A 55752-nucleotide genomic window follows, 5' to 3' on the forward strand; every position below is an offset into this window, starting at 1 on the left:
GTACAAGACCGGCCTGAAGACGCTCGAGAAATACGGCGTGTCGTTCTGAATGTTCTGGCAAAGCCTCTCGGATGGCGCCGATGACAGGACGTTCCTGATCGCCGATGGACGCCGCTACAGCTACAACGACGTTTTCGGACTCGGAGATGCGCTATTCTCCAAGGCCGACAGGGCGATCGTACTGATTCTGTGCGATCGGTCGCCCGAAACCGTTGCGGCCTATCTGGGAGCCTTGCGGAAAGGTCTCGTGCCCATGTTGGTCGACGGTGAACTGACCCGTCACTCGCTGGAACGCACCGTTGGAGCCTATAGCCCCCGTTACATCGTCGCTCCCGCAGAGATGGCGCTGGAAGACTATGCGCCAAACGGGCGATTGGGCACAAAGGCTCTGTTCGAGCGGTCGTCGGTCGTAAACACGACGCTGCATCAAGATCTTGCCTTGCTCATTCCCACCTCGGGTTCGACAGGCGACCCTAAATGCGTGCGACTGACGGCCAACAATATCGATGCCTGCACGCGTTCGATCGTCGAATATCTCGGCATGACCGGAGAACGCATTACGGTCAGCCTTCTGCCATTTCATTACTCCTACGGGCTTTCCGTTCTCCACAATACGATATTTGCGCGCGCCTGCATGGTGTTGACTGATAAGTCCATCCTCGACAGGAGCATTTGGCAAATGATCGAAGAGGAGAGAGTTACCGACCTTGCCGGCGTGCCCTTCACATTCGAAACATTGCGGCGCATTCGCCTGAGCGAGGCCTGCCTTGGCAATCTCGTCTGCGTGACGCAGGCCGGCGGGCGCCTGGCACCGGAACTGACTCGCCATTTCTGGCAGTATTTCGCCGATCATGGCGTGCGCTATTTCACCATGTATGGCCAGACCGAGGCTGCCCCGCGCATTTCCTATGTCCCCCCCGGCCAGGCGATCGAGAAGCTGGGAAGCGTCGGCATTCCGCTGCCCGGCGGTCGAGCTTTGATCGCGGAAACGGGCGAGCCGATCGGCGAAGGTGAGCTGCTCTATGTCGGCCAGAACGTGTCGATGGGCTATGCGACCTCCGCTCAAGACCTTGAAAAGGGCGACGAATTCCACGGTAAACTTTATACCGGCGACTATGCCAAAATCGATGAGGACGGGTTCATCACAATCGTGGGCCGTAAGAAGCGCTTCATCAAACTGCACGGAATTTCAGTCAATCTCGATCATGCGGAGTCCGTGCTGAAGTCCGGCGGGCTTGATTGCATCGTCATCGGTGCCGAAAACCGGCTGATGGTCTGCATCAGGGAGCCGGATGCGGAGCGAGCGCAGACGGCGTTGAAGGATAACTTCAATTTCCACCCGTCTGTTGCAAGGGTGGTTGTCTCCGAAACCCTACCGCTCACCTCCGCCGGAAAGCCGGACTACGTTACGCTGTCCGAGCGTTTCCTGTAGACCTCTGCGAAATCAAAGGCGGCAGAGCCGCATCTGTCCTGCAGCAGCCTATCGGCAATATCAGAGCTTCGCCAGCATGGCCTGCAAGTCGACGATCCGGGCCCTCAACTGCGGATAAGCGTTCTGCCAGTAGCCGTAGTGCTCGAGCAGACGGCGCATGGAGGCCGGCAGATCCTCTCTTGTCATATAGCCCTTTTCGAAGGCCATCTTCATCACTTCCTCATAGTAAAGAATGCCGTTGATGAAGAGCGGATTGATCTCGTGATTTGAGGTCGAATTGGCATGCTGGCGGAAATAGGAAAGCGGATGCGGATGTCCGATGATCGGGCCGCGTTTGGCGAGATCGATCCATGCCGATAGATCAAGGATGCCGCGGAAGATCCCATCCTCATCGACCCGAAACAGGCGGAATGCGCCGTTCTCGTCGAAGCAATCGTCCTTTCGGAACATCACGCTCGAGAATTCACCAATCAGGTTCATGTGATTGACAGCTGTCACACGGATGAAGGCGCCGCCGTCGATGACCTTTGCCTGGTCGGCGATGCCGAAGTGATTGACCAGCGACGTGATGCGGTTTTTCCCATCGATCAGGTAACGCGGCGAAAAGGCGAGCCTCGTGCCGAGATGGCGGCTCTCCTCCAGTGTCTCGAGCAGGAACTGAACGCAGAATGGGTTGATAATGTCATCATCGAACAGAAACTTGATGTATTCGCCGTTCGCAAGATTGGCCAGCCGGATGACATTGGAAAACTCGCTCGGCTTCGGATTTCGGCTATAGGAGAGATGCTGCTGATATCGCTCGCAGATATTTGCGATTGCATCCGTTGGGCAATCGTCTGAAACGATAATCTCCGTATCGCCATAGCTTTGCCCGATGGCACTCTTCAAGGCTTGCTCAAAGAAATCCGGCTTGTAGGCGGGGATGCAGATCGATACTCGGGGCATTGCTGGTCCTTTTTGCGGTTGTCTCACCCGTGAGCGGTTGGAAGTGGCATGACGCTGGCGCGGCGCGCGCAGTTCCCCAGCACGAGATTCAATGTCGGATGAAGTCGATGCCTGGCGACTGTCGATGGGGCGGCACGGCCAGTGCCCTGATTTCCGGCAGTCGTTGTCTGCTCAAAACGCTTGTTGTCGAAGAGCAGCTCGCTGCGGCATGTTCCACGGGCGCCTCATTGACGACGATACGGCGACCACTCGAAGCGTGTGAGATCATCAGGCGGACTGCACTTTCGGAAGCGGTTTCTGTGCGGAAACGGCCCATCTCAAACCATCTCGCCGCCGATTTTTCCAATTTAACCTTGTGCGAGTCTTTTGCCCTCTTGCTCACCGTCCGGCACCCCGCGCGCAAGCCACGAGAAAGCTAACCCCCCTAGTCTGCGGAGACAATCAAGGCCCGGTTTCCGCCTTGTGGCATATATCGTGATATGGAGCAGTGAAATGACGGCGAACGAACTACCCATTGTTCCAGTAACGAAGCCGCTCCTTCCCGATCTCGCAACGGTCAACCGTACCCTCGCCGACATCTGGGCTACCGCCTGGCTGACCAACATGGGTGCTCAGCACCGTGAACTGGAATCACGGCTTGCCCACTTTCTCGACGTTCCCTTCGTTAGCCTGTTCAATAACGGCACCGTCGCCCTGCAGATCGCGCTGAAAAGCCTCGGCCTGCCTGCCGGCGGCGAGGTCATCGTCACGCCCTTCACCTTTCCGGCGAGTGTACACGTCATCGATGCCTGCGGACTGACGCCGGTATTTTGCGATATCGATCCCGTCACGCTGACCATCGACCCGGTTCGGATCGAAAACCTTATCACGGACCGCACCTGCGCCATCCTCGGCGTTCATGTCTACGGCATTGCATGCGACGTGAAGGCCATTGATGCGCTCGCGGCAAAGCACGGCATCAAAGTCATCTACGACGCTGCTCACGCCTTTGCCACGCGTGTCGACGGGAAGCCGATCAGCCTCTTCGGCGACATCACGATGCACAGCTTTCACGCAACGAAGCTTTTTCACACCGTCGAAGGCGGTGCGCTGATTTCACCGCATGCGGAACTTCAGCGCACGATCTACCTTCAGCGGAATTTTGGCATTGCCAACGAAGAAACAATCCTGCTCGCCGGCCTCAACGGCAAAATGAACGAACTGCAAGCGGGCGTCGGCCTTGCCGTACTCGACATGGTGAAGGATGAATGGGAACGTCGCCGGTCATTGCTCGAGCAATACCGCACGTTGATCTCCGCCATGCGCGGCGTCACCATCCTCGAGCCACAGGCCGGTGTCACGCCGAGCTATCAATATCTGCCGGTACGCATCGATCCCGATCAATCCGGCTTCACACGCGACATCCTCTACAGCAGATTCCGCGAAAAGAACGTGCTCGCGCGCAAATATTTCTACCCGCTTTGCAGCGATGCCCCGCACTATAAGAACCAGCCTTCCGCGCAGGCTTCCAACCTGCCGGTGGCGACTCAGGCGGCGAAGGAGGTCCTTTGCCTGCCGTTCTTCGGCGCGCTGACCGCCAGCGATCTGGCACGGATATTCAACGTCATGATCGCCACCTACGAGGAATATCACTCGGCGTCGCTGCCCACGGTCGGCCTTGCTACGGCAGCCATGGGACGAAGAGGCTGAAACGCCATGGCTATGGACGACCAACTCGCCAATGATCCTGTTGTGTTCCTGAACGAAATCAATTTGTTGACCGAGCACCACAAGGCTTATTGCGATCTTTACGGTCATTATGTGCACACGATGTTCGGCGACCGCGCGGCGACGTCGCTCGCCGAAACACCCTATCTGCCAGTCCGGGCCTTCAAGAACTTCGACCTCAAAAGCGTCCCCGATAGTGAGGTCGTCAAAATCATGACCTCGTCCGGCACGACCGGACAGGTTTCAAGGATCTATCTCGACAAGGAAACGTCACAGGCACAATCGCGCAAGCTCGTCGAGGTCTTCTCGATCGCCTTCTCGAAAAGCCGCTTCCCGATGCTTGTCATCGATGCGGAGAACACTGTTGCCGACCGCCGAAAATTTTCCGCGCGCACGGCGGCGATCAATGGTTTCAGCATGTTCTCAAGAGGACGCGATTTCGCGCTCGACGACGAACTTTCCGTCGACATCGATCGCGTGCAGGCCTTCGCCGAAAGCAATCGCGACAACCGCATCTTCATCTTCGGTTTCACTTCTATGGTCTGGTTGAACTTTGTTCAGATGCTGCGCCGCCAGAATGTGCGGCTCAACCTGTCAAACAGTTTCCTGCTGCACGGCGGCGGATGGAAGAAACTCGCCGATCAGAAGATCTCGGATGCGATGTTCAAGGACGAGGTCCGCGAATGGACCGGCTGTAGCGACATACGGAATTATTACGGCATGGTCGAGCAAACGGGTACGATCTTCATGGAGTGCGAACACGGCAATATGCATGCCGCACCCGGCTCCGATGCCCTCATTCGCGATACTTCGTCGCTCGATGCGCTCCCGCACGGCCGGGAAGGCCTTATCCAGGTCTTCTCCTCCATCCAGAAGAGCTATCCGGGCCACTCGTTGCTGACGGAGGATGTCGGCTTCACGCTCGACGGCGCATCCTGCTCCTGCGGCAATCGAAACACGATCGTCAAAATCAACGGCCGACTGCAGAAGGCGGAAATTCGAGGATGCAGCGATGCCTATAATTCGTGACGACAGGTTCGAAGCGGGCGACTGGCTGAAGCAATTCGATCTTTCGTCACGCCACGCTTTCTTCGATGAGCGGGTTGTCGATTTTCTGCATGAGCTTTCCCGTCGTCTGATGAAGGACAACGATGCCCGGCATTATCCGGACCTCGTTACCTTCGCCTATTTCTGCCGCAAGGCGAATCTGCGGACACTCTCGCAGCAATATCGAGATGCAGAATATCGCAGTGGATGGGGTACTGTGGCCCATATCGCGCCATCCAATATTCCCGTCAATTTCGCCTTCTCGTTGGTCTTCGGCATGCTGTCCGGCAATTCGAACATTGTGCGCATGCCGAGCAAGGCGTTTCCACAGAACGATATCTTCTTGCGGGCATTCGACGGCGCTGCAGAGTCGGAAACATTCCGATCGATCGCAGTTGGCAATGTATTCATCCAGACGGCGCGGGGAAGTGCCAAGCTCAAGGAGATCGTTGCAGCGGTTGATGGCCTGACAGTTTGGGGAGGCGACGCGACCGTCGCCGAATTCCGCTCGCTGCCGAAGAAGCCTCGATCCGTCGAGCTTTATTTTCCGGACCGGACATCATCGGCCGCGATCGACGCCAGCGCCTATTCCGCGCTTGAGACGGAACAGAAGACGAAACTGGCGCGAGATTTCTTCAACGACACCTATCTGGTCGACCAGAATGCCTGCTCCTCGCCAAGTCAGATCTTCTGGCTTGGGGAACCGGCCGCGATCGCCAAAGCCAAGGTCGATTTCTGGCATCATCTCGACGAAGAGCTGCATCGCCAGGACTTTCGTCTGGATACGGTCGCACGACTGGACAAGTTTCTCGACCTGATGAATGCAATACGCACGACCGGGGGAACCCTGGCGCTCAACCGCTATTCGCCGGATATCTGGTGCATCGGCCAATCCTTGCCGAAGGAAACGCGGCTGCGCTTCGGCCAGTTTGCAGAAATTGACGTCCAGGCGCCTTCCGACATCGCAGCGTTTCTTCGCCCGCAGGAACAGACACTGACCTATTTCGGACTGCAACCGCAGGCGCTCTTCCTCGCTCTCCAGTCGGGTTCTGCCAATCACGCGATCGACCGCATCGTCCCTATCGGCAAGGCGCTCGATATCAACCCCTTCTGGGATGGCAAGGACATTCTGTCGCTTCTATCCCGGCGCATCGAAATAGTGGAAGGGCGCGAGAATGCAGCAATATCCGCAACGGCTTTAGCGAGTTTCCAGACCTGAGCGGTTCAGCTCGCGATTCAATGCAGCCCCCTGTCCAGCCGCAGGATCTGTCCGGTCATCTTTGATGATGCATCGGACACCAGATAGGCGACAAGTTCGGCCACGTCGGCCGCTTCGACCACTTCCTGCAATGCCGATCGCTCATCCAACGCTGTTCTTGCTTTCTCGTCCATCTGAAGAGCCATATCGGTTTCGACCACCGCGGGCGCAATGGCGTTGACGCGAATCCCGAATGGCCCCAACTCGGTCGCCATCACCTTTGTGGCGTGGATCAGCGCAGCTTTGCTGCCCCCATAAGCGAGCGTTCCCGCGTCTGAAAGCAGTCCGGCGGTCGATGCGATATTGACGATGGAGCCCGCCTTCGCGCGTACCATTCTCTTCGCCACATATTGAGAAAACAGAATCTGGTTGAAGTAATTGACGTCGAATATCCGTTTCAGATCCTGGATCGAAGCCATCGAAAACAGCCCGCCCGCAGCGACACCAGCGCAATTCACCAGCGCATCGATGCGCTGGTATTGCCGGTGAAGTGCCTGTGCACATTCCTTCACCGAATTCGGGTCGGCGAGATCGAGCTGGAAGAAGCGGACATCGCCTTCATCCCCCGTCGGAAGTGCGGGAGACGGATGGCGGCTGCAGGCAGCGACTGAAAAACCGTCCCCGACCAGCTTCCGAACAACGGCGAGACCTATACCTCTGCTGCCGCCTGTTACGACCGCAACGCGTTCAGGATCGTTCGGCATCTGCAAGCCCTCCGCAATTGGCGATCACCGGTTCCAGGAGATCATAGTCGATATCGTCCATAACGGTCCGGTTCGGGAAAAGCGGAACCGGTTTGCCGGTGAGAGCCTTGGAGACGGCCGGCGTCGAAAAATAGAGGACCACCGCTTGCTCTGTGAAATGATCGACCAGATCCGGTGCGCCACTTCGCAGCGCCTTGAGCAGGACATTGACGTCCTCCGGCCATGCGGCCTCCGTCTCCTTCAGAATCAATGCATCAATCTCGGCCAGACCGGCAAACCGCTCTTCCAAGCGCGCGGCCGCAATTGCATCGAATGCCGGGACCGACCTTTCTGGTTCACCGGGAAACATCCTTGCCAGCAGTTTATAGAATGGTCTGTCTGACACGTTCATCGATACGATCCGAAAGGAGAAGGGCAACTGCCTGAATGGTATTGGCAGGATTAACGCAGGAACCGGTGACGAAGACGCTGGAGTCGATCACGTAGAGGTTGTCGGTATCGTGAACTTTTCCCGATGGATCGACGACGGAGTGCTGCGGATCGTCGCCCATCCGCGCGGTTCCGAGCAGATGCCATCCGGTGTTGCGGACCGGGCCATAGGCCGAGCTTCTCACGGCTCCCGCCGCCGCCATGAGTTCGCGCCCGCGGGTCATGCCGCGCACCATCATCTTTTTCGTATTTTCGTGCAGCTTGTAGTGAACCTTGATGCCCGGATCTCCGAAACGATCCTGTCGTGTTTCGTCCAGCTCGATCCTATTCTCCACCTCCGGCAGATCTTCGCAGATGATCGCCACAACGAGTTGCTTGCCGTAGAGCGCATCGAAATCGCCATAGATATCGCTCCCGAAACGCAGCTTGCGTTTGCCGAGCGCAGACATCGCCGTCTCGACAGGGCCTGTCCCCCGCAATGCATGCATCATATAACCAAGCTTATGCCCCGCCTCTTGCGAACGGTAAAACTGCAGGCTGTAAAGCATGCACCCCTGCGGGCCGGCGTCCGTGTCCATCCGCTCGGCAAAGATGCCTTCCACATAACCAAGCGGATGGATCATCAGATTGCGGCCGACGAGACCCATCGTATTGCCGATCCCTGTCGGGCGCTCGGCATTCCTCGAGTTGAGGAGAATGCGCGGCGTACCGATAGCGCTTGAAGCAAGGATGATGTTGTCGGCGTGAAACGCATGGCGCTCGCCGTTCGCATCAAAACCCTCGACACCATAGGCCACACCGTCCTTGACAAGGACGCGCGACACAGCGAATTCGGGAACAATCGTTAGTCCTTGCCTCAACGCATCCGTCAGATAGGTATTGTCGGCACTCGCCTTGGCCCCTTGCGGGCAGCCCGTGTTGCAAGGGCCAAGGTTGAGACAGGCACTGCGCCCGCCCTTGTCCCGCGTGGCGATTGCGGCAAAGCTTGGCCACCAGTGCCAGCGTTTTTCATTGAACGCCCGAGCGAGCCGGGCACCCGCCACGCCAAGCGGCACAGGCGGAAGCGCCTCCTCGATGTGCGGATAATAGGGATCGCCGACGAGACCGGACATGCCCATCTGCCGTTCGTTCAATGCGAAATACGGCATCAGTTCGGCATAGCTCAGCGGCCAGTCCTCACCGAGGCCCTCATTGGTCTTCAACGAGAAATCAGGCTCAAGAAACCGTGGAAAATGACCGGAATACAACACCGTTGAACCACCAACAGCGTTGAAGTTGCACACCGCAATCGGGGAATCTGCGTCATCAACCGGGTAATCGAAACGGTTCTGCCGTTCTGCAATTGCTGGGTTGAACTCCGCCCTCTTTCGGATCTCCCAGTCCGGGCCTGTGGATGGGTAACTGGAGGGCTCCATCCGCGGGCCGCGGTCAAGGCACAGCACCCGATATCCCTTCGACGTCAACCGCCAGGCCGCTGCCGCTCCCGCGGCCCCGGCTCCGACAATGATGAAGTGGAAACGGTCCATTACTTCGGAAGAAACTGCTCTAGGATTTCCGGTATCGTAATCAACATATCGGCCTCGCAAGCGATCGTGCCGTTGGTATAGCCCGTCGCGTGACCCTTACATATGCCGCGTCGCCAGCTGTCCACGTAAGCTTCGATCTGCAGGCACTCTCCCGGCAGAACTTCCTTGCGAAACCGCACCGTGTGCTGAAGCGCATGAGTGACCATCCCCTTCAGCCCTTCCTGCGTGGTGATCGCGACGGTGAGCATCTGCGCCATCGCCTCAAGCTGCAGCGCGCCGGGCATGTTCGGACGGCCGGGAAAGTGGATGGGAAAATACCACTCGTTGTTGGAGAGGTTCTTGTAGCCCTTTGCATATTTACCTGGCTCGACATCGGTGACGCAGTCGATCATCAGGAAAGGATATCGATTTGGCTGATAATCCTTCAGCGCTTCCGCGTTCAACATGAATCCCAATGTTCTTACTCCTGTCTGACAGCTAAATTCAGCATATGCGGCAGCACGATCCTGGATAAGCAATGTTCATGGATCTGACTCGCGAAGTGAAGGCGTACTGCGACTTAGCAAGCCAACCCTGCCGCAGGCTTGCGCAGAAACCCCGCCCAACTTGCGCTGCAAAGGCGCCTATAGGCTGGTTTCACCAGCCAGTGTGGCTCTCATTGAGAACGAGAACAACGGCTTATCAAAGCAAACGAACTCATGCTTCCGGAGTGCCGTCAGCTATACCGAAAATGCGATAACCGTCGATGTCATGGATTGCAATGGTGCGCCTACCAGCGCATCGGCCCGAAAATCGGAATCGATTTTCGGGCCGATGCGAGGATTGAAAGTGTTAAGGCGTCTTAGGCAGCTCGCGAAAGCTGGCTGAGGGTAAAGACAGAATGCTCGCCGGCGTTCGAGAAGCGGGGAATTTCACTCGCCCTTTCGCTTTCGCAGGACATAGCTGCTCTCGTACTCCGGCAATTGACCCAAAACATCATAATTTTCGAAAAGGCCCGCTGCACCTATTCTATCTACGGCGGGTCCTACTTCTGGTGAATGGGCAAAATCGCCATAGTCGTCGAAGACGATATACCCACCAGGTACGACAAATCGCTCATAAAGAAGGAAATCTGCCCATACATTCTCGCTCGCATGACCGCCATCGATATGCAAAATCTTGAACCGTTTGGTGGCCTGAAGCGTGCGCTCGATGGCATTTTGCGAGTAGCCTCTTACCAAAATGCAGGTTCTATAAAGAACATTGCGAAAATAATCGACTTCTTGAAGTTGTCCTGGCAATTCGAATGGATCGATTCCAACGAGTTTTGTCGAAGGCGACGAAAGCCTTTGCATAAAGGCGAGAGACTTGCCTTTCCAGACGCCGATCTCAACGATGTCTCCCTCGAGTGAGGCCACGTCGATACTGAGAAATCCCAAAAGCTTCACGTAGGAATGAAAGGACAATTCTGTTCGGGACATGTACTTGACTGGCATCGCGGCATAAGCTGCGGCAAAATCTGTCTCCAGCTTATCCCATTCGTTGTCGACGCGTGCCCGCACTGCAGGGTCCGTCATCAGCGTTATTAGACTATCCATTACCCAGTCCCCTGCCAGATTTTTACCATTTCTTCGATGTGTTATTGCTCTGATTCTGTCAATATGGAGTGCCCCCACCAACTCCCGAGGGGAGGCCATTTCGCCGATGAAGCCTTTGCAGAGAGCGTTATCTGTCGGCCAAATCCTGGACGGCGAACGCAATGCTCACCGCGCGATTGACGGCCGCCGCAAGAACCGACATATGGGTCTCGCCGGCATACAGCTCGAATTCGGTACGCAATCCGTCGGCGGTGCCGTTTAATCGCTCCGCCATCTCCCGCGCCAGGAGGACGGTCCGCTCGATCTTCCTCTTCTCCAGACGTGTCGCGGCATCCTCGTTCCGGTACTGGAAGGGTGCCAGCTCATCGCCTTCGTGTTCTCCGGCGGACAAATGCAGGAAGGATGCCTTTCCCGGTATGACTTGGCGGTTCGCCTCATTCTTGAGAATTTCACTGTTCTCCCAATAGATGGTTGGGCTGGCGGCAATCCAATTGGCAAACAGACTTGGACGCTCGAACAGGCCATAGAGAGTAAAGAGGCCGCCGAAGGAATGTCCGAAAAGCGATCGGCGCATGGGATCCAGGATCACCATCTCTGCAATCCGCGGTATAAGCTCGTGCTCGATGAAATCGAGCAGCTTGCCGGTCCCTCCGATGACAACCGGCGGACCGCCCTCAACGAAGGGCGGATAGGATTTGACCGGCGGAGGCCCTAGATCCCAAGACCGGCGGAGTGGATCATAGGGCGCGTCGCACGGATAGCCGATCGCCGCGATCACCCCCCAGCCGACATTCGTTCCCGTGGGATAAGGTGCCTGCGTGACCAAGCTGGCGACCGCGAAGGGGAAAGTGGCGTTGCCGTCGGTCAACACGAGAAACGGCCATCCTTCCGCTGGTGGTCTCTCTGCCGGAATGGACAGGAATATGCGATAGGGCTCGCCGCCCGCGACAGGAGTCAGATCGAAAAAACACGTTCCGGGCATTGAATAGACGCTGGAAGGAATGGTCATGAGAATCGCCTTGTCGATATGCGCGCCAACGGGAAGAGCCAGTACACGATGCCGAGTGAATATCTGGACGCCCTTATTCGCGAAGATATGGCACGCGAAGAAGATGGCCGCTATGCCCTATGCTCGCTGTTGCGGGCGGAAGAGGAATCCCGGCGCGGAGAAATGCTGCCCTTTTCGGCTCTGGATGCCGTCGACGCGGAACTGGATGAAGAGCTACGCTAGTGGCTCAGTGCGTTCTCATCCTGCCGGCCGACGACGCCGGCCGGCATAAGCGAGAGCATGTCGTCGTTTCTTAACTGACACCGAGGAACTGCTTCAGCTCTGCCGTCTGCGGATTGGCGAAGACTTCCTCCGGCCGGCCTGCTTCGTGGACCCGGCCCTGATGCATGAAGACGACACGGTTGCAGACGTCGCGGGCGAACTTCATCTCGTGGGTTACCATCAGCAGTGTCATGCCCTCGGCGGCAAGCTCGCGCACGACGGCCAGAACTTCGGCGACCAGTTCCGGATCGAGCGCGGAAGTGATTTCGTCACAGAGAAGGGCTGCAGGCTGCATGGCGAGCGCGCGGGCGATGGCGACGCGCTGCTGCTGGCCACCCGAGAGCTCGTCCGGATAGGCGTCGAACCTGTGGCCCAGCCCCACCCGCTCCAGCATCTTGCGGGCGGTGGCTTCGGCTTCGGCCTTCGGGGTTTTCTTGACCACGGTCTGCGACAGCATGACGTTGCCGCCGACCGTCAGGTGCGGGAAGAGGTTGAACTGCTGAAAGATCATGCCGACCTTGAGGCGCAAGGCCTTCAGATGCACTTCGTCATCGAGGAGCTGCGCGCCGGCCACGGAGATCGAGCCGTCGGTGATGGTCTCCAGGCCGTTGATGCAGCGAAGCAGGGTCGATTTTCCCGAGCCGCTCTTGCCGATAATGGCGATGACTTCGCCAGCCTCGACATCGAGATTGATGCCCTTCAGCACCTCGGTGGTTCCATAGCTCTTGCGGACTTCAGTGATTTCGATGAGCGACATTGAGCTTCCTTTCCAGGATCTGGCTGCTTTTCGACAAAGGCCAGCAGAGGGCGAAATAGATGAGGGCGACGAGCCCGTAGACGGTGAAGGGCTGGAAGGTGGCATTGGTGACCACGGTGCCGGCTTTCGACAGTTCGACGAAGCCGATGATCGAGGTCAGCGCCGTACCCTTGACGATTTGAACGGAGAAACCGACCGTGGGCGGTATGGCGACCCTCAGCGCTTGGGGCAAGATGACGTAGCGCATCTGCTGCAGCCGTCCCATGCCAAGGCTGGCAGAGGCTTCCCATTGCCCCTTGGCGACCGCTTCGACGCAGCCGCGCCAGATCTCGGCGAGGAAGGCAGCACTCCACAGGATGAGCGCCAAACCTGCGGCAAGCCAGGCCGGCACGTCGATCCCGAAGAGGCCGAGGCCGAAAAACGCGATGAAGAGCTGCATCAGCAGCGGCGTGCCCTGGAAGAGCTCGATATAATATTTCGCGATTGCCCTGAATGCCTTGCGCTTGCTGATGCGCAGGAACAGCAGCCCCAGTCCGACCACGCTGCCGCCGATGAACGAGACGAGCGAAAGCAGGATCGTCCAGCGGGTGGAGAGCAGCAGGTTGCGCAGGATGTCCCAGAGTGTGAACTCGATCATCGTGCCGCCCTCCTCGGGAAAATGAACCCGCCGACCACTCCCAGCAGCTGCCGGAGCAGGATTGCCAGGACGAGATAGATTGATGTCGAGACGATGTAGGCCTCGAAGGCGCGGAAGGTTCGTGATTGTATGAAGTTCGCCGCAAAGGTCAGATCCTCGGCGGCGATCTGCGACACGACCGATGAGCCGAGCATGACGATGACGACCTGCGACGATAGCGCCGGCCAGATGCGCTGCAGTGACGGCACGAGAACGACATGGCGGAAGGTTTCGAAGCGCGTCATGGCGAGGCTCTCGCCTGCCTCGAACTGGCCCTTCGGGGTCGCCTGGATGCCCGCACGGATAATTTCGCAGCTATAGGCGCCGAGGTTGATGACCATCGCGAGATTGGCGGCCGTCAGTTCGGGAAGCTGGAGGCCGAGCGACGGCAGACCGAAGAAGATGAAAAAGAGCTGGATCAGAAAGGGCGTGTTGCGGATCAGTTCGACATAGGTCGCAACGACAGGTTTCAGCCAGGCCGGGCCGAGTGCGCGCACCCAGGCGCAGAAGATGCCGAGGGCAATGCCGAGCACACCGCCGATCGCGATAAGCTCAAGGGTGACCAGTATGCCCTTGATGATCTCAGGGTAATATTGCAGCAGCCAGCCAAATTCGAAATGATAGCTCAAGGAATTGTCCCCTCTTGCGGTGACCGAGCGTCACGTCATCCCGCGTGCGGGCGCGGGATGACGTTGGTAAGACCGGGTCCTTAGAGATCCGACGGGAGATCAGCGCCGAGCCACTTCTGCGATATGGCGTTGAGCGATCCATCGGTTTTGGCGGCGGCGATAATGCCGTTCACCTTCTCCAGAAGCGCCGCCTGCTCCTTGTTGAGGCCGATGTAGCAGGGCGAATTCTTGATGAGGAACTTCAGCTCAGGGCGCTTGGGAGGATTTTTAGCGAGGATCGCAGCGGCCACGACGTTGCCGGTGGCGATGGTGTCGACCTGGCCGGACAGGAAGGCGGAGATGGTGCCGTTATTGTCCTCGTAGCGCTTGATCGTCGCATCGGCCGGCGCGATCTTCGTCAGTTCGAGGTCCTCCACGGCGCCGCGCGTGACGCCGATGCTCTTGCCCGCAAGATCCTCCGCCTTGGCGATCGAAAGATCGGCCGGCGCGAACACGCCATTGAAGAAGGGGGCATAGGCTGTCGAGAAATCGATCACCTTTTCGCGCTCCGCATTCTTGCCGAGGCTCGATATGACCAGATCGACTTTGTTCGTCTGCAGATAGGGGACGCGGTTGGCGCTGGTGACCGGCACGAGTTCGGTCTTGACGCCCAGCTTTTCGGCAATGAGATTGGCTACATCGATATCGTAGCCCATCGGCGCCATATCGGTGCCGACGCTACCGAAGGGCGGGAAATCCTGCGGGACGGCGACACGCAGCGTCCCGCGCGCCGTGATGTCGGCGAGAGCATCGGCATAGGACGCCGAGCCGAAGCCGAAGGTTGCAGCCAGGGTCGCGATTGCGAAGAAGAATCGTCTTGTCAGCATGTTTCAATTGCTCCTTTGAAGTTGTGATTTTTTGGGTCTGACGGTTGGGGATACGGCTCTGGGAGGAAGGGACAGGGAATTGCGCAGTTCCGAGAGCGGATCCGGACGCGCGGTGAGGTCGAGGCCCATTTCCACTTCGTCGAGATGTTCGACGGAGAGCTCCGCAGCTCTGCCGAAATCGCCCGCCTGCATCGCTTCGAAGATGCGGCAATGCCCGTCGTGAGACTGTGTCGCATGAAATTCAGACTGATAGAGCATCGAAATGAGGATCGTCCTCGCGGTGAGATCGCGCAGGATGTCGACGATGATGGCGTTCCCGCTCAATTCTGCGATGCGGATGTGAAAATCGCCCATCAAATAGGTCAGGCGCTGGCGGTCGCCGGCAGCCATGGCGCTTTTTTCCTCGTTCAAATGCGCGTCGAGAGCTTTATGTCCCTCGTCTGTCAGCACGCGCATGCTGCGCAGCAATCCGGCCTCGATGACGCGCCGCGCCTCATAGACCGCGATCGCCTCTTCGGCAGACGGCTCGACGACGAACCAGCCCCGTCTCGGACTGACATGTACGATGCCGCGTGTTTCCAGGCGCATCATGGCTTCGCGAACGCGGGTGCGGGACACGCCGAAAAGGGTTGCCAGCTGGTTTTCGCTGAGCCGCGTACCGGGCCGGATCTTGGCTGACAGAATCCCGGAAACGATCGTTTCCTCGATGGTCTTCTGCGTGGTCTCGGATGTCTGGCTATCTTGCATACAAGACAGAAAGCAAAGCGCGTGCCAAAATTCTGCGTTCAGGATTTCCAGGATATCTCGGATTCGGCGCCTGGAATTTGCACCCTGGGAATGCAGACTGAACGTAAATTGAGCGAGTGCCGGCAACTCGTTGTCAATCCGGATCGGCGCCGGCCGCCCAAAGCCCACAAAGCCCCTTCCTCTCGAAAAGCTGCTTGCGGCAAGACCGGTTCGGCCGAGGAATGGCAGCGGAAGACCGCGCGCAAGGGAACCCTTGCAGAGTTTCTGATGCAATCGCCTTTGCGTGGCGCCGATCTGGATGCCGAACGGCAGCGCGACGAACCGCGGGATCTCCAGCTGTGAGACTTCTGCCGGCCACGAACGTGCTTTCCGAGGTGACAAGGCCGCGTCCCGATACACATGCCTTACAATGGCTGGACAGCCTCGACGAGGATCGCTCGTTCATCAGCGTCGTGTCGATCGCGGAGATCCGGCGTGGCGGTGCACTGATGGCAAGCGGCCCCGGAAGCGCGACGCGCTGGCCGAATGGCTCACCCAGGACCTGCCGCAGCGCTTCGAGCAGCGCGTCATCCCTGTGGACGAGCCGGTTGCGATAGCCTGTGGCGACTTGATGGGGTTCGCAAAGCGAAGCGGACGCGGCTTGTCGTCAATGGACGGCCTGATTGCCGCCACTGCGATTGCTCACGATCTCACCCTCGCCATCCGCAATATAAAGGATTTCGAGGGCTTTGGGATCGAACTTGTCGATCCTTGGACCGAGCGCCCGTGACGATCCGCAAAGCGGAGCGCCGTGGGATTTTTCTTTGTTTATGCAAATCGTTTGCCCAAACCGCCGCGCACCTTTGGGTGACATGCATTAGAGCATTTCCGTTTTTCTCCGAATCATGGAAATGCTCTATCTCTTTGTTTTCACGCAATTCCGGACGCAAAACCGCTTCGCACTTTTGCTGGAATTGCACTAGTTGAAACTCGAGGTCTTGAGGAATTCCGCCAGCCGTTCGGTCTTCGGTTGCACGAACATCTCCTTCGGGTCGCCCTCCTCGCAAATGACGCCCTGGTTCATGAAGATGACGCGTGACGAAACGTCATAGGCAAAGCGCATCTCATGGGTGACGAGCAGCATGGTCATGCCGTCGGCGGCAAGCCCCTTGATGACCTGCAGCACTTCGCCCACCAGTTCCGGATCGAGTGCCGAGGTCACCTCATCGAACAGCATCAGCCTGGGCGACATGGCGATGGCGCGGGCGATCGCGACACGCTGCTGCTGGCCGCCGGAAAGCTGTCCGGGATAATGGTTCGCGCGGGCGGCAAGGCCGACACGGTCGAGCCATTTCTCCGCGATGGCGCGAGCGTCCGGCTTCGTCATTTTCTTGACCTTGACGAGGCCGAGCATGACGTTTTCGGCGGCGCTCATATGCGGGAAGAGATTGAACTGCTGAAACGCCATGCCGGTCAGCGCGCGCTGTCGAGCGATTTCCTTCTCGCTCTTGCGTCGCCGCGTTGTCCCTTCCGCGCGGTAGCCGATCTCCTCGCCATCGAGGCTGATCGTGCCGCCCTGGAATTCCTCCAGCATGTTGATGCAGCGCAGCAGGGTAGTCTTTCCGGAGCCGGACGAGCCGATGATGGAAATGACTTCGCCCTCCTCCACGGCGCAATCGACGCCCTTGAGGACTTCGTGGATGCCGTAAGTCTTGCGCAGACCCTTGATGTCGAGAATGGTCTTGGCCATCGGGGGAACTCCTCAGGACGGCAGGGCGGTCTTGCGCTCGACATATTTGCCGAAGTGCTCGATGCCGTAGTTGATGATGAAATAGAGACCGCCAGCCAGGAAATAGAACTGGAGACTCATGAAATTGCGGGAGATGATTTCCTGCGTGCGCAGGAGAAGCTCCGCAACGCCGATGACGGAAAGCAGCGTCGAGGCCTTCACCATCTCGGCCGCCGTATTCACCCAGGCCGGCAGGCACTGGCGCATGGCCTGCGGCCACAGCACCGAGGTGAAGGTCTGGGTAAAGGTCAGGCCGATCGCCTTGGCGGCTTCGGTTTGTCCCTTCGGGATCGCCTGAAGCGCTCCACGGACGATTTCGCCGACATGGGAGGAGCAGAAGATAGCAAGGGCGAGCACGCCTGCCGAGAACGGCCCGAGATCGAGGCCGACGGCGGCGGAGACGTAGTAGCTCGCCAGCACCAGCACGAGCACCGGCGTGCCGCGGATGATATCCGTATAGGCGCGCACGACCAGACGCAAAATGACGCCGCCGTAGACCAGCGCCAAGCCGACGAAAATGCCGAGCACGGAGCCCGCGAGGATGGCCAGCAGCGAGATCGACACGGTCACGCCGATGCCGTTCATGATGACGTAGCGGGCAATCCAGAGTTGTTCGAGAAAGGTGTAGGACATCAGGGTCTATCTCGGCAGGGCCAGACGGCGTTCGACGAAACGCATCACGGCGGCGATGAGGAAACAGGTCGCGACATAGAGGGCCGATGTGACCATCCAGGTTTCGATGACGCGGAAACTCTCGACATTGATCTTGCGGGCGGCAAAGGTCAGTTCCGGCACGGCGATGGCGGCGGCGAGCGAGGTGTCCTTGAAGAGCGAGATGATCGTCGAAGACAGCGATGGCAGCACGTTGCGCAGCATCAGCGGCGCGATGATGGAACTGCGGATCTGCATGCCCGTCAGGCCGATGGCAAGGCCCGCTTCCGTCAGTCCTCTGGGAATCGACAGCAGTCCGGCGCGGAACACCTCGGCCAGATAGGCGCCGGAATAGAGGGATAGAACCAGGACGAAGCTTTTTATCTTGTCGAGGCGCAGGCCCATCTGCGGCAGCGCAAAAAAGGCGAAAAGCACCAGGACGAGAATCGGCAGGTTGCGAATGACGGTGACATAGGCCCGGGCCGGCACGACCGCAAAGCGGCTCTTGGAGGTCAGTGCGAAGGCCACGACGAGACCGATCACGGCTCCGATCAGGATCGAGATCACCGCGAGGCCGAGACTGAGCGCAAGCCCGCTCAAAAGAAAATCGAAATTGCGCCAGACGGCCGCGAAATTCAAAGTGTAACCCATACGGGCTGCCCTTTCAGATCAGAGCGTGATGCCGAAAAGTGCGAACAGTTTTCGGACGACGTCACACTCTCACTCTTTAATCGAGCGGAGCGGGAGCAAGTCCCGCTCCGCATGGATGTTACTTGAACTCGACGGGAAAGCCGATCTGCGGCGGCGTCAGATCCTTGCCGAACCAGGTCTTGAAGGACTTGGCGTAAAAGTCGAACTCAACGCCGGTCATGGCTTCGTGCAGGGCGGTGTTGACGAAGTTCAGCCAATCCTGATCGCCGCGCTTGACGGCGCAGGCATAGGTCTGCGGGTTCCAGCCGTAGCCGGCATCCTTATAGCGGCCCGGATTCTGCGTCATGTACCAGGCGAGCGACGACTGGTCGGTGGCGACTGCATCGGCACGTCCCGACTCCAGCGCCTGGTAGATCAGGTCGACGGATTCGTACTGATCGACGGTCGCCTCCGGCAAGGCCGCATGCACCATGGCCTCGGCATAGACGTTCTGAAGGACGGAGATGGTGACGGAGGAGCCGGCGGCCTTGAGGGCGGCGTAATCGGCATACTTTCCGTCCGCTTTCAGCATCAGGCCCACGCCTTCGCGATAATAAGGAATGGTGAAGGCAACCTGCTGGGCGCGCTCGCCGGTAACGGTCATGAACTGGCAGGTGATGTCGACCTTGTCAGTGGTGATGTTCGGGATGCGGGCGTCGGAGGACTGGTTCACATAGTCGATCTTTTCAGGATCGCCGAAGAGGGCCTTGGCGATGATATGGCCCATGTCGACGTCGAAGCCCTGAAGCTTGTCGTCGGCGCTCTTGAAGTGCCAGGGCGCATTGGTGCTGCCCGTGCCGAGGACGAGGTGGCCGCGGGCCAGCACTTCATCGAGCTTGCTGCCTTCAGCCAGCGCAGGCGTGGACAACAGGGCGGCAGCGATCAGCGACAGCACGCCGGTGCGAAAGGAAATGGTCATGGCGTTCCCCTTAATGGATGTTTCCAGTTAATCCAATATACCGGACACATGTCTATTTTATTGGATGGACTTATCAAGTGCCATCAAGGAGAAATTGTCAATGGGGCATGCCGAAAAAACGCGCAGTGGCGCGCGTGGCGATTTTTTCGGCAGTGCAGCATTTCCCTCTTGTTTCAGAGGTTCACCGCCATGACCTTGCCGCCAGCGACTTGGCGGACATTGGCGGGTCTCATTTTCGGTGGGTTGATGGAGGTCGAAGATGCAGCCCTCGGAGCCGGCGCCTCGCGATCCGGCTGCCTTGCGCTTTCTCGCCATATGGTCGCGGCTAGATCGAGCTGGCCCGGAGGCTCCCGCCCTTCCCCCGATGAATCAACGCCGCTGCCGCTCGCAAGGCACGTTGATTTTGGAAAGATGCTGCCGAGCCGGAGGAACGTTATAAGCGCGCCGCCGAGTTCATCGAGATCGTCAACGCGCTCTATGATGCCAATCGACACCGATTATGTCGGAGAGGATTTCCGCTCCAATCCGGAGCTGCCGCCGCTTGCGTCACCGACAGCCATCCAGGCATCGCGAACGGCCTGACGCAGATAACGTTCACGCGTCGCCAAAGGTTTTGGCGACGTGCCGCGCTTTGGCCGTTTCGCCGATCCAGCTGTTGAGCAACGACGCAGCCGCATGGCTCTGCAAGACGATCTGAGGCACCAGATCGATATCCGGAAGACTGCCCAGGCCGAGTGGCCCCATCGCAAACAGCCCGTGCAACGCGCTCGCCTTGGTCCGCCCGAATTCGTCGACGACGATGCCGATCTCCAGTTCGTCCCGCGTTGCAAGGCCTGCAACGATAAGCGAGCGAACCAGCGGGCTATCGGTCCCGGACGGCCGGAAGCGGCAGTCTATCGTCAGATCCGCGGGAAGGACCTCGAGCCCGGCCGGCGCTGAAAACAGCACGCCGTTGGTGGCGATGCAATTCACTTTGCCCTTCCTGACGGCGATCGCGCCGCTGGCGATCGCATGATGCAGGCGCTGATAGTGCTCCGGCGGCAAGCGGTTGCGATGGCTGTCGTAAATGGCCTTCACGTGGCGTTTGAACCGCGCTCGCTCTTGTGCCGTCAATCCCGCCCAAAGATCGCGCGCACGTGAACGAAAGCCGTTCATAATGCCTTGCCATCCCGAACCTTCCAGATCGGCTTTGCTGGCGGCCTCACGCAGGAAACGGAACGCGCCGCGCAGCGTCCGCGGCATGGGTTGGTCGGTGACAACAGCTCCGACGGCGGCGGGAGCATGCGACTGAGGCAGGAAGCCCGATTCCGAGATCAACGTGACATGGGAAATCTTGGCATCCGCCAGCAAACCGAGCGCCCTGTCGACCGCATGGATGCCGCCGCCGATCACGACGGCGCTTCGCACTCCGCCGGCAGGCGCCACGTCTGTATTGTCCCGCATGCCGTAACCGGTCGCGAGAAACACGGCATCGAAGCGGGTTAGTTGCTCTCTTCCAAGGCAAACGGAATATCCCCCGTCCAGATGCCTGTCGATCGCCGTGACCGCATCCGAGCCAAACTGGACGATCACATCAGGCCGATGCGTCAGGGCTTCGGAAAAGCGTTTATACACATAGGTGCTGAAAATATCTCCGGGTACAAAGGCGTGTTCGAGACCGGCAGGATCCGAGATCAGTCGATCGCGCCATGTGTCATCCGTTTCCAGCCAGCGGCGAAAATCGTCCGGGAGTCCGGGATCGACGGAAAGGTCGCGAACGCGGCTGGTTAGCACCGTCGATGCGGGCTGACTGATGCCCTCGCCAATATCGATCTTCGCGCGCGGATCGAACATCACCAGATGGAAGGGCCGATCGACTCTCTTGAAAAGAGCGATTGCGGTCATGATCCCGGTAAAGCCCCGGCCGATGATCGCAATCCTTGCGAGATGGTCGGCATCTCGGCTCTCCGAATTCGAAGAACGTGAGGAGAGAAGAGTCATTCATTGGCTCCTTCTGCGTTGGATCGCTCGGCTCTGTATCCATCAGAACCGACCGGCCGCATAATTCTCTACTAAAACCATAGAAATTTATATCCGGAACGCAAGCACTATTCGACTTCAAGTGATGACGGCCCGGCTTTGGTGTCTGGCGAGCCTTGGCTTCCTTGCGGCTGCTCGCTTCAAGCTCTTCCCGAGCACTGGTGACGGGTGATGCGGCGACTTGGAAATAATTTCCCGTTTCTCACGAAAAAAGAGAGGAATTTTGGAGCTGCTGCGAAGATCCACGTAATTATAGACCATCTATCGAGGGCCGGATTCACCTAACCTCATGCCGGACGTCACGACGTTCGCCTGTAGAAGGAAGGTGCTATGACGGTTCCACTGGTCAGCTTGAGCAATCTGTCGACCGAGCCATCCCCCTCGCCTCAGGTTGCCGCCATATGGGAGGCTCTTTGCGCGGAGGCCGTCAATGCTTCGGCCAAGGATGCAGCACTCACGCGCGCCATGAATTCCGCCGTGCTTTATCATGCGAGTTTCGCCCAGGCGCTGGCACAGCGGGTCGCGATCAAACTGGCCAATCACGACCTCGACCATGACGAGCTGCTGGCGGTGATCGCCCAGGCGTTCATCGGCAATCGCAATATTGTCGCCGATGCCGCCGCAGACCTGACGGCGATCAAGGAGCGTGATCCGTCAAACACGGAAATCCTGACACCCTTCCTGTATTTCAAAGGCTTTGTGGCTCTGCAGGGCCAACGCGTTGCCCACTGGCTATGGCACCATGACCGCCTCCATTTGGCGCGCCATATTCAAAGCCGCATTTCCGAAGTTTTCGGCGTCGACATTCATCCCGCCGCAAAGATGGGCCGGAGCATCATGCTCGATCATGGGAGCGGCCTGGTCATCGGCGAGACAGCTATCGTCGAAGACGATGTATCGATCCTCCAGAACGTCACATTGGGAGGAACGGGTAAGGAAACCGGTGACCGGCACCCGAAGGTGCGGCGCGGCGCCCTGATCGGAGCGGGAGCCAAGATCCTCGGCAATATCGAAATCGGCGTCGGCGCCAAGGTGGGTGCAGGCAGCGTGGTCGTGAATGCCGTTTCCGATTACACATCGGTTGCCGGTATTCCGGCAAAGCAGGTGGGCAGGCGTCACTTCAACCTGCCGGGTATCACCATGGACCAAACCGTGTCCGAACCGGAGTATATGATCTAAGGGCGCGGTGCGGATATACGCTGTCCTGGATCGAGCATCCCTACTGCGCGGCGGTCCGAAAGGGATTCGACGGGAGATCGCGAAGGCGGAGGTCCCAAAGGGCATCGGCCGTCATTGTCTCCCCTGCCCCGGATTGACCTATAAAAGAAAGCGCAGAGCGACTATCAACCGCATTTATCTCCACGGCCAGTTCGGCGACGGCGCATAGATATCCCGCATCTCTGCAGTTCACTGAAAATATGATTAATTGATCGGTATAATGAACTTAATTAGCCAATTAGTTCCGCTACTGCGGAATGGGATGGAAGTGCCTCCCTCACGCTATAGCTAGGGGTCCAATACCGCTAGTGATGGATCTGGCGCCGCAAAGACGTAAAACAGAACAGATCGGAGCCATGTCCGGAGATTTGCCCATGCCCAGTGCAATGTTCACGGCCGACGACCTTGCGGTGATCCGCCGCGCTTATGCCCATCAGGTGGCGGCGACCGCCGGGATGACGAACCCGCGGATCGAAGCTGCCTTTGCCGCTGTGCCACGCGAGAAATTTCTCGGTGCTCCGCCATGGCAGATCGCCAATCTGGGTGGCGGATATCGCCCCCTCCCCTCCTCCGATTTGGTTCTGGCCTATCAGGATGTGTTATTCGCCCTGCAGCCCGACAAGGGCGTCAACAACGGCAGTCCCTCACTGCATGCCCGGCTCCTGGGCGAACTCGACGTCAAGGTCGGTGATCGTATCGTCCATATCGGTGCCGGCACCGGTTATTATAGCGCCATCCTCGCGGAGCTGGTCGGTGCTGCCGGTCATGTCTATGCCGTCGAGATGGACGCCGATCTGGCCGGCCACGCTCAAACGGCGCTTGCCGACCGAGCCAATGTCAGCGTCATCATCGCCGACGGCACTCAATGGCCGCAGCAAGAGGTGGATGCGATCTATGTGAATTTCGCCGTCACGCGTCCCGCGGCATCATGGATCGAAGGGCTGCGGCCCGGAGGGCGCCTAGTGCTGCCGCTTGGCGTGCCGCGCCAGGGCCGACCGTCGAATGGCGGCCGTCACGCATCCCACGGCGCCGCGCTTCGCATCGAGCGCGGCGAGAATGGATTTGCGGCGCGGTGGATCAGCACGGCTTATTTCGTCTGCGCCGAGGGCGGTTTGACGATCGACGAGAACGAAATCGAAGCGCTGACGGCCGCCTTCAAGCGCGGCGGTATCGAGTTCGTCAAAAGCCTGCTGTGGAAGGCGGATCCGCGTCTTGGACGCTGCTGGTATATCGGCGACCAATGGGCGCTTTGTTATGACGACGTTTGAAACATCCGTTCCGCCCGAGTCGACCGCTCCATCTTCGTGAGGAATGGGAGCGATGCAGCACATCGCCGTGCCGGGAGATAAACGCCCTCGATGCCGCCCTGCCCTTCGGCGGCGCAATCAGCCGGTCACACTTCTGGCCGGCAATGGTATCGCCACACCCAAACACTCTGCCCAGGACGGCATGGGTGATGACAAAGCTTGGAGTGCCGACGTCTGACTCACCCTCCCTAAGCTGAGTGCAGGCGCGTCACGGTCTCCCCTGCCCTGGCGCCGGAATGCTTGCCGGTGAGATTTTACTGCCGGTGCCTTTGAGATTGGCCAAGTGCGCCGAGGTGTCCGAGCCACGGCCGTGTCCGCGGAGGACGAAGCGGGATTGCTCTGGTCCGTATGGATCTGGATACGGCGCGTCCACGGACGAGCTGCTGGCCGATCCGAGCGCGCGCGGTCTCGCCGAGGCATTCGAGGCTCCTCTGGGAAGGCGGCGTTCAGATGCCAGTGAAGATCAGCAGGCGACGGGTACTAAGTCGCTTCCGCCGGCTTCACCGGTTCACGGCCTATCGCTTGAGGAGCGTCCACAAGAATGGAGAAATTGGGAAGCGTTGCTGACTGGCCGGCGACGGAAGGCGGCCAAAACGACAAAAGCCCGGCGCGGGAGAGATGCGCCGGGCTTCGATTGTGACCGACAGCCGGGGAGGAGAGATGCTGTCCGTCGGACCGAAGCTGCTCGGAGGGGTTAAGCGCTTCAGTCCGTCACGAGGTAGTGCCGCAATGCGGCAAATTCAAGCCTGGCGGTTGCGCCGCTCTTTATGTGGATCACGCTGCGGACGAAGGCGGTCGGGCAGGTGCAGCTTTTCTCGCAGGTGATGGGGCTGGCATGGTGTTGTCCGCGGACAACCAGCCGAGGTGCGATGCCGGAGGAAGGGCTGCGCTTCGCTGCGAGACGACGGAGGTCGGCTCGGTCCGGGGTGAAGCGATCGGTGAGAGCATCAGTGATCGCATTGCTGCGCCTCAAGCGCCGGGGTGCGCGAAGGTGAGGGCGGCTCGGTGGTCGACGATGACGATCCTCTCTTGGTCTGTCTTGGTTGGGCCTTTCGCTCGGTCGAGCGCGTGACCTTACGCATCGCCGTCCAGCTGATGGGTGCATTGATCGAATATTCGACAAGCGGTCGCCAAACTGACCACCTTACACTGGTCATTTGCGGCAGGGACCGGCCCATCGGCTTCCACCGCATGCGGATGCTGCCGCTGTCATCAAGCCACTTTCGCTTCGGCCTTGTTAATTGGTCCAGTGGCTTCCCACCGCGCGGTGGATGAGTTCGTTTCCGCCTCGTCGCTGAGCCAGCCGACGATCATCCGTGGAAGCTTTCGGCGAGAAAAATCACTACGCCGGCAACTGCGCGGCTTTTCGAATGGGCCGCATTCCGTCCCTTGTGGAACGAGCGGGCAGATCTGCCGGCTGGTCCGATCTTTACCAAATTCTTTGCGCACATTCACGAAGCTGTTCGACAAGGCGCCGCTCTGCGATGGCTGGCGGCGCCGCCACGGCGGTCATGGTGCTGCGCGTCCAGGATGCCGGCTGGCAAGGTGACATCAGGGGTATCTCGTCGGTCGCGCCATCAATTGCTGTGGGGCCGTTCGCGCAAATGATCTGATTGGAATCACGTTGATCATCCCGTTGTCCGCGGACAACGGGGTCCATCAGGCAGTTGTCCGGGCGCAGGGATTGCCGTCCCGCCATTGAGGCTGCCGTCTCGGTGTGATGCGGTCCAGCGGCGCAGCTGTCATCTGCAGTCGGGTCCTTATGTGATTGAGTGGAAGGATTGCGGGGCAGGGGATCGGCAGTTCGCGGATGAGACCTTCGTTAGCGCACATGAAGCTGCGGTGACGTTCAGCGATTTGCCCGCGGTGGCGAGCCGAATGCATGTGTGAAACGGCAGCCCCCGGTTCATTCTCGTGGGATAGGCATATGTGGCGCTAAGGCCGCGCCGCCATGGCAGATGGAGCAGCGCCCGACAGTGGTGCGCGTATTGATGGGGAAGTCCCTTGCTCTCAGGCAGTCTGGGGAAGACCTGCGTCAATCCCGGCCACTATACCTCGAGATGATCCTGCGCCGTGCGAAGGGGGTGCCCACGGGCGCCTGATACTGAACTGCCGGAGCAGCGCCGCCGGCGACGGTCGGGGCGCCGATGGCTGAATGAGGCCAGGCTGCGAACTGCTCGCCATCCTGAGTGGGCAGCTGGCTTCGCCTTCTTGCTGCGCAGATGCTTGCGTGTTCGTCGATCGCTGGGCGTATTCTGTCAATTGCCGACAATCTGGTACGCGACAACGAGGCCTTCAAGATCGTGTCCGTGAGCAGGCAGCGTCTCGGTCTCGACGACGCTTGGTCGTGAGCTGTGCCGGGGGAAAGCAATCGGTCGTGGATGCTCTGACCCGATATTTGTCGGGTGAAAACGCAAGCGGCTATTGCAGGCCATCGTCGCCGGCGCTATTCTTTTGCCAGGCTTGTGATCAACGCTTCATCTGCGGATGCCGGTCGCCGAAAGGTGCCGGAATCGGGATGGTGGCGAGTGGATTTTGGATCCAAATTGCGCTCCGGATGTGAGCCGAGCGCCAATCTATGGCCTCGTGGCCGCCAAGAAACCCTAGTTGGCAGCCCTTTCGGACAGGCAGCCGGCAACGCGGTAACGAAACCAAAGTCCGATTTTGCTTCCGTAGTCTTATGTGATTGAAGCGATATCAATGACTTATGGCTTTCCGAATTGCTCCCACTTTCGTGTCCATTCCCCTGCAGCCTGACCCGCCTGGGAACAGACTGACGTCGCCCCCGCATCAAATGTCCGTAGGAAAGCAACGGCTTGCATCCTTTAGCGGCGGCCTGCGTTATGTCAGCACCAGACCGGAGAACATCCTCATGTCCGATGTGCTTCACCTCAAGAGGCTCTCCATTGCCGCGACAGTGATGGCCGCGGGGATCGGCGCGCTTGTCTTGATGCAGGCAAAAGAGCGCAGTTCGGTCGCCCCGTCTGCGAATACCGGCCACCGGGGTGACGATCATGGCCGCAGTGCCAGTGTGCCCGAGGCCATTCCTCTCAGCGGTCTGCGCGACGTGTTCTGGCGTGTCTTCCACGAAGTCCTCGCCGACCGAGTGACGTTGATTGCGGCGGGCGTGACCTTTTATCTGTTGCTGGCGCTGTTTCCAGCCATGGCGGCCTTGGTCTCTCTTTACGGGCTGGTTGCCGATCCGATCATCATATCCGAACACCTTCGCGAATTGGCCGCGCTTTTGCCGCCCGGCGCGTTCGATCTTCTTGCCGACCAGATCAAGGAACTGGTCAACCGGCGCGACGCCACGCTCGGCATGACCTTCTTCGTCGGTCTCGGCATCGCCCTGTGGAGCACGCATAGCGGCACGCTGGCGATCTTCGACGCGATGAACGTCGCCTATGAGGAGGAGGAGAAGCGGGGGCTTGTCCGGTTGAACCTGATAGGTCTCTGCTTCACCTTGTGCGCGATGCTTTTGATGGTGGTCATGGTGGCGCTCGTCGGGGTCATGCCGGTGGTCCTCTCCTATCTCTGGCTCGATCAATTCAAGGAGCATATGGCGCTTCTCATGCGATGGCCGCTGCTTCTGCTGGTCGTCGCGGTGGCGGTCACATCGGTCTACCGCTTCGGCCCCAGCCGCGAGCCTGCCACGCTCCGGTGGATGACGTGGGGCGCGGTTCTGACCACGGTCGCCTGGGCTGCCATGTCCCTCGGTTTCTCCTTCTATCTGGATCATTTTGCCAATTACAACGCGACATACGGCACGCTCGGCGCGCTGATCGGCTTCCTCATCTGGATCTGGCTTTCCGTCGTCATTCTTATCGTCGGAGGGGAGCTTAACGCCGAACTGGAGCATCAGACCGCAAAGGGCACGCCGCTGCCGATGGGAGCGCGTGGCGCCTATGTCGCGGACACTCTGGGCGAGACCATGAGCTGACCGCGATGATTGCTCCTCTCATATAGTTTTGATGTATTCTGCCGTTTCTGCAGTCCCGAAACAGGAGACGATGATGACCGCCCCGCATCCTTCCAAAACCCATATCGGCAATCATGCCTTGCATCCCGAAACACAGATGCTGAACTACGGCTACGATCCGGAACTCTCGGAAGGGGCGGTCAAGCCGCCGGTGTTCCTCACCTCCACCTTCGTGTTCAATACCGCGGAGGATGGCCGCGACTTCTTCGATTATGTGTCGGGCCGCCGCGAGCCGCCCGAGGGGAAAGGGGCCGGCCTCGTCTACTCGCGTTTCAACCATCCAAACAGCGAGATCGTCGAGGACAGGCTTGCCGTCTACGAACGGACGGAAAGCGGCGTGCTGTTTTCATCCGGCATGGCGGCGATCGCCACCACTCTGCTTGCCTTCGTCCGGCCTGGCGATGCGATCTTGCATTCGCAACCGCTCTATGGGGGAACGGAAACATTGCTGGCGAAGACCTTCCTCAACCTCGGCACCGCCGCCGTTGGATTTGCCGACGGCGTCAGCGAAGGATCGGTGCAGAAGGCGGCGGAAGAGGCGATGGGCAAAGGCCGCGTCTCCGTCATCCTGATTGAGACGCCTGCCAATCCGACCAACAGCCTGGTCGATGTCGCGATGATCCGGCGGGTGGCCGACATGATCGGTGCAAGACAGGGCCATATGCCGATCATCGTCTGCGACAATACCCTGCTCGGACCGGTCTTCCAGCGGCCGATCGAGCACGGCGCCGATATCTCGCTCTATTCGCTGACCAAATATGTCGGCGGTCATTCCGATCTGATCGCCGGCGCCGTTCTTGGTCGCAAGGCAGTGATCAAGCAGATCAAGGCCCTGCGCGGCGCGATCGGCACGCAGCTCGATCCACATTCCTGCTGGATGCTCGGCCGTTCGCTGGAGACGCTGCAGCTGCGCATGGAGCGGGCAAACAGCAACGCGCGGGCCGTTGCCGATTTTCTGCGTGATCATCCGAAGGTTGAGAGGGTCCACTACCTGCCCTACCACGATCCGGAATCGCCGGCCGGCCGGACCTTCAGGGCGCAATGCACCGGCGCCGGCTCCACCTTCTCTTTCGATATTCGCGGCGGTCAGCCCGCTTCGTTCAAATTCCTGAACGCGCTACAGATCTTCAAGCTCGCGGTCAGCCTCGGCGGCACGGAATCGCTTGCGAGCCATCCGGCCGCCATGACGCATTCCGGTGTGCCTGCCGATGTCCGCCAGCGCATCGGTGTGTTGGAATCGACGATCCGCCTGTCGATCGGCATCGAACATCCGGATGATCTGATTGCCGACCTGGAACTGGCGCTGCAGGCGGCCTGAGACACGGCGAGGAAGTGATGCCCGGCGCCGCCGGGCATCACGCATGGCGTCACTTGTCGTCGATCGTCAGCTCCGTCTCGTCGGTGTTCAGCACGAAGACCGCAAGCAGGCGCGCCGGCTTTGTCTTGCTGGCGTTTTTGCTGACGCTGTGATGATCGCCGGGAAATTCGGGAAAGCTTTCGCCGGCCTTGTAGACTTTTTCCGGCCCGTCATTCACCTTGCTGGTGATCGCTCCTTCGAAAACGGTGGCATAGATGAAGGCCGAAGCCGGATGCGTATGGCCGGGCGAGGAGCCGCCTGGCCCATATTCGACAAGCACCGCCCGCACGCTCTTGCCGGGAACATTGGGGAGCTTCTGGTCGTAAACGACGCTTACCTTCGCGTCGCCGCCTGCCGCGTGAGCCTGAGTGCCTGTGGTAAGGACAACGGCGAGCGCCGCCGCCGAGATCATTTTGGTGAGCATGTCTGGTCTCCTACGTTGATGGGAATGGGTCGGACGCCCGGTATCAGGCGCTCTTTTTCTGGGCCGGCTGACGGCTGAGCCAGTCGTCGAAGCGGATCCGGCCGAGCCGCGCCTTGGGGCCGGTCACGAGCGAATTGTCCTCGAGCTCCACGCCGAAGTAGCGGGCGTGCGGATCGGCGATCACCTGGCGCGGATCGTTCGTCGCCTTGAACAGACGCGTTACGATGTCGGTAAGGCGGATTTTCTCCGGCCCGCCGATTTCGATCGTGCCGTTGACAGGCGGGGCGAGCGCCACCTCGGCCATGACGTCGGCGACGTCGTCAGAGGCGATCGGCTGCAGATAGGCCGGCGACAGATGCGCCGCCTGGCCGACGGTGTTCGACTGAGCGATGCCAGCCATGAATTCATGGAACTGTGTGGAGTGCACGATGGTGTAGGGTAGCCCGGAGCTCTTGATCAGCTCTTCCTGGGCCATCTTGGCGCGCATATAGCCGCTGCCCTGCAGCCGTTCCATGCCGACGATCGACAGAGCGATGTGATGCTTCACGCCGGCAGCAGCCCCCGCCTTGAGCAGGTTGCGGCCCGAGGTCTGGAAGAATTCCAGAACGGCCTTGTCCTCGAAGGAGGGTGAATTTGCGAGATCGAGCACCACCTGTGCGCCTGCGAGCGCTTCCGTCAGGCCTTTGCCGGTGATCGTGTCGACGCCCGAATTCGGCGAAGCCGCCAACACCTCGTGCCCTTTGTTGCGCAATCTTTCCACGGTCTTCGAGCCGATCAGGCCGGTGCCGCCGATAACGACGATTTTCATGGGTAGTCTCCTTGTCCTTGGTGAGGATAATCCTCTGGTGACTTGAAGGTGAGCAGGCAGCTGCTCGGCGTGCCCACCGCGTCCTCGATGAGCGAAGCGACTTCGTCGGCGCCGTCGCACGCAAGATCTCCGGTGCGGCCGGTAAACCGATGGATTGGAGAATGCGCCTGATCGCAGTCCCAAACCATTCTCCCTCGGTCGCTGTCACCCTATGCGAACGCAGTAGGGCAGCTGGCTCTGCGGTCCATGCATCCGGCCGAAATGGAGGAACGTGTCACGTCGACAGGCATCGGCCGAACTTACCGTCGGGGCAGCTAGCCGACCTGGAGGGCAAGGCGTATTCACTGGCCTGCAAACCTTGGCTTGCACCATCAATCCTCTCACGATGGAGACAAGAATGATCAAGCGTCTGAACTTCATGGCTTATAGAAATAGCGGCATCGATGGTCTCGTGGCGGTTGAAGCCTGGATTGCCAAGAGCTTCGATCCGAAGTTGCTCGAGCTCGTCAAAGTGCGCGTGTCCCAAATGAACGGATGCGCTCACTGCCTGCATATGCACCGCCAAGACGCGCTGAAGCTCGGCGAAACGGACGACCGGCTGCTGCTTCTGAACGCCTGGCGGGAGTCGCAGCTCTTCACCACTCGGGAGCGGGCCGCGCTCGTCTGGGCCGAGGCTCTCACCGAGATCACCAAAAGCCATGCGCCGGATGATATTTATGAAGAGGCGCACGCCAACTTCTCGGATGACGAGTTTCTGGCGCTTTCGATCGGCGTCGCGATGATCAATGCCTGGAATAGGCTGGCGATCGGCTTCCGGCTTCAGCATCCGGCGGATCACAAACGCGCCGCCGCCTGATAGCAGCTGAACGACGAATGAGCCGGGCGAAAGACTTCGTCCGGCTATTTGACTGGTTTCTTTCCAGCTCGCCGGGATCTGCCGGAATAAAGTGATGGATCAGCGTTCGACGGGCAATCGCAGCGTCACGACCGTGCCTCGGCCTGGCTCGCTTTCCAGATGGAGATTTCCCCGTGCTTCCTGGGCGAAGCGTTTGACCATCGGCAGGCCGAAGCCTCCAAGCCCCGATGCTTTCGTCGTGAAGAAAGGATCGGTCGCCCGGTGCAGCACATCTTCTGTCATCCCGAGACCGTTGTCCGAAATCCGCAATTCAATCCCGGCGCCTTCGCCTTCGCCGTCGATGGCGGCGGCTGCGATCGAAATCACACCGCCATCCGGCATGGCGTCGCGCGCGTTGAGCAGCAGGTTCATGATGGCGCTTTGCAACCCCACGCGGCTGCATCTGAGCATGGGAAGTGTCTCGCTCGCATATATCTCGAACGCGATATCACGGTCCCAGGTGGCTCTCGCCAGGGCTTCGATTTCCATCAGGCAAGCCCGGATGTCGATTGGCTCGGCCGCGGCATTGCCGTCACTCGCAAGGCGCATCGTCTGCTGAACGAGCGTTCCCGCCCGCTGAAGCGAGATCCTGGCACTGGCGAAGACCGGCACCAGGGTCGAGCCCATCTCGATGTCGGGACTGCGCGACATCATGTTCAGCGCGGAGGTGGCGACCTGGATCAGGTTACCCAAGTCGTGGACGATGCCGAGTATCGCATCCGCAGGATTTGCATTGAGGGAGATCGCTTCCGGTCGCGTGTGAGAAAAGTAAGCTTCACCGGCGAGGATATTCGTATCTGAATCCGACATGCTTTTGCTCCTCATCCGCTCCATCGACAGACATGTCGTTCCCGAGCAGATGGAGGCTATGATACGAGCCGGGCTGTAGTCGATTGGTTCAAGGGTGAGGGCAGGCAATACCGTCGTATGGTCTCGCGCCGGACGCTGTTGCCCCTTGGGTTCAGGAAAGCTCGACAGCCTCAAACATGGCAGTCAGTCCGATGCCGCCGCCAATACCGATCATCGCAAGCCCGGTCGCGCCTGTCATCAAGGTTCCCCCGGTGTCGCGGATCATCTGGCTGTATAGACGGGTCACGAGGACGGCGCCGGAGGCCCCGAATGGATGGCCCAAGGCAATGGCGCCGCCGCTCCTGTTGACCGCGTCGGCCGGGATTTCGAGCTGATCCAGCGACGCCAGAACCTGGGCCGCGAAGGCCTCGTTGAATTCGATGGCATCGATGCCCGCGAGCAAGAGCCCGGGCTGACGCTGCATGAGTTTCCTGGTCGAGGCGACCGGCCCGATGCCGAGCAGATTGGGATCCACACCGGCAGCGGCACTGTCGATGAAGGCCAGGCCCTCGTCGATGCCCATGCTTCTTGCCATTCCGCGGCTCATCACAAGCACCAGGCAGGCGCCGTCGTTCAGCGGACAGGCATTGCCTGCCGTCACCGAACCATCCGGCAGGAAGACTGGCCGGAGGTTTGCAAGCGCCTCAGGAGATGTCGCGGCGCGGGGGCACTCGTCCCGTTCTATCAGGCCGTGGCTGGTGGAAATTTCAACGATCTCGGGTCGAAAGATGCCCGCCTCGGCCGCCTGCACGGCGAGCCGGTGGCTGCGCAGGGCGAATTCATCCTGTCGCTGGCGCGATATGCCGAACTGACGTGCGACGTTTTCGGCGGCAATTCCCATTTCCGGGTCGCCGATCGTTTCAGGCGAAAACCGGGCGCGGCCGTAAAAGCGCGGCAGCGCCCCATTCGCCTTTGGTCTTTCGACGCGCCATGGCGCGGTGCTGACGCTCTCCACGCCGCCGGCCAGAAAACACGAGCCCGCTTTCGCCTGGATCAGCCGGGCTGCCATGATGATCGCTTCCAGGCCCGAGCCGCATTGCCGGTCGATCGTCATACCCGGAACCACCATGGGCAGGCCGGCGGTGAGGGCTGCCAGCCGCGCGATGTTTCCGCCGCCGCCTGCGGCATTGCCGACCAGCACGTCGTCTATGGTTTCGGGCGCAATTCCCGTTTCGGCAACAATGCGACGGATGATCGGCGCAAGCAGGTCTTCCGCCGCGACGGTCGCAAGCGATCCGAAAGCCCGGCCGATCGGGGTGCGGTAAGCGGCAACCACGACCGGCTGCCAATCATCGTCAGGCTGATAGGCGTAAGACAAGATCGCCTCCAGAAACCACTGATGTCTCCACTTGCCCCCTCGAGATCTTGCCGCTGCTCGTCATCGGCCAGGTTCCGATATGGTAGAATTGCTTGGGGATCTTGTACCTGGCGAGCTCTCGCGCGCAATGATCGGCCAGGATTTTCGCGTCCTTCATCTCTCCCGAGACGACAGCAATGATCCGCTGACCCAGATAGGCGTCCGGTAGCGCGAAGACAACGGCATCTTCGACCCCTGGGCAGGCTTTCAACGCGCTCTCGACTTCGGCAGGATAAACGTTGTTGCCGCCTGATATCATCATGCCGCCCGCCCGGCCGATCACCCGCAACATGCCGTTTGCATCGAGTTCGCCGAGATCTCCGACCGTCGCTCCGGCTTCCGTGACCCGGAACGCCTGACCGTCGTCGCCCCAGAGATAGCCATCGGCGATCAGGTCGCTTCTGACGAAAATGGTGCCCGGCACGTCGCTCCCGACGTCGTTTTCATTCGGATCACGAATGGAGATTTCGACGCCGGGATAGGCTTGTCCAACCCGGTCGATCGGAAAATCGACTGCGCCGCCAACGAGGGTCGAGACCGTCATGAAGCCGATCTCGGAGGCGCCGTAATATTCGCGAATGCGCGCCTTCGGAAAGAGGCGGCGCATGGAGTCGACGCCGTTCACATCGAGTTTTGCGCCGGCGGTCAGCACGTCGCGCAGCGATGTCAAAGCGGGCTCCGTCGACCAGGCCCGAGCGATGCCCGCTATATGCGTCGGCACGGCAACCATCCGTTCTATCTGCGCGGAAGAGAGAATACGCGCGACCGTGCCGGGTTCCCATTTCCTGACCGAATGGAAGGTCGCCCCGGCATCCAAGGCTTCGACCAGGGCGTAAAGCGCCAGCCCATGCGCGAGGGCTCCCGGGCACATGGTGGAGGGTGCGTCTTCCAGTTGGAAAACGACGCGCCCCCGGTCGAGGCTTCGGCGCCACTGCTCGCGTGAGCGATAATAGGCTTTCGGCTCGGCGGTGGTGCCCGAGGTAAAACCGATCAGGAAGATTCCGTCGGTATCGACAGGCAGGTCGTCTCCCGTCGCGGCGAGGTCGAAGGGCTCCGCACTGGCCGTGATCACCGGTATGCCGAACCTGCGGCCGATTTCGGCGCTTGGGCCTGCAGCATCGTCGACAACAAGCACGTCCGGCGCCAGGCGCTCGACAATGCGTTCGATCCTTTCCGGCGGCATCATCGGATCGATCACCGCGCAAGCAGTCGGGAAGGCGGTAGCAGCTGCAAAATATTCGGCAAAGCCGATATGGTTGCCGAGGCTGAGAGCGGCAAGCTTGTCCACACCGGGTAGATCGAGCATGCGGCGGTTCGAGCGGGGGAGCTTCTGGAGAAACCGATAGATTGCCTTGGCGCGGGAATAAAGCTCGCCGTAGCTCAGGGAATGCCCGTCAATCACCAGCGCCGGCTTGTCCGGTGTCTCCGTTACATGTCGAAGAAGCTGCGCATGGATCGGCATAAATACCCACTGGGCTTGATTGATCGGCGACTAACCCAGAGACAAAGCGGTTTTGGTCGCGTCCGGTATTGGTGTCGGGCGGCTGTCGGAAAGACTGACGCATACCCAGACGAGGCAAGCCGATGCGCAATGGGCGCCGTCGCGCTGGCGAAAGAGTTCGATTGCAAATGAGAGGCTCGATCGCCCGATTTTCTCGATGCTGACCTTCGCTTCGACGACGTCATCGACGTCGATCGGGTTGTGGAAGGTGATCTCCGCCTTCTTCACGTGATAGGCAACGCCGGAGGAGGTATGGCGGAAATGGCTGAGAATTTGCCGGTGCCGCAGGAACTCGACGACCGCATCCTCGCAATAATCGAGATAGACGGAGTTGTGGACATGGCCATAAATGTCGATGTCTCGCATCGAGACCCGGAAGGATGCTAAAGGCCTGTCGTCAACACTCATTCGATCACCCAAATTCGAAGGCGTGATCTAACCGGGAGTGTGTGGGGGATGCAATGCAATATCAGGCGGTCGTGCGAAAATTCGGGCCGGCTCAGGAGGTCGTTGAGCTCGAGCGGGTAGCACTGGCGCCGCTGCGGCGCGACCAGGTCCGGGTGCGCCTGCTGGCGCGGTCGATCAATCCCTCCGATATCATCACCATCTCAGGCGCTTATGCCGGGCGCACGACCTTGCCCTTCATTCCGGGCTTCGAGGCGTTCGGGGTGGTCGAACAGTGCGGCGAGGAGGTTCATGGGCTTTCACCGGGAACACGCGTGCTGCCGGTTCGCAGCGCCGGCGGATGGCAGGAGTTCAAGGATACCGATTCCGGCTGGTGCCTTCGCGTTCCGGATGAGCTCACCGACTTCGAGGCGGCGACCAGCTACGTCAACCCGATGACGGCCTGGCTGATGCTGCACAATAAGATCGGGCTGAGATCCGGCATGCGCATCGCCATCAATGCCGCCGCCTCTTCGATCGGATCGGTATTGATCGGGCTCGCCAATGCCGCGGGCGTGGAGCCGGTGGCAATCGTTCGCAGCGAAGCCTCGCTCTCGCGCCTGCGCGGCCGCCTCGAGACGGTCATCGTCGACAGGGCGGACAGCGACCTCGCTGCCGGTCTCACCGGTCGACACGGGCTCGACGCGGTGCTCGATTGCGTCGGCGGCGCGCGCGCCTCCCTCCTCGCCGATGCGCTGAGGCCGGGCGGGCATTTCGTGCATTACGGCCTGCTTTCGGGCCAGAGCATCCCAGCTTCCTTCTGGGCCTCCCATCCCGATATCGTCTTTTCCTATTGTCATCTGCGGGAATGGGTCCATTCCGAAGCGATGAGCGAGGTCCAGCGCGCCTATTCCGAGATCGCTGCGCAGATCGCCTCGAAGGTCATCGCGACCGAGGTGCGGGAGGTGTTTCCTCTGGAAAAGGTCGGCCAGGCGCTGCAATCCGCCCTTCCGTTCCGGACCGGCGGAAAGGTTCTGCTCGCCTGACAGGATTTCCCCGCTAAGGGGTTTCGTATCGCTGCCGCGCGCTCTTGATTGCCGTGCGGTTCTGCTCAGCCCATCCGATCAGGGCTTTCATGGGGATGAGAAAGGATTGCCCCAGCTCCGTCAGCTCATATTCCACGCGCGGCGGCACCTCCGGATAGACGGTGCGCCTGATGAAGCCGTCCTGCTCCAGATGCCTCAACGTCTTGGAGAGCATCTGTTTCGAGATGTCCCCGATCTCACGCAGCAGCTGGTTGAAACGCTTCTTCTCGTCTTCCAACGCCTCGAGGGTGAGCAGGCTCCATTGATCGCCGATACGATCGAGCACGCCTCTGATCGGGCATCCCGCCCCAGGCCGCTGTTTCGGCTCGTCCGTTTCCCTGGGCATGCTGCCTCCTCGGTCACTATCGGCTGACCTTGCCACCAAAACCTGCCTCCTTGCTCGACATGTCGAGGTTTCATAGACCAGTTCTCATAGTCTGCTTTCTAGACCAGATCGCCGATCCATACCAAGGAGCTTGATACATGACACTCGGGAAATTGCTTTTCGCACTCGTCATTCTGGCGGGCGTCGCCGCGCCGGCCGGCGCTTTTGCTGAATCGGCCTCGCGGGATTTGAAGGTCGAGGAAGCCAACCGGAAGCTGGTGGTGGAGTTCTACGACCGCTTCTTCAACAAGCACGATCTGGAAGCCGCCTCGGTCGTCGCCGACGACTACCGGCAGCACAATCCGCAGGTTCCCGACGGCAAGAAACCTTTGATTTCCTTCTTCTCCGGCTTCTTCAAGGACAATGCCCAATCGAAGGCGGAGATCGTCCGCAGCGCCGCCGATGGCGATCTCGTCTGGCTGCATGTGCATGCGACGAACGGCGCCGACGACCGCGGCCAGGCCATCGTCGATATTTTCCGCGTCAAGGACAGCAAGATCGTCGAGCACTGGGACGTGATCCAGGCGGTTCCGAGCGAGGCTGCCAACAAGAACACGATGTTCTGAATTCTAGGGGGCCGGCTTGCGGCCGGCCCCGTCATTGGCGCCACGCGCCTGGTTCAGCCGTTTCATTGCTGCCGATTTCCGCTGCGCTGCTGGGTCAACATTCGCCAATGGCCTGACGCCCATACGCCAAGATAACTGGCACCATCAATCGATTCCGATCAATCAATCCGCGGACGCTCCGATTTCGGCGTCGCCAGTCCGTGTTTGGCGAGTTCCAGTGTCAGGATACGTGTTTCGAGAAGGTTGAAGATGCGCAGCACCGCCTCGATCGCATCGAAGGGCTTCGTCAGAAAATCCTTCGCACCGAGCGAAAGCGCCCGTCTGCGCGTCGGCAGGGTCGCATCCGCAGTGAGCACCAGGATCGGCAGATAGCTGTTTTCGGGAATGAGCCTCGCAAAGGTCTCCAGCAGGGCGAAGCCGTCGAGATCGGGCATCATCAGATCGAGAAGAACGAGATCGACAGGATGTTCGCGGAAAAGCCGCAAGGCCTCGCGCGGTTCGGTGGTGCTGATCAGCGCGGTAAAGCCTTCGCGCTTGAGGATGCGCTCCAGCAGCGAGACATTGGCGGGCTCGTCGTCGACGATCAGGATCGTCGATCCTCGCACGATATCGGTGGAATCTGTCATGGACCCAATATTTCGTTGAAGCGATGCCGAACTGATATCAAGCGGCGCGGCCAAATCAAAGGCGATGCCATTAAGGTGGGCTTCGCATCGCAGCCTGCCTTGCCTCTACCGACGCCGGCACGCGCGGCAGATCGATATGGAACGTGGCGCCGCCTTCCCGGTTGCTGAAGCCGAGCGTTCCGCCCATGGCATCCGTCAGATGTTTCGACAGCGCCAGTCCGAGACCGGTTCCCTCCTGGCTGATCCGTTCGGCTCCCAGCCGATCGAACGGGGTGAACAGCCGGGAGACCCGTTCGGCCGGAATGCCGGGGCCGGTATCGCTGACCTCGATGCGGATATAGCCGCCATCCATCGCGCGGTGGCTGACGGTTACGCTTCCCTGGGGACGATTGTATTTCACCGCATTGGAGAGAAGGTTGAGGAACACCTGCAGCAGCCGCCGTCGGTCGGCGAGCACCGAAAGATCCGGCTCGGCCGGCTCGACGACCTCGATCGTGATCTGCTGCTTGCCGCAGAGCGGTCTTGCAAGCGACACGGCTTCGTCGATCACCTCGGCGACGGACTGTGCTTCGACCGCGAGATCCATGCGCCCGGCCTCGATCCTCGCCATGTCGAGAACCTCGTCGATCAGGCTGAGCAAATGTCGGCCGGCCCTCAAGATCTGCGCGACGCTCTCTTTGGACTCGGTATCGGTGACGTCCATTTCCAGAAGCTGCGCGAAACCGAGCACGGAGTTCAGCGGCGTGCGCAGCTCGTGGCTCATGCGCGACAGGAATTCGCTCTTGGCATTGCTCGCGCGGATCGCATCCTCGCGGGCGGCAAGCAGGGCCTCTTCGATTTGCTTGCGCTCGGTAATGTCACGCGTGATCTTGGAAAAGCCACGCAACCGGCCCGCCTCGTCATGGAGTGCGGTCACGACGACGTGCGACCAGAATTGTGACCCGTCCTTGCGCACGCGCCAGCCTTCCGCTTCGGTGCGCCCATGACGGGTCGCTTTGGCAAGCTCTTCTGCCGGAAAACTATCTCTGGTTTCGGTGGGATAGAAGCCGGAAAAATGCTGACCGACGATCTCCTCGGCGCCATAACCGGTGATCCGCTCGGCGCCGGCATTCCAGCTCACCACCCGCCCTGTCGTATCGAGCCCGAAGATGCCGTAGTCGCTGACGCCTTCGACCAGTTGCCGGAAGCGCTCCTCGCTCTCGGTCAGATCGGCCTCGCGTCTTTTCAGAAGGACGCTCGCATCTTCGAGCGCCTGTCCGAGGCTCCCCAGTTCATCGCGGAAGGGGTCCGCCACCGTCACGACCTCGCCTTGCGACAGCCGATGCGCCTCGGCTTTCAGCGCATGCACACGGCGCACGATGCTTGCCGAAAACAGGAAGACGGCGACGAGCGCGCCGGCAAAACCAAGAAAGCCGGCGGCGATCATCAGGCTTCGCGACAGAGTGCGAACCCGGTCCGCGGCCTCGGTTCTCGAGTGAAGCAGATCCGCCTCCCGCCGGCTCATCGCGTCGATCTCCTGTCTCAGCTCATCGAGGACCTGCTTGCCCTCGATGAGCTTGGCCGCAAGGTCCTCGCGTCCGCCGGCGCGCAGGGTATCGGCCTGTTTCAGGAGTTGGAGACGGTCGACTTTCGCGTCGACCAGGGCGCGGATGCGGTCGAGGCGCATCTTTTGCTCCCCATCCCGCAATCGGCCGCCGACCTCGTCGAGCACGACGGGCAGCCTATCCTCGGCGCGGTCGAAAGGATCGAGAAAATCACTTCTGCCGGTCAGCAGATAACCGCGCATCGCGGTGGCGGCTTCGGCGATCGAGGCGTGGATCTCCTGAATGCCCGATTGGATCTCCAGCGTCACCCGCACCTGATCCTCGGCAATCCGGCTTTGCCGGTCGGCCACGAAGACCGAGGCCAGCGCCGCCAGCAGCAGCGCCAGCGGCACCGTGATGATGACGATGCCCTTTGCTCTGAGCGGAAGGTCGGCGAAACGCAACGCCCGCCGGCGCGTAGCGGTCATGGCTGCTCTTCCCGGGATGTTGCGACGAGCCCGCCGCGCACGGCCATGACCGCGGCCTGCGTCCGGTCCCCGGCATCCAGCTTGCCGATGATGCGCTCGACGTGGATCTTCACGGTGCCGGGCGAGATCTTCAGCGCCCTGGCGATTTCCTTGTTGGTCAGGCCCTCGGCCACTTTCGCCAGGACTTCGCGCTCCCGGATCGTCAGCGTCTCCAAAGCGCTGCTGTTGGTCTGCGGCTTGGTGGCGGCGCGGCGCAGCAGCTTGGCGACGAGCGGACCGTCGAAGAAGGCGTCCCCCTGAAGGACACACCGGATCGTGCGGAGAATGTCTTCCCGGCTGGCATCCTTGAGCAGGTAACCTGTGGCGCCGGCTTCGATCGCCGCTTCCAGGTAGTCGAGGCTGTCATGCATCGTGATGATCATGACGCGTGTGCCGGGCGACACGCGCCGGATCTCCCTCGTCGCGGCAAGGCCGTCCATACGCGGCATGCGGATGTCGAGGAGTGCCAGATCCGGCTTGTGCTGAGCTGCTGCTTCCACCGCTTCGACGCCGTCGCGTACATCCCAGGCGACATGGAAATCATCCTGGCCGCCGATCATGGCGATAAGGCCGGCGCGGGCGATGTCGTGATCGTCGGCGACAAGGATCGATGCCGTCATGCTGATGGCGTCCCCTGCGCAAGGGGGGCAGCGGCGTGGACATGCGTGCCGCCCGAAGACCCGGCTCCGATCTCGATCCGGCCGCCGAGCAGCGCCAGCCGTTCACGCATGCCGACGATGCCGAGCCGCCCGCCCCGCATCTGGGGATGGCGCAACGCGCCGATGCCTTTGCCATCGTCGATCACTTCGAGATGCGCTTCGCCCTTATCGTCCTCGAAGAGACGCACGACCAAGCGGCTCGCCTCGGCGTGCTTGATCACATTGGTGATCGCTTCCTGCGCGACGCGGTAGAAGATGATCCCGGTCGATGTCGGCCAGCGGTCGGAGGCGGCATCGAGGTCGGCGATCACTTCGAGACCGTCGATCGCATCGAGACGCGTGCGCAGCGCCGCGGCGACACCGAGATCATCGAGTTCGGGCGGGCGAAGATCGGCGATAGCAGCCCTCAGATCGGCAACGGAATGGCGCGCCAATGCAGCGAGCTGGTCGATCTCCGGCTTCAGGGCATGCGCTTCGCCGATGCGGGCCGCAAGGTCCTGCAGGCGGTAGCTGAGGCCGGTGGCCAGCTGCGCCGAGCCGTCGTGAAGATCGAGCGCCACCCGCTGCCGCTCCTGTTCCTGCGCCTGGATCAGTTGGGCGACGAGGGCGGCGAGTTCACTTCGCTGCCGCTGGAGATCGCCGAGAAGCGCCTGATTTTCCGCTGCCTGCCGATTGAGATTGTAGGCGTCGGCGAGCTGCCCGGCCGCCACCTCCAATGTCTGCCGGTCATCGGCATCGATGGCGCGCGCCTTCGACGAGCCGACAATCGTCAAACAGAGATCGGAGCCGTCCTGCGAGGCAAACAGGATGGTGTCGCTTTCCGGGCTCGTCGACTTGCCCACCGTCAGCTGCACGGGCGCCTCTCCCTGCAATGAGGGGAACACGAGCCTGGCGAGCGATCCTCCCGCGAAGTCGGCAAGCCGGGACAGAACGTCCCGGGCAGCCGTTTCGAATGCCGCGGCATCGAGCAGGTTCTGCACTTCGATGATGAAACGCAGACGCGCCGCCCGCGCTTCCGCGGCCCGGTAAAGGGCTCGCAGTTCCGCAACGTTTGGCGAATGCGTCGGACTTGTATCGTGCTCCATGCCCAACAGGACTGCTCCGAAGATGAATGACGCCGGCACGATAGTCATTCCGGCGGGAATGTCATCTATGCCGTTCGGCAGATCGGATCGAAGCCATCCGGCAGATGAGGCGGCAGCACAGGATACTTAAATTGCTGGTCATGCGGTCGACCGATGCGATGTCCGCCGGAGCCGCCACATAGGAAAGTCAAAATGCGTACCATCATTGCTGCCGCTCTCGTTCTCGGTTTCGTTCAGGTCCAGTCGGCCGCGGCGGCTGCCGAAACCGCAGCCTGTGCGCCGACAAGCGAGGCGGAAATCGCCAAGCTCTTCGATCGCTGGAATACCTCGCTTGCGACGCTGAGCCCTCAGGAGGTCGCTAAGAACTACAGCGAAGATTCCGTGCTTCTCGCGACGCTGTCGAACAAACCTCGCCTGACCCAGGCCGAACGGATCGATTATTTCGAACACTTCCTGGCGAATGAGCCCAAGGGCCATGTCGACAGTCGCGACATCAAGATCGGTTGCAACTGGGCCGTCGACCTCGGCACCTACACCTTCACCATGAAGGACGGCTCGAAGGTTCCCGCCCGCTACACCTATACCTATGAGTTCAAGGACGGGAACTGGCTGATCACCTCGCACCACTCCTCGATGATGCCGGAGAAGTAAGGCCTCATGGCCTGCCGGTCATCTCCCCCACAGCTGTGAGATCGGCCCGACGCACCAGTTTCCCCAAAACAATTGGCATCGCAGTGCGACGAAACGGCGGAGGGTGGCCACGGCACGCCCTCTCCTTATTCCTTGCAAAGCCTGAGTAATCCGCGCCCGAAGCTTTGACGGCTAAGCGGGATCGGGAGTAGCATCCACGCGGCAGCGGCAAGGTGGTCAAAGCGGCCGGCGGTGGAGATGCAATGATGAAACACAGGCCTTTCCTCCTGACGTTCGCGGCGCTCGCATTTTGTTCCGCATGGCCGATTTCTGACGCCTTCGCTGCTGCGCAGCCTATCTTCTGGAGCGCTTTACGGCCGGCCGATCAGCCCAAGGCGACGGTGCCGCTGTCGGGTAAGCCGGTGAGCGGTCCGCAGGGCGAAACACTCGCCTGGCACGGCGAGGAACATCCGATCGAATTGACGGGCTTCGTTCTGCCGATCGACCAGGATGGCGATCTTGTCTACGAATTCATGCTGGTGCCTTGGGCCGGAGCCTGCAGCCACATGCCTTCCCCTCCGCCCAACCAACTGGTTCGGGTCGTTCCGCAAGCGCCTTTGCACCTTACAAGAATGTACGAGACCGTCACCGTGACGGGTGCCCTGCAGCCCGGCCTGGATGAGGCGCAATTCTTCATGATCGACGGTAACCGCGTCCTCACCTACGGTTACAGCATGAGCTATGCCCAGGTAGCGACGGCGACGGCCACGACCGATCCCGATCTGCTGTCACTCTCGCCTTTCGGCATTCTGCCTCGCTAAAACGCACATGTGGCGCCACCCCGCGTCTGCGCGGTGAATGACTCCAATCAAAGCAAGGACGTCTCGCGCGCCTAAGGACTTGGGCGCAGTGGATCTCCGTGACATCACTCGGGTCGAGCCCGAGCACAGAGATGAGGGAGAAGAAGGGCTGCAGTGGAAGCGCAAACCGACCCAAAAAAGAAATGCCTGGGCGCAGCCGAAACTGCGCCCGGGCAAAATGCTACCGATCAGACGAGGTCGAAGCGGTCGGCATTCATGACCTTGGTCCAAGCGGCGATGAAGTCCCCGACGAACTTCCCCTTGGCGTCGGCCTGGCCGTAGACTTCGGCGAAGGCGCGAAGCTGCGAGTGCGAGCCGAAGATCAGGTCGACGCGGGTGCCGGTCCACTTGGCAGCGCCGGTCTTGCGGTCGCGGCCTTCATAGACGCCTTCCTTGCCGGCGAGGGGAACCCACTGCGTGCCCATGTCGAGCAGGTTGACGAAGAAGTCGTTCGTCAGCGTCTCGGGACGCGAGGTGAAGACGCCGTGCTCGGGGCTGCCTGCCTTCAGGACGCGCAGACCGCCGACGAGGACGGTCATCTCAGGTCCGGTCAGCGTCAGGAGCTGGGCGCGGTCGACGAGTGCTTCTTCCGGCTTCATGAACTGATGGCGCTTGTCGTTCACGTAGTTGCGGAAGCCGTCGATACGCGGCTCGAGCGCTGCGAAGGAATGCGCGTCGGTCTGGGCTTCGGAGGCATCCATGCGGCCCGGCGTGAAGGGCACGCTGACGGCGTTGCCGCCGGCCGCTGCCGCCTTCTCGACACCTGCTGCACCGGCGAGAACGATCAGGTCGGCGAGCGAGATCTTCTTAGCCCCGGTCTGGGCGGCGTTGAAGTCCTTCTGGATGCCTTCGAGAACGCCGAGCACCTTGGCGAGCTGCGCCGGCTGGTTGGCGTCCCAGTCCTTCTGCGGGGCAAGGCGGATGCGCGCGCCATTGGCGCCGCCGCGCTTGTCGGAGCCGCGGAAGGTCGAGGCTGACGCCCAGGCGGTCGAGACCAGTTCCTGCACGGTGAGGCCGGTGGCGAGAACCTTTTCCTTGAGGTCGGCAATGTCCTTGTCGTCGACGAGCGGATGGTCGACGGCCGGGATCACATCCTGCCAGATCAGGTCTTCGGCCGGAACTTCCGGGCCGAGATAGCGTACCTTCGGTCCCATGTCGCGATGGGTCAGCTTGAACCAGGCGCGGGCGAAAGCGTCGGCAAACTGGTCTGGATTCTCGAGGAAGCGGCGCGAGATCTTCTCGTAGGCCGGATCGAAACGCAGTGCCAGATCGCTCGTCAGCATGGTCGGCAGGTGCCTCTTCGAGGCGTCGTAGGCATCCGGAATGGAGGCTTCGGCGTTCTTGGCCTGCCACTGCTTCGCGCCGGCCGGGCTCGTCGTCAGTTCCCATTCGAAGGCGAAGAGGTTTTCGAAGAAGTAGTTACTCCACTTGGTTGGCGTCTGCGACCAGGTGACCTCGAGGCCGGCGGTGATGGCATCCTTGCCGACACCGGTGCCGAACGAGCTCTTCCAGCCGAGGCCCTGATCCTCGATCGCGCCGCCTTCCGGCTCGGGGCCGATCAGGGACGGGTCGCCGGCGCCATGCGTCTTGCCGAAGGTGTGGCCGCCGGCGATCAGCGCCACGGTCTCTTCGTCGTTCATCGCCATGCGGGCAAAGGTTTCGCGGATGTCGCGGGCGGAAGACAGCGGATCGGAATTGCCGCCCGGGCCTTCGGGGTTGACATAGATGAGGCCCATCTGCACGGCGCCGAGCGGTTCGGCCAGCTCGCGCTCGCCACTGTAGCGTTCGTCGCCGAGCCAGGTGCCTTCAGGACCCCAGTAGAGTTCTTCCGGCTCCCAGACGTCGGCGCGGCCGCCGGCGAAACCGAAGGTCTTGAAGCCCATGGATTCGAGCGCGACGTTGCCGGTGAGGATCAGAAGGTCGGCCCAGGAGATGCGGTTGCCGTATTTCTGCTTGATCGGCCAGAGCAGGCGGCGGGCCTTGTCGAGGTTGGCATTATCAGGCCAGCTGTTGAGCGGCGCGAAACGCTGCTGGCCCTGGCCGGCGCCACCGCGGCCGTCGGTGATGCGGTAGGTGCCCGCGCTGTGCCAGGCCATGCGGATGAAAAGACCGCCGTAGTGACCGAAATCAGCCGGCCACCAGTCCTGCGAATCCGTCATCAGTGCTTGAAGATCCTTCTTCAGGCCGTCGAGATCGAGCTTCTTGAACTCTTCGGCATAATCGAAGGCCTGGCCCAACGGATCGGCGCGGCCGGAATTGTGATGAAGAATCTGAACATTCAGCTGGTTCGGCCACCAGTCACGATTCGTCCTGGCAGTCGGAGCCTTATGCGTATGTGCAACAGGACATTTGCCTGCGCTGTCAGTGGGGTTGTCCATAATCGTCTCCTTCATTGCTTGATTTGTCTGCCCGTCGAAAAAGATGAGCCGAGCCGGCGCCCGCTCTCTCCCCTGCAGTCTTCATATCGGAAGCGTTTAATAATTTTAAGTTGGATTTACTGATCGTTGCGATAAGCTGAGCTTATGAAGAATCTTACCCTGAAACAGCTGCGTTATTTTGAAGCCCTGGCAAGGGATGGCCGCTTCCGACGTGCTGCCGACGCCTGTGCCATCTCCCAGCCTGCGCTCTCAATGCAGATCAAAGAACTTGAGCAAGAGTTGGGCAACGAGCTCTTCGAGCGCAGTGCGCGCGAGGTGAAGCTCACTCCGTTCGGCCAGACCTTCGCGCTAAGGGTCCGCGATATCCTACGCGCTGTGGACGAACTGGGGGAGCTGGCGCGCGCCTCGCGCAATTCCTTCCTGACGCGCCTGCGCATCGGCATCATACCGACGATCGCACCTTATCTGCTGCCTGTCATCATCAACGACCTGAACAGGACCTTCGCCGGCATCCAGATCGAGGTGCGCGAGACGCAGACGGCGAAGCTGGTTCAGGAACTGGCACAGGGTCAGCTGGATATGGCGATCGTTGCGCTGCCGGTGTCGGAACCCTCCCTCACGGAACTCGAGCTCTTCAAGGAAGAGTTCGTGCTGGTCAGGCGACATGAGGACGAGGGCAAACCGGTGCCGGAACGCGAGGCGCTGCGCGAAATGCGGTTGCTGCTGCTCGAGGAAGGCCACTGTTTCCGCGATCAGGCCCTGTCTTTCTGCAAGATAGGGCCGGCTCGGCCCCGCGAAGTCATGGAAGGCAGTTCGCTCTCCACTCTGGTGCAGATGGTCAGCGCCGGCATCGGCATCACCTTGATTCCGGAGATGGCCGTTCCGGTGGAAACACGCTCGGCGCGTGTGTCGATTTCCCGATTCCCGTCTCCGCAGCCGTCGCGCACGATCGGCATGGTCTGGCGCAATTCGACACCGATGGCCAAACAGCTGCTGCAGGTTTCCGAGGCGGTCCGCCGGTCGGCCGAGACGATGCGCCAACAGTCTATCGTCCGGTGATGGGCCGGGCGGCTCGCTTCAGGGCCGCCGCTTGAATGTATGCTCGGCTGCCGGAAACTGTCGCGACCGGACCTCGTCCGCATAAGCAGCGGCGGCCGCCGCGATCCTCTTGCCCAGTTCGTCGTAGCGCTTGACGAAACGCGGGGTGAAATCGTTGAAGAGCCCGAGAATGTCGTCGGAGACCAGAACCTGGCCGTCGCAGGCCGAAGAGGCGCCGATACCGATGCTCGGTATGTGCATGGCGGCCGTTACCTCGCGGGCGAGCGGCTCCACCGTGCCCTCGATGACGACGGCAAAGGCGCCCGAGCCGCCGATGGCGTGTGCGTCGCGCCGGATCTTCGACGTCTCGTGTTCGGAATGGCCGACGGAACGATAGCCACCTGCGGTCTGGACCTGCTGCGGCATCAGACCGATATGCCCCATGACCGGGACCCCTCGCTTCGTCAGAAAGGCGATGGTCTCAGCCATCTCCTCGCCGCCCTCCAGCTTGACGGCATCGCAGCCGGTTTCCTGCAGGATTCGGACGGCATTGCGGAAGGCGACCTCCTTCGATTCCTGATAACTGCCGAACGGCATGTCGACGACGACGCAGGCCTTGCCGACGCCGCGCATCACCGCCTTGCCGTGCGCGATCATCATGTCGAGCGTGACGCCGATGGTGGTCTCCATGCCGTAGAGCACCATGCCGAGTGAATCCCCGACCAGCAGGAGATCGCAATGCTCATCGAGCAGCCGCGCCATCGGCGTCGTATAGGCGGTCAGGCAGACGATCGGCTTGCCGCCCTTCATCGCCAAGATTCGGGCTGGCGTAAGGCGCTTCTGAATTCCGGCGGCGCTCATCTGGCCACTCCCTTTCCCGGCAAGCTCCGCCCGCCGATAATGCGGTTGCCCCCGGCGACCCTGTTGCCCCCGGCAATCCTGTTGTCACCGATAACCCTGTTGTCGAGAAGCCGTGTCGAGCCGACCCGAACGAAGAGTGCGATGACGACGGGTTCCGCAATCGACGTGACCGGCTGCAGTGTCGAGGCATCCCTGACGGCGACGACCTCCGGCTTTGCCAGAGGCTCGCGATTGAGAAACGCCGTGAGCTTGGCCTCGAGCTTCCCCGGATCGGTAAGGCCGCCGGCGACCAGACGCTCCGCCTCGTCGAGGGTCTGAGGAACGATTACGGCGGCACGCCGCTCCGCTGCGCTGAGATAGACGTTGCGCGACGACAAGGCGAGGCCGTCGGCGTCCCTGACCGTCGGCACCGATATTACCCGCACCGGCACGGCCAGATCGTCCACCATGCGCTTGATGATGACGACTTGCTGGTAATCCTTCTCTCCGAAATAGGCGGTCTGCGGCTGCACGATGTTGAAAAGCTTGCAGACGACAGTGGCGACGCCGGCAAAATGCCCGGGGCGTACCGCCCCCTCGAGTTCGCAGCCGAGATCGGGAACGTCGACGACAGTCAGCATCGGGCGGGGATACATGTCCTCGACGCCAGGCGAAAAGAGGAAATTGACGCCGGCCTGTTTCAGCATGGCGGCATCGCGTTCCAGATCGCGCGGATATTTGCTGAGGTCTTCCGCCGGGGCGAACTGCAGTGGATTGACGAAAATCGAGACGACGACGATGTCGTTCTCAGCGCGCGCACGCGCGACGAGCTCCATATGACCGGCATGGAGATAGCCCATCGTCGGAACGAGGCCGACGGTTCGCCCCTGCCGCTTCAGTGCATCGAGCGTGTGGCGCAGCTCGTCAATACTCGAGAAAACCCGCATATATCCTCCCCGCGGCCGGTCACTCCATCTTGGGCGCGGATATGAAGTGTAATCGATGTGACAGGTCAATGCATATTTCTCGATAAAAACGATTAGATGCAACGGCAGCCGATGACACCAGGCGATATCGACCCCGGAAACGCCATTTCACCACACGGGCTCCCATACCGCTCCTCACCGGCTTGCAGTGGAACCGACGATGTGCGACTTCCGTTACTCGCCCTGTCCGTCAAGATACCATCACAGTCGGTCGCTATGGACGTTACATGGAGGACGCATGGACAAGCCCTGGAAGATCAGCCGCGGACCGATTGCGGCAACCGAGCTCGACGTGGAGAAGGCAAACGCGATCAACATGCTGTTGATCCGGCCGGTCGGCGTCCTTCCGGCCAAGTCGGGAGATGCGATCCGTCCCTTTGCCGTCGGTCTTTTCAACGAGTTCCGTCCGCTCCTGAAGCCCGATGCCGGCGTCACGACCCTGCGGCGGGCGACCGCGGCCTATGTCCACTGCCGGCGCTACTATTTCGCCAGCGCCCAGCCCGATTCCATGCGCCATGGCCTTGACGGCGAACCCGTCGAGCCACTGTCGCCCGAAGACCGGCTGGTCGCGCAAAAACGTTTCCTGAGTCTCAAACAGATCACCGGCAAAGCCGACGCGCCAGAGCAGGCAGCACCGGTTCCCGCTCCCCTGTTGAGCAAAAGCGAACAGATCCGCGCGGCCCTCCTCGGCAAAAGGAACGTCGTCAGCTAAAGCACCCCATATCTGGCTGCAGTCATTGCGCGTTCTTGCGCAAGGCGATTCTACGAGATCGATAGAACAGTATCGTATTCCGCGGCGAATAATATCTGTGTGCGGCCGGCGGCTGTGGTTTCCTCCACCATCGCGGCGTTCTGCCGGGTTACCGAATTGGGCAGGGCGCAGGCCAACACGCGGACCTATCGCGACGCAGCTTGAGCGCATTCGGGGTCGGGGGGGGGGGGGGAAGCCCCCCCCCCCCCCCCCCCCCCCCCGGGGGGGGGGCCGGGGCCGGGGCGCGGGGCCCCGCCGCGCCCCGCGCGGGTGCCCGGGGGGTGGGGGCGGGGTACCGGTGGGGGCCGGGCCCCCCCCAACCCCGCCCCCGCCCCGGCCGGCCGGTGGGGGGGTGGGGGGGGGGGGGGGCCCCAACCCCCCCCCCCGACCGAAGCCCGGCCGAAGGGGAGGGGCAATCGGCCGGGTCAGTTCAGCGCGGCTTCGCCTGACGTGATCCGCTGTTCGTCTGCGGCGAACAAGTGAACCGCATCGTGGATCGGCGCAATCCTCAGCACCTCGCCGGGTGCCGCCCTGATCCGTTCCCGGAAGACGCAGGTCAGCGTCTGCGTTCCCAGCCGGACGATGACCAGCGTCTCAGAACCCGTAGGCTCGACGACCACCGTCGTGACCTCGATCCCGCCGGGGTCCAACTGGATATGCTCGGGACGAATGCCGTAGGTCACGGCTGCGGGCGGACGTCGCTCGCTCGGCAGCAGCAGGCCGTCGGCAGTTCGAAACCCGTCTTCCGTCATCTTGCCCGCGATGAAATTCATCGCCGGGGAGCCGATGAAGCCGGCAACGAAAAGGTTGTTCGGACGATCGTACAATTCCAGCGGAGAGCCTGACTGCTCGATCAGCCCATCCTTCATGACGACGATCTTGTCGGCCATGGTCATGGCTTCGATCTGATCATGGGTGACATAGATGGTCGTCGTCTGCAGCCGTTGATGCAGTTCCTTGATCTCCGAGCGCATCTGCACCCTGAGTTTGGCGTCGAGGTTCGACAAAGGCTCGTCGAACAAGAAGACGGCCGGATCCCGCACGATTGCCCGCCCCATCGCCACCCGCTGCCTCTGGCCGCCGGACAGCTGTTTCGGATATCTTTCCAGAAGGCTCTCGAGACCGAGGATCTTGGCGGCATTGCCGACCCGCTGGTCGATCTCCGTCCTTGGCATTCGTTTCAGCCGCAACGAAAAGCCCATGTTCTTCGCGACGGTCATGTGCGGGTAGAGCGCATAATTCTGGAACACCATGGCGATATCCCGATCCTTGGGCGCAAGCTCGTTGACGATATGCTTGCCGATCTGAATCTGCCCTGAAGTGATGCCCTCGAGACCTGCGATCATTCGCAGAAGCGTGGATTTGCCGCAGCCCGACGGGCCGACCAGCACGACGAACTCGCCGTCGCCGATGTCGACCGATACGCCTTTGATGGCTTTGAACGCACCGTAGTCCTTGCGCGCATTGTTGACCGAAACATGGGCCATAACAGTCCTCCAGAAATTGCCGTCAAAGTCCGTTCAGGACATTTCTCAAATAATCGAGCCCGAAGCGCTCGCCCTCTTTTCGCGCGGCTAAGTCCTTGCCTGGCCAGCCATAGGCGGCATCCTCGTGTTCTATGGACAGCGTGCCATCGAAGCCGGAGCCACGCGCCTGGCGCAGGAACCTCGGCCAATCGATGAGGCCGAGCCCGGGCAGCTTGTATTGCCACCAGCCTTTGCCGTGATAGCCGACAGCCTGCAGTATCTCCGGATCGATGGCCGTGTCCTTGGCATGAAGGATGGCAATGCGGTCCTTCACCGCCTCCATCGCCTGATAGGGATCGACGCCGATGCGGATGAGGTGCGAGGGATCGAATTCCAGGCCGAAGCGGGGATTGTCGATCCGCCGAAAAAGCTCCTGCCACCCTTTCGGTGTCGTGCCGATGAAATTGTCCTTCGGACCCGGCCAGTTCTCGATCGCGAAGGTGAGGCCGCTCGATTGCGTCTGCGCAATCAGCCGGTTTGCGAATTCGGCGAAGTCATCATAATTGGCTTCGTCGCTGGCCGTGTCGTCCCGGCCCGGGAAGATCACGAAGATCGGAACGTCCGCTTCTCCAATCGCACTGGCAAATTCGGCGGTCTTTGCTCGAAGTTCCTGGCGTCTTGTCGGGTCGGCATCGAGCTGGTTGCCGAAATAGGTGATCGACGACACGAAGAGGCCGCGGCCGCGTGCAAGCGCGACGGCGCCCGTCACCTGATCGGGTGTCTTGATATGGCCGCCGACATCGATCTCGATTGCGTCGAAACCGGCCGACGCGGCGAATTCCACCACTTCCTCCAGGGGACGATCATTGAATGTCGAGGTGTAAAAGCCGATCTTCACCAAAGTTCTCCGATCTTCACCAAAATCCCTGGGGCCTAGCTGGCCGTTTCAATTGTTCAGGCGATCCATATTCTTGAGTGGCGAACGTGTGCGTTGAGCAGCATCGGCCGATGCGAGCATCAGGGCCGCCGCCATCGGCATGACCGCCGCCCCCATGGCCGAAGCATCCTCTCCGAGCGAGGCACGGTGAAGCGAGGGGAGGTTGGTGTCCTCGGCGTCGAGATGCTCGTGCACATACCGAAGCAGCTCGTCGACGATACGGATCGGCAGCCGGCCGCCGACAAGGACGGCATCGGGATCGACGATCATGCCGATATGCTTGACGGCGACGGCCAGATGCGCGCTCATTTCCTTCAGCCACTGTGAAACCAGGCGCCTGCCCTGTGCATCCAGCGTCAGCAGATCGTGGGGAACGCTGACCTCGACGCCGTGCCGGGCAAGAAAATCATAGAGGAAAAACAGCGAGAATATCTCGCCGAGAAGCTGGACCTTGTGTGCCTTCTCGTCCCGGTCATCGGCAATTGGGAGCCAGCCGATCTCGCCGCTGAGGCCCATGGCGCCGCGATGACCGTTGCCGTCAAGCACCAGGCCTCCGCCCGGGCAGGCATTGATGGCGATGTAGAAGAAGCTGCTGCTTTCGGCACCCAATCCGTAATCGAGTTCGGCAAGGGCCGCGGCATTGGCTTCGTTTTCGATGAAGACAGGATGCTGCGTCAGGTTCTCCAAAGCAGCGCGCACATCGAATGAAGTCCATTCCTGATAGGTGTCGGGCTTGCCGAGGAGCGAAATCTCGCCGAGCCAATCCGGCATGGCGAGACCGATACCGGCCAGGCGCGCGTCGTCGATCAGGCGGCTGCGCTGGAAATGCGAAATCGCATCGGCGGTGAGCTGCAGGAATTCCGCCGGCAGGATGAAGCGCTTTTCGTGATGCACGCGGGCACGGACATTGCCGACCGCATCGACGGCCAGGATCGTCAGATGGTCGCGATCGATGTTGATGCCGATCGCAAAACAGGCATCCGGATTGATCTCGAGTTCGATCGCCGGCTGGCCCCGCAGCCCGTGTCGCCGGCGGGCTTCCATGATCAGGCCTTCGTCCAGCAGGCGATCGACGATCCGGGCGATCGCCGGTTTGGTAAAACCCGTCCGCCTGGCGATTTCGGCGCGCGAAATCGGCGCCTGGCGATGGATGCAGCGCAGGACGACCGCCCTGTTATGCTCGCCTGCATCTTCGACATTGGCGCCGGTCAGATCCGGGGACAGCCTGGCGCCGAGTGTCTGGTTCATCGGGTCAAATCCTTCATCGCGCATGGAGACCGAACCGACCCTCATCCCTTGACGGCGCCGCTGGTCATCGCGCCGAGGATCAGCCGCTGCAGCGACAGAAAGGCCACGATCGCCGGAACGACCGAGATCAGGCAGGCGGCGGCAAGCAGTTGAATGGACGAGTCGGTTTGCATGCCGCGGAAGTTAAAGATTCCGACGCCGATCGGCATCAGGTCATTTTTCGTGAGCAGCAGGAAAGGCACCAGGAATTGCGACCAGCCGGCAATCACCGTGATGATGAAGACCGAGGCAATGCCCGGCGCCGACAATGGCAGGATGATGCGCCAGAATACCGAAAACCGGTTGCAGCCGTCGATCATGGCCGCTTCGTCGAGGCTGCGCGGGATGCCGTCGACCGTGCTCTTCAAAAGCCAGGTCGCCAGCGGAACGCCGAGCGCGATATAGACCATGACGACGGCAAAATGCGTATCCAGCAGACCGAGCCGGTTCATGTAGCGGTAGAGTGGCACCATGATGACAAGCGGCGAGATCATCTGGAAGAGAAGCAGCGCCATCATCGACAGGCCTTTGCCGCGGAATTGAAACCGGGAAAAGGCGTAGGCTGCGGGCAATGCGACGATCAGCACGCCGAAGCCGCTCAAGGCCGCAAGCTTGAGGCCGTTCCAGAGATAGACCGGAAAATAGCTGTTGTTCAGAACGGTGATGAAATTGTCGATGGTGGGATTGTTCGGAATATACCGCGCCACGCCGCGATAGATCTCGCGCTTGTCACGCATCGCCATCGACAGGAGATAGGTGAGGGGGCCGGCGAAGAATACGAACATCGCCAGCATGAACAGATAGCTGAAGAAATCGCCGAGCCGCGTTCCTGTCCGTCCGCTCATTGCTCTTCCTCCTTCGGCAGGAATGACGCGTAGACGAAGGCAAGTCCGAGGCTGATGATCAACATAAGCACGGAAAGCACGCTGCCGCCGGAGAGGTCGTAGTTTCTGAAGACGATATTGAAGACGTAGAGCGAGATCACCTCGGTCGCGCGCCCCGGTCCGCCGCCCGTCAGCGTGATGATCGCATCGAAAGTATTCACGGTCTGGATGGTGATGAGGATCATGTTGACGAGGATTGCGGCGCGCAGCTGCGGAAGCGTGACGAAGAAGAACTGCTGCGATGCGGTTGCGCCGTCCACCTCCGCCGCTTCGTAGAGCGAGGGATCGATCGCCTTCAGTGCCGCATACATGACGACCATCGAAAAGGCCGTGCCGCGCCAGATGTTCGATATCAGCGTCGACCATGGCGCCATGGCCGGATCGGAAAGCCAGGCGACAACAGGCAGATGCATCAGCCGCAATATGCTGTTCAGCGCGCCGTAAGGCGCTTCGGAAAAGAGCATCTGCCAGATGATGCCGCCGGCAATGCCCGGCACGACCCAGGCGACGAGCGCTGTCGTCCTCAGGATGGTGGTGCCGAACAGGCCGCGCTTTTCGCCGCGAATGACCGTGACGGCGACCGCCAGGCCCAGGATCTGCTGGCCGATCACGCTGCCGCCGACGAAGATCAGGGTTGCCCAAAGAATGTCGGGCAGTTGCGGCGAGCTCAGCGCATTGGTGATCGACCCAAGCGTATATTCCTGATTGTCGCCGATCAGCGTCGCATTGGTGAAGGAGAGTCGGAAAACGTCGATGACGGGATAGAGGTAGAAGATGCCGATGACGACGATCACGGGCATGATCCAGGGCAGGGGCGCGCCGGCGAAACGACGCATGAACGTTCTGCTTTGAGGCGGGCTGTCAGCCTCGATGGCAATGGGGCTCATTGGGCCTCTCTGTCCGGGTTGGCAATGTCGACGGCGCCTGAGGGCAGGCGCCGTCGCGATTGGAAGCGTCACGGACGCCCGGCACTACAGCCGCTTGTAGGCCTCCAATGCGGCGTTGAAGGCGGCATTCAAAGCGTCTTCCGGTGTCTTGGTCCCCGAGAGCACGTCGCCCATCATGATCTGGATCTGGTTGGAGATCTCGGGATAGATCGGTACGCCGGGGCGCGCCTGGCCGTCGACCAGAGCCTTGGCGAAGGTCTTGTTGGCTTCGGTGGAGAAGACCTCATACTTGTCGAAGAGCGACTTTCTGGTCGGCAGCTGCTGCTGTAGCGCATTTGCCGGCCCCATATAGACCTCGCGTGCAAGGTTTGCGCACATCTCGATCTTGTCCTTGTCCTTGCTGAAGGAGGCGATCGTCCAGCCGCCCGTGCCGGTCGAGAGTTGATCGGCCGCGGGGCCGGGGATCGGTGAGAAGGTCCAATTCTTGAACTCGTCTTCTTCAAGCGTCGTCTTCAGCTGCGCATATTGCCAGTTGCCGCCGATGAAGAGTGCCGTCGTTCCCGCTGCCGCCGCAGCATTCATGTCGTCATAATTCGCGATCGTGGTGACGCGTTTGGGCGCGGCGCCGGAATCGACGAGATCCTTGAAATAATTCA

General features: G+C 60.7%; 56 protein-coding genes and 2 pseudogenes (2 of these 58 running past the window's edge). 21 read left to right on the forward strand and 37 right to left on the reverse strand.

Annotated elements, in window-relative coordinates:
- Both ACMUVN_RS18065 and ACMUVN_RS18070 read left to right on the forward strand, forming a co-directional pair.
- Nucleotides 1-49: the end of a hypothetical protein gene (locus ACMUVN_RS18065; protein WP_007637453.1), read on the forward strand. The gene continues 191 nt to the left of window position 1, outside the view; only the last 49 of its 240 coding nucleotides appear in the window; its start codon lies beyond the left edge, outside the window; the stop codon is at nt 47-49.
- Entirely contained in the window at nt 50-1432 is a 1383-nt protein-coding gene (locus ACMUVN_RS18070; protein WP_097543279.1) for an AMP-binding protein, read from the forward strand.
- A gap of 60 nt (nt 1433-1492) precedes the next feature.
- Here ACMUVN_RS18070 and ACMUVN_RS18075 read toward each other — a convergent pair whose 3' ends face one another.
- A complete protein-coding gene (locus ACMUVN_RS18075; protein WP_063474000.1) occupies nt 1493-2377 on the reverse strand; it encodes a glycosyltransferase family 2 protein in 885 nt (294 codons plus the stop codon).
- A 492-nt stretch (nt 2378-2869) separates the two neighbouring features.
- On the opposite strand from ACMUVN_RS18075, the gene ACMUVN_RS18080 reads away from it, so the two are divergent.
- Genes ACMUVN_RS18080 through ACMUVN_RS18090 form a run of 3 tightly spaced genes read left to right on the forward strand, consistent with a single transcriptional unit; the run spans nt 2870 to nt 6350 of the window.
- Complete coding sequence (locus ACMUVN_RS18080; protein WP_132574767.1) at nt 2870-4066, forward strand: DegT/DnrJ/EryC1/StrS family aminotransferase; 1197 nt, start codon at nt 2870-2872, stop codon at nt 4064-4066.
- Nucleotides 4067-4072: 6 nt separating this feature from the next.
- Complete coding sequence (locus ACMUVN_RS18085) at nt 4073-5113, forward strand: long-chain fatty acid--CoA ligase (RefSeq protein ID WP_132574769.1); 1041 nt, start codon at nt 4073-4075, stop codon at nt 5111-5113.
- Nucleotides 5097-6350, forward strand: coding sequence for an acyl-CoA reductase (locus tag ACMUVN_RS18090; protein WP_063474003.1), 1254 nt, complete (start codon nt 5097-5099; stop codon nt 6348-6350). Before ACMUVN_RS18085 ends, ACMUVN_RS18090 begins: the two co-directional genes overlap by 17 nt.
- Nucleotides 6351-6367: 17 nt before the next feature.
- Here the strand turns inward: ACMUVN_RS18090 and ACMUVN_RS18095 are convergent, their stop codons facing one another.
- From ACMUVN_RS18095 to ACMUVN_RS18120, 6 genes are all read right to left on the reverse strand, one after another.
- Nucleotides 6368-7093 (reverse strand): SDR family NAD(P)-dependent oxidoreductase, encoded by a 726-nt coding sequence (locus ACMUVN_RS18095; protein WP_063474004.1) that lies wholly within the window; start codon nt 7091-7093, stop codon nt 6368-6370.
- Complete coding sequence (locus ACMUVN_RS18100; protein ID WP_246781270.1) at nt 7077-7382, reverse strand: hypothetical protein; 306 nt, start codon at nt 7380-7382, stop codon at nt 7077-7079. Before ACMUVN_RS18100 ends, ACMUVN_RS18095 begins: the two co-directional genes overlap by 17 nt.
- 73 nt (nt 7383-7455) lie before the next feature.
- Nucleotides 7456-9108, reverse strand: coding sequence for a GMC family oxidoreductase (locus tag ACMUVN_RS18105; protein ID WP_414815355.1), 1653 nt, complete (start codon nt 9106-9108; stop codon nt 7456-7458).
- Complete coding sequence (fabZ, locus tag ACMUVN_RS18110; RefSeq protein ID WP_174824469.1) at nt 9048-9494, reverse strand: 3-hydroxyacyl-ACP dehydratase FabZ; 447 nt, start codon at nt 9492-9494, stop codon at nt 9048-9050. Before fabZ ends, ACMUVN_RS18105 begins: the two co-directional genes overlap by 61 nt.
- A gap of 465 nt (nt 9495-9959) precedes the next feature.
- A complete protein-coding gene (locus ACMUVN_RS18115; RefSeq protein ID WP_063474007.1) occupies nt 9960-10625 on the reverse strand; it encodes a class I SAM-dependent methyltransferase in 666 nt (221 codons plus the stop codon).
- Between the two features lie 127 nt (nt 10626-10752).
- The gene (locus tag ACMUVN_RS18120) at nt 10753-11634 is read right to left on the reverse strand and encodes an alpha/beta hydrolase (RefSeq protein WP_132574771.1); all 882 of its coding nucleotides are present in this window, start codon (nt 11632-11634) and stop codon (nt 10753-10755) included.
- A 48-nt stretch (nt 11635-11682) separates the two neighbouring features.
- On the opposite strand from ACMUVN_RS18120, the gene ACMUVN_RS18125 reads away from it, so the two are divergent.
- Nucleotides 11683-11856, forward strand: a complete 174-nt coding sequence (locus ACMUVN_RS18125) for a hypothetical protein (RefSeq protein ID WP_244604819.1) — start codon at nt 11683-11685, stop codon at nt 11854-11856.
- A gap of 70 nt (nt 11857-11926) precedes the next feature.
- Here ACMUVN_RS18125 and ACMUVN_RS18130 read toward each other — a convergent pair whose 3' ends face one another.
- The 5 genes from ACMUVN_RS18130 to ACMUVN_RS18150 form a co-directional block, all read right to left on the reverse strand.
- On the reverse strand, nt 11927-12652 hold the full coding sequence (locus tag ACMUVN_RS18130) for an amino acid ABC transporter ATP-binding protein (protein WP_047613813.1): 726 nt from the start codon (nt 12650-12652) through the stop codon (nt 11927-11929).
- Nucleotides 12630-13289 (reverse strand): amino acid ABC transporter permease, encoded by a 660-nt coding sequence (locus ACMUVN_RS18135; RefSeq protein WP_063474010.1) that lies wholly within the window; start codon nt 13287-13289, stop codon nt 12630-12632. The genes ACMUVN_RS18130 and ACMUVN_RS18135 overlap by 23 nt, the downstream gene beginning before the upstream one ends.
- The gene (locus ACMUVN_RS18140) at nt 13286-13957 is read right to left on the reverse strand and encodes an amino acid ABC transporter permease (protein WP_047616948.1); all 672 of its coding nucleotides are present in this window, start codon (nt 13955-13957) and stop codon (nt 13286-13288) included. Before ACMUVN_RS18140 ends, ACMUVN_RS18135 begins: the two co-directional genes overlap by 4 nt.
- Nucleotides 13958-14037: 80 nt before the next feature.
- Nucleotides 14038-14823, reverse strand: coding sequence for a transporter substrate-binding domain-containing protein (locus ACMUVN_RS18145; protein WP_132574773.1), 786 nt, complete (start codon nt 14821-14823; stop codon nt 14038-14040).
- Between the two features lie 3 nt (nt 14824-14826).
- A complete protein-coding gene (locus ACMUVN_RS18150; protein WP_063474012.1) occupies nt 14827-15570 on the reverse strand; it encodes a GntR family transcriptional regulator in 744 nt (247 codons plus the stop codon).
- A 210-nt stretch (nt 15571-15780) separates the two neighbouring features.
- Between ACMUVN_RS18150 and ACMUVN_RS18155 the strand changes: the two are divergent.
- Nucleotides 15781-15912, forward strand: a pseudogene (locus ACMUVN_RS18155) (prevent-host-death protein); the annotation flags it as partial.
- A pseudogene (locus ACMUVN_RS18160) lies at nt 15909-16339 on the forward strand (type II toxin-antitoxin system VapC family toxin). The pseudogenes ACMUVN_RS18155 and ACMUVN_RS18160, both read left to right, overlap by 4 nt.
- A 189-nt stretch (nt 16340-16528) precedes the next feature.
- Here the strand turns inward: ACMUVN_RS18160 and ACMUVN_RS18165 are convergent.
- The 5 genes from ACMUVN_RS18165 to ACMUVN_RS18185 form a co-directional block, all read right to left on the reverse strand.
- Nucleotides 16529-17299, reverse strand: a complete 771-nt coding sequence (locus tag ACMUVN_RS18165) for an amino acid ABC transporter ATP-binding protein (RefSeq protein WP_132574775.1) — start codon at nt 17297-17299, stop codon at nt 16529-16531.
- A gap of 12 nt (nt 17300-17311) precedes the next feature.
- The gene (locus ACMUVN_RS18170; protein ID WP_132574777.1) at nt 17312-17971 is read right to left on the reverse strand and encodes an amino acid ABC transporter permease; all 660 of its coding nucleotides are present in this window, start codon (nt 17969-17971) and stop codon (nt 17312-17314) included.
- Between the two features lie 6 nt (nt 17972-17977).
- On the reverse strand, nt 17978-18640 hold the full coding sequence (locus ACMUVN_RS18175; protein ID WP_047613797.1) for an amino acid ABC transporter permease: 663 nt from the start codon (nt 18638-18640) through the stop codon (nt 17978-17980).
- Nucleotides 18641-18758: 118 nt separating this feature from the next.
- Nucleotides 18759-19598: a transporter substrate-binding domain-containing protein gene (locus tag ACMUVN_RS18180; protein ID WP_132574779.1), complete on the reverse strand. Its 840-nt coding sequence runs from the start codon at nt 19596-19598 to the stop codon at nt 18759-18761.
- 594 nt (nt 19599-20192) lie between these two features.
- Nucleotides 20193-21578, reverse strand: coding sequence for an FAD/NAD(P)-binding protein (locus tag ACMUVN_RS18185; protein WP_063474015.1), 1386 nt, complete (start codon nt 21576-21578; stop codon nt 20193-20195).
- 369 nt (nt 21579-21947) lie between these two features.
- Between ACMUVN_RS18185 and cysE the strand changes: the two genes are divergently transcribed.
- The 6 genes from cysE to ACMUVN_RS18215 all read left to right on the forward strand — a co-directional run bounded on the left by cysE (nt 21948) and on the right by ACMUVN_RS18215 (nt 29439).
- Nucleotides 21948-22796, forward strand: coding sequence for a serine O-acetyltransferase (gene cysE, locus ACMUVN_RS18190; RefSeq protein WP_063474016.1), 849 nt, complete (start codon nt 21948-21950; stop codon nt 22794-22796).
- Nucleotides 22797-23191: 395 nt separating this feature from the next.
- Nucleotides 23192-24103 (forward strand): protein-L-isoaspartate O-methyltransferase family protein, encoded by a 912-nt coding sequence (locus ACMUVN_RS18195; RefSeq protein ID WP_063474017.1) that lies wholly within the window; start codon nt 23192-23194, stop codon nt 24101-24103.
- A 1044-nt stretch (nt 24104-25147) separates the two neighbouring features.
- Nucleotides 25148-25417, forward strand: a complete 270-nt coding sequence (locus ACMUVN_RS18200) for a hypothetical protein (RefSeq protein WP_125853677.1) — start codon at nt 25148-25150, stop codon at nt 25415-25417.
- Between the two features lie 41 nt (nt 25418-25458).
- A complete protein-coding gene (locus ACMUVN_RS18205; RefSeq protein ID WP_125853679.1) occupies nt 25459-25755 on the forward strand; it encodes a hypothetical protein in 297 nt (98 codons plus the stop codon).
- A 1259-nt stretch (nt 25756-27014) separates the two neighbouring features.
- Nucleotides 27015-28082, forward strand: coding sequence for a YihY/virulence factor BrkB family protein (locus tag ACMUVN_RS18210; RefSeq protein ID WP_414815356.1), 1068 nt, complete (start codon nt 27015-27017; stop codon nt 28080-28082).
- Nucleotides 28083-28155: 73 nt separating this feature from the next.
- Nucleotides 28156-29439: a cystathionine gamma-synthase family protein gene (locus ACMUVN_RS18215; RefSeq protein WP_063474019.1), complete on the forward strand. Its 1284-nt coding sequence runs from the start codon at nt 28156-28158 to the stop codon at nt 29437-29439.
- Between the two features lie 49 nt (nt 29440-29488).
- Here ACMUVN_RS18215 and ACMUVN_RS18220 read toward each other — a convergent pair whose 3' ends face one another.
- Nucleotides 29489-29902 (reverse strand): cupin domain-containing protein, encoded by a 414-nt coding sequence (locus ACMUVN_RS18220; protein WP_414815357.1) that lies wholly within the window; start codon nt 29900-29902, stop codon nt 29489-29491.
- Nucleotides 29903-29945: 43 nt separating this feature from the next.
- Entirely contained in the window at nt 29946-30710 is a 765-nt protein-coding gene (locus ACMUVN_RS18225; protein WP_063474021.1) for an SDR family oxidoreductase, read from the reverse strand.
- A gap of 397 nt (nt 30711-31107) precedes the next feature.
- Here ACMUVN_RS18225 and ACMUVN_RS18230 point away from each other — a divergent pair, with 397 nt between their 5' ends.
- On the forward strand, nt 31108-31566 hold the full coding sequence (locus ACMUVN_RS18230; RefSeq protein WP_047616642.1) for a carboxymuconolactone decarboxylase family protein: 459 nt from the start codon (nt 31108-31110) through the stop codon (nt 31564-31566).
- Between the two features lie 99 nt (nt 31567-31665).
- On the opposite strand, the gene ACMUVN_RS18235 is transcribed toward ACMUVN_RS18230, so the two are convergent.
- Genes ACMUVN_RS18235 through ACMUVN_RS18250 form a run of 4 tightly spaced genes read right to left on the reverse strand, consistent with a single transcriptional unit; the run spans nt 31666 to nt 35720 of the window.
- The gene (locus ACMUVN_RS18235; RefSeq protein WP_245294545.1) at nt 31666-32589 is read right to left on the reverse strand and encodes a sensor histidine kinase; all 924 of its coding nucleotides are present in this window, start codon (nt 32587-32589) and stop codon (nt 31666-31668) included.
- Nucleotides 32567-33772 carry a thiolase family protein gene (locus tag ACMUVN_RS18240; protein ID WP_063474023.1) on the reverse strand — a complete coding sequence of 402 codons (1206 nt, stop codon included), beginning with the start codon at nt 33770-33772 and terminating at the stop codon, nt 32567-32569. The genes ACMUVN_RS18235 and ACMUVN_RS18240 overlap by 23 nt, the downstream gene beginning before the upstream one ends.
- Nucleotides 33750-35273 (reverse strand): class I adenylate-forming enzyme family protein, encoded by a 1524-nt coding sequence (locus ACMUVN_RS18245; RefSeq protein ID WP_063474024.1) that lies wholly within the window; start codon nt 35271-35273, stop codon nt 33750-33752. Before ACMUVN_RS18245 ends, ACMUVN_RS18240 begins: the two co-directional genes overlap by 23 nt.
- A gap of 30 nt (nt 35274-35303) precedes the next feature.
- On the reverse strand, nt 35304-35720 hold the full coding sequence (locus ACMUVN_RS18250) for an acyl-CoA thioesterase (RefSeq protein WP_047616650.1): 417 nt from the start codon (nt 35718-35720) through the stop codon (nt 35304-35306).
- Between the two features lie 53 nt (nt 35721-35773).
- On the opposite strand from ACMUVN_RS18250, the gene ACMUVN_RS18255 reads away from it, so the two are divergent.
- Entirely contained in the window at nt 35774-36742 is a 969-nt protein-coding gene (locus ACMUVN_RS18255; RefSeq protein ID WP_063474025.1) for a zinc-dependent alcohol dehydrogenase family protein, read from the forward strand.
- A 13-nt stretch (nt 36743-36755) separates the two neighbouring features.
- On the opposite strand, the gene ACMUVN_RS18260 is transcribed toward ACMUVN_RS18255, so the two are convergent.
- Nucleotides 36756-37127: a winged helix-turn-helix transcriptional regulator gene (locus ACMUVN_RS18260; protein WP_063474026.1), complete on the reverse strand. Its 372-nt coding sequence runs from the start codon at nt 37125-37127 to the stop codon at nt 36756-36758.
- Between the two features lie 137 nt (nt 37128-37264).
- On the opposite strand from ACMUVN_RS18260, the gene ACMUVN_RS18265 reads away from it, so the two are divergent.
- Entirely contained in the window at nt 37265-37732 is a 468-nt protein-coding gene (locus tag ACMUVN_RS18265; RefSeq protein WP_063474027.1) for a nuclear transport factor 2 family protein, read from the forward strand.
- 158 nt (nt 37733-37890) lie between these two features.
- On the opposite strand, the gene ACMUVN_RS18270 is transcribed toward ACMUVN_RS18265, so the two are convergent.
- From ACMUVN_RS18270 to ACMUVN_RS18285, 4 genes are all read right to left on the reverse strand, one after another.
- A complete protein-coding gene (locus ACMUVN_RS18270; protein ID WP_047616656.1) occupies nt 37891-38358 on the reverse strand; it encodes a response regulator in 468 nt (155 codons plus the stop codon).
- A 70-nt stretch (nt 38359-38428) separates the two neighbouring features.
- Nucleotides 38429-40369 carry an ATP-binding protein gene (locus ACMUVN_RS18275; protein ID WP_414815358.1) on the reverse strand — a complete coding sequence of 647 codons (1941 nt, stop codon included), beginning with the start codon at nt 40367-40369 and terminating at the stop codon, nt 38429-38431.
- The gene (locus ACMUVN_RS18280) at nt 40366-41028 is read right to left on the reverse strand and encodes a response regulator (RefSeq protein ID WP_063474029.1); all 663 of its coding nucleotides are present in this window, start codon (nt 41026-41028) and stop codon (nt 40366-40368) included. Before ACMUVN_RS18280 ends, ACMUVN_RS18275 begins: the two co-directional genes overlap by 4 nt.
- The gene (locus ACMUVN_RS18285) at nt 41025-42200 is read right to left on the reverse strand and encodes a sensor histidine kinase (RefSeq protein WP_245294546.1); all 1176 of its coding nucleotides are present in this window, start codon (nt 42198-42200) and stop codon (nt 41025-41027) included. Before ACMUVN_RS18285 ends, ACMUVN_RS18280 begins: the two co-directional genes overlap by 4 nt.
- A 144-nt stretch (nt 42201-42344) precedes the next feature.
- On the opposite strand from ACMUVN_RS18285, the gene ACMUVN_RS18290 reads away from it, so the two are divergent.
- Both ACMUVN_RS18290 and ACMUVN_RS18295 read left to right on the forward strand, forming a co-directional pair.
- The gene (locus ACMUVN_RS18290) at nt 42345-42803 is read left to right on the forward strand and encodes an SgcJ/EcaC family oxidoreductase (protein ID WP_063474031.1); all 459 of its coding nucleotides are present in this window, start codon (nt 42345-42347) and stop codon (nt 42801-42803) included.
- A gap of 242 nt (nt 42804-43045) precedes the next feature.
- Entirely contained in the window at nt 43046-43603 is a 558-nt protein-coding gene (locus ACMUVN_RS18295) for a DUF3299 domain-containing protein (protein ID WP_063474032.1), read from the forward strand.
- 227 nt (nt 43604-43830) lie between these two features.
- On the opposite strand, the gene katG is transcribed toward ACMUVN_RS18295, so the two are convergent.
- The gene (gene katG / locus ACMUVN_RS18300; RefSeq protein ID WP_414815359.1) at nt 43831-46020 is read right to left on the reverse strand and encodes a catalase/peroxidase HPI; all 2190 of its coding nucleotides are present in this window, start codon (nt 46018-46020) and stop codon (nt 43831-43833) included.
- 144 nt (nt 46021-46164) lie between these two features.
- Between katG and ACMUVN_RS18305 the strand changes: the two genes are divergently transcribed.
- Complete coding sequence (locus ACMUVN_RS18305) at nt 46165-47079, forward strand: hydrogen peroxide-inducible genes activator (protein WP_063474034.1); 915 nt, start codon at nt 46165-46167, stop codon at nt 47077-47079.
- Between the two features lie 18 nt (nt 47080-47097).
- Here the strand turns inward: ACMUVN_RS18305 and panB are convergent, their stop codons facing one another.
- Nucleotides 47098-47919 carry a 3-methyl-2-oxobutanoate hydroxymethyltransferase gene (panB, locus tag ACMUVN_RS18310; RefSeq protein ID WP_047616670.1) on the reverse strand — a complete coding sequence of 274 codons (822 nt, stop codon included), beginning with the start codon at nt 47917-47919 and terminating at the stop codon, nt 47098-47100.
- A complete protein-coding gene (gene panC, locus ACMUVN_RS18315; RefSeq protein WP_063474035.1) occupies nt 47916-48845 on the reverse strand; it encodes a pantoate--beta-alanine ligase in 930 nt (309 codons plus the stop codon). Before panC ends, panB begins: the two co-directional genes overlap by 4 nt.
- A gap of 277 nt (nt 48846-49122) precedes the next feature.
- On the opposite strand from panC, the gene ACMUVN_RS18320 reads away from it, so the two are divergent.
- A complete protein-coding gene (locus tag ACMUVN_RS18320) occupies nt 49123-49596 on the forward strand; it encodes a ProQ/FINO family protein (RefSeq protein WP_063474036.1) in 474 nt (157 codons plus the stop codon).
- 464 nt (nt 49597-50060) lie between these two features.
- On the opposite strand, the gene ACMUVN_RS18325 is transcribed toward ACMUVN_RS18320, so the two are convergent.
- From ACMUVN_RS18325 to ACMUVN_RS18350, 6 genes are all read right to left on the reverse strand, one after another.
- Nucleotides 50061-51122 carry an ABC transporter ATP-binding protein gene (locus ACMUVN_RS18325; RefSeq protein WP_127430842.1) on the reverse strand — a complete coding sequence of 354 codons (1062 nt, stop codon included), beginning with the start codon at nt 51120-51122 and terminating at the stop codon, nt 50061-50063.
- 22 nt (nt 51123-51144) lie between these two features.
- The gene (locus ACMUVN_RS18330; RefSeq protein ID WP_132574797.1) at nt 51145-51999 is read right to left on the reverse strand and encodes a sugar phosphate isomerase/epimerase family protein; all 855 of its coding nucleotides are present in this window, start codon (nt 51997-51999) and stop codon (nt 51145-51147) included.
- A gap of 48 nt (nt 52000-52047) precedes the next feature.
- Complete coding sequence (locus ACMUVN_RS18335) at nt 52048-53286, reverse strand: ROK family transcriptional regulator (RefSeq protein WP_047616977.1); 1239 nt, start codon at nt 53284-53286, stop codon at nt 52048-52050.
- A gap of 41 nt (nt 53287-53327) precedes the next feature.
- Nucleotides 53328-54170 carry a carbohydrate ABC transporter permease gene (locus tag ACMUVN_RS18340; RefSeq protein WP_127430840.1) on the reverse strand — a complete coding sequence of 281 codons (843 nt, stop codon included), beginning with the start codon at nt 54168-54170 and terminating at the stop codon, nt 53328-53330.
- Nucleotides 54167-55096, reverse strand: coding sequence for a carbohydrate ABC transporter permease (locus ACMUVN_RS18345; protein ID WP_047616681.1), 930 nt, complete (start codon nt 55094-55096; stop codon nt 54167-54169). The genes ACMUVN_RS18340 and ACMUVN_RS18345 overlap by 4 nt, the downstream gene beginning before the upstream one ends.
- 84 nt (nt 55097-55180) lie before the next feature.
- Nucleotides 55181-55752: the end of an extracellular solute-binding protein gene (locus tag ACMUVN_RS18350; RefSeq protein ID WP_047616940.1), read on the reverse strand. Its footprint extends 727 nt past the window's final position; 572 of the gene's 1299 nt are visible here — the last part of the coding sequence; its start codon lies beyond the right edge, outside the window; its stop codon occupies nt 55181-55183.

The organism is Rhizobium sp. IY2 (assembly GCF_047532935.1).
Lineage (GTDB): Bacteria > Pseudomonadota > Alphaproteobacteria > Rhizobiales > Rhizobiaceae > Rhizobium > Rhizobium anhuiense.

Excerpts from the sequence above, each read along its gene's own strand:
- ACMUVN_RS18070 (WP_097543279.1), top strand. The coding sequence starts at position 50 with ATGTTCTGGCAAAGCCTCTCGGATGGCGCCGATGACAGGACGTTCCTG.
- ACMUVN_RS18075 (WP_063474000.1), bottom strand. The coding sequence starts at position 2,377 with ATGCCCCGAGTATCGATCTGCATCCCCGCCTACAAGCCGGATTTCTTT.
- ACMUVN_RS18080 (WP_132574767.1), top strand. The coding sequence starts at position 2,870 with ATGACGGCGAACGAACTACCCATTGTTCCAGTAACGAAGCCGCTCCTT.
- ACMUVN_RS18085 (WP_132574769.1), top strand. The coding sequence starts at position 4,073 with ATGGCTATGGACGACCAACTCGCCAATGATCCTGTTGTGTTCCTGAAC.
- ACMUVN_RS18090 (WP_063474003.1), top strand. The coding sequence starts at position 5,097 with ATGCCTATAATTCGTGACGACAGGTTCGAAGCGGGCGACTGGCTGAAG.
- ACMUVN_RS18095 (WP_063474004.1), bottom strand. The coding sequence starts at position 7,093 with ATGCCGAACGATCCTGAACGCGTTGCGGTCGTAACAGGCGGCAGCAGA.
- fabZ (WP_174824469.1), bottom strand. The coding sequence starts at position 9,494 with ATGTTGAACGCGGAAGCGCTGAAGGATTATCAGCCAAATCGATATCCT.
- ACMUVN_RS18115 (WP_063474007.1), bottom strand. The coding sequence starts at position 10,625 with ATGGATAGTCTAATAACGCTGATGACGGACCCTGCAGTGCGGGCACGC.
- ACMUVN_RS18120 (WP_132574771.1), bottom strand. The coding sequence starts at position 11,634 with ATGACCATTCCTTCCAGCGTCTATTCAATGCCCGGAACGTGTTTTTTC.
- ACMUVN_RS18125 (WP_244604819.1), top strand. The coding sequence starts at position 11,683 with ATGCCGAGTGAATATCTGGACGCCCTTATTCGCGAAGATATGGCACGC.
- ACMUVN_RS18130 (WP_047613813.1), bottom strand. The coding sequence starts at position 12,652 with ATGTCGCTCATCGAAATCACTGAAGTCCGCAAGAGCTATGGAACCACC.
- ACMUVN_RS18135 (WP_063474010.1), bottom strand. The coding sequence starts at position 13,289 with ATGATCGAGTTCACACTCTGGGACATCCTGCGCAACCTGCTGCTCTCC.
- ACMUVN_RS18145 (WP_132574773.1), bottom strand. The coding sequence starts at position 14,823 with ATGCTGACAAGACGATTCTTCTTCGCAATCGCGACCCTGGCTGCAACC.
- ACMUVN_RS18150 (WP_063474012.1), bottom strand. The coding sequence starts at position 15,570 with ATGCAAGATAGCCAGACATCCGAGACCACGCAGAAGACCATCGAGGAA.
- ACMUVN_RS18165 (WP_132574775.1), bottom strand. The coding sequence starts at position 17,299 with ATGGCCAAGACCATTCTCGACATCAAGGGTCTGCGCAAGACTTACGGC.
- ACMUVN_RS18170 (WP_132574777.1), bottom strand. The coding sequence starts at position 17,971 with ATGTCCTACACCTTTCTCGAACAACTCTGGATTGCCCGCTACGTCATC.
- ACMUVN_RS18175 (WP_047613797.1), bottom strand. The coding sequence starts at position 18,640 with ATGGGTTACACTTTGAATTTCGCGGCCGTCTGGCGCAATTTCGATTTT.
- ACMUVN_RS18180 (WP_132574779.1), bottom strand. The coding sequence starts at position 19,598 with ATGACCATTTCCTTTCGCACCGGCGTGCTGTCGCTGATCGCTGCCGCC.
- ACMUVN_RS18185 (WP_063474015.1), bottom strand. The coding sequence starts at position 21,578 with ATGACTCTTCTCTCCTCACGTTCTTCGAATTCGGAGAGCCGAGATGCC.
- cysE (WP_063474016.1), top strand. The coding sequence starts at position 21,948 with ATGACGGTTCCACTGGTCAGCTTGAGCAATCTGTCGACCGAGCCATCC.
- ACMUVN_RS18195 (WP_063474017.1), top strand. The coding sequence starts at position 23,192 with ATGTCCGGAGATTTGCCCATGCCCAGTGCAATGTTCACGGCCGACGAC.
- ACMUVN_RS18210 (WP_414815356.1), top strand. The coding sequence starts at position 27,015 with ATGTCCGATGTGCTTCACCTCAAGAGGCTCTCCATTGCCGCGACAGTG.
- ACMUVN_RS18215 (WP_063474019.1), top strand. The coding sequence starts at position 28,156 with ATGACCGCCCCGCATCCTTCCAAAACCCATATCGGCAATCATGCCTTG.
- ACMUVN_RS18220 (WP_414815357.1), bottom strand. The coding sequence starts at position 29,902 with ATGCTCACCAAAATGATCTCGGCGGCGGCGCTCGCCGTTGTCCTTACC.
- ACMUVN_RS18225 (WP_063474021.1), bottom strand. The coding sequence starts at position 30,710 with ATGAAAATCGTCGTTATCGGCGGCACCGGCCTGATCGGCTCGAAGACC.
- ACMUVN_RS18230 (WP_047616642.1), top strand. The coding sequence starts at position 31,108 with ATGATCAAGCGTCTGAACTTCATGGCTTATAGAAATAGCGGCATCGAT.
- ACMUVN_RS18245 (WP_063474024.1), bottom strand. The coding sequence starts at position 35,273 with ATGCCGATCCATGCGCAGCTTCTTCGACATGTAACGGAGACACCGGAC.
- ACMUVN_RS18250 (WP_047616650.1), bottom strand. The coding sequence starts at position 35,720 with ATGAGTGTTGACGACAGGCCTTTAGCATCCTTCCGGGTCTCGATGCGA.
- ACMUVN_RS18255 (WP_063474025.1), top strand. The coding sequence starts at position 35,774 with ATGCAATATCAGGCGGTCGTGCGAAAATTCGGGCCGGCTCAGGAGGTC.
- ACMUVN_RS18260 (WP_063474026.1), bottom strand. The coding sequence starts at position 37,127 with ATGCCCAGGGAAACGGACGAGCCGAAACAGCGGCCTGGGGCGGGATGC.
- ACMUVN_RS18265 (WP_063474027.1), top strand. The coding sequence starts at position 37,265 with ATGACACTCGGGAAATTGCTTTTCGCACTCGTCATTCTGGCGGGCGTC.
- ACMUVN_RS18270 (WP_047616656.1), bottom strand. The coding sequence starts at position 38,358 with ATGACAGATTCCACCGATATCGTGCGAGGATCGACGATCCTGATCGTC.
- ACMUVN_RS18275 (WP_414815358.1), bottom strand. The coding sequence starts at position 40,369 with ATGACCGCTACGCGCCGGCGGGCGTTGCGTTTCGCCGACCTTCCGCTC.
- ACMUVN_RS18280 (WP_063474029.1), bottom strand. The coding sequence starts at position 41,028 with ATGACGGCATCGATCCTTGTCGCCGACGATCACGACATCGCCCGCGCC.
- ACMUVN_RS18285 (WP_245294546.1), bottom strand. The coding sequence starts at position 42,200 with ATGACTATCGTGCCGGCGTCATTCATCTTCGGAGCAGTCCTGTTGGGC.
- ACMUVN_RS18290 (WP_063474031.1), top strand. The coding sequence starts at position 42,345 with ATGCGTACCATCATTGCTGCCGCTCTCGTTCTCGGTTTCGTTCAGGTC.
- ACMUVN_RS18295 (WP_063474032.1), top strand. The coding sequence starts at position 43,046 with ATGATGAAACACAGGCCTTTCCTCCTGACGTTCGCGGCGCTCGCATTT.
- katG (WP_414815359.1), bottom strand. The coding sequence starts at position 46,020 with ATGGACAACCCCACTGACAGCGCAGGCAAATGTCCTGTTGCACATACG.
- ACMUVN_RS18305 (WP_063474034.1), top strand. The coding sequence starts at position 46,165 with ATGAAGAATCTTACCCTGAAACAGCTGCGTTATTTTGAAGCCCTGGCA.
- panB (WP_047616670.1), bottom strand. The coding sequence starts at position 47,919 with ATGAGCGCCGCCGGAATTCAGAAGCGCCTTACGCCAGCCCGAATCTTG.
- panC (WP_063474035.1), bottom strand. The coding sequence starts at position 48,845 with ATGCGGGTTTTCTCGAGTATTGACGAGCTGCGCCACACGCTCGATGCA.
- ACMUVN_RS18320 (WP_063474036.1), top strand. The coding sequence starts at position 49,123 with ATGGACAAGCCCTGGAAGATCAGCCGCGGACCGATTGCGGCAACCGAG.
- ACMUVN_RS18325 (WP_127430842.1), bottom strand. The coding sequence starts at position 51,122 with ATGGCCCATGTTTCGGTCAACAATGCGCGCAAGGACTACGGTGCGTTC.
- ACMUVN_RS18335 (WP_047616977.1), bottom strand. The coding sequence starts at position 53,286 with ATGAACCAGACACTCGGCGCCAGGCTGTCCCCGGATCTGACCGGCGCC.
- ACMUVN_RS18340 (WP_127430840.1), bottom strand. The coding sequence starts at position 54,170 with ATGAGCGGACGGACAGGAACGCGGCTCGGCGATTTCTTCAGCTATCTG.
- ACMUVN_RS18345 (WP_047616681.1), bottom strand. The coding sequence starts at position 55,096 with ATGAGCCCCATTGCCATCGAGGCTGACAGCCCGCCTCAAAGCAGAACG.